Source organism: Psychrobacter sp. Sarcosine-02u-2 (genome assembly GCF_002836335.1).
In the GTDB taxonomy this organism is placed as follows: domain Bacteria; phylum Pseudomonadota; class Gammaproteobacteria; order Pseudomonadales; family Moraxellaceae; genus Psychrobacter; species Psychrobacter faecalis.
Genome location: NZ_PJBX01000165.1, coordinates 1 through 57,671 on the forward strand (window position 1 = coordinate 1; position 57,671 = coordinate 57,671).

The following is a 57,671-nucleotide window of genomic DNA, read 5'->3' on the forward strand; positions in this document are numbered from 1 at the left end:
TGAAAATACAGTCGCTCTCGCTTGCGCTTATATCTGGCTCAAATTATGAATGTTCAACACGCCCTAGTCTGTTTTGCTCCTTGACCTGTTCAAGTTACAATAGAGTTTACACTCAAGGACATCATTTAGAGGTAAGCAACATCGCTAGATACAGATATTTAAGGCTAATAGTTGTAGAGTAACCCCTTATAAGAATAGTTTAGTGTTTTACAGTAAAAATTTGATTTTAGTCTGCCATTTTTTATCCTGCTATATTTTATTCATACTTGTTTTATTTAGAGAATCTATTAATGAGTGAAGTTTTATCACTGTCCCAATTAGAGCAATACCTGTCAAAAGCTGCTTGGATCTTAAAAGGTCCCGTCGATGCCTCAGATTTCAAGGTGTATCTCTTCCCCCTTCTATTTTTCAAACGTATCTCTGACGTTTATGACGAAGAATACCAACAGGCTTTAGCAGAGTCTGACGGTGATATTGAATATGCATCAATGCCAGAAATGCACCGATTTGAAATCCCAGAAGGCTGCCACTGGAACGATGTACGCGAAACCACTACTAATGTAGGTCAAGCCATCGAACAGGCGCTGCGCGGTATTGAGCAAGCCAACCAAGACTTTTTGTACGGTATCTTTGGTGATGCTCAGTGGAGTAATAAAAATAAGCTGCCAGATAAGCTACTGATTGATCTAATTGAGCATTTTTCACAGTATCGTTTAGGTCATGAAAATGCCAATCCAGATATGCTAGGTAATGCCTATGAATATCTAATCAAGCACTTTGCTGACCTAACCAATAAAAAAGCAGGTGAGTTTTACACGCCGCGATCAGTAGTGCATTTGCTAGGACTTATTCTTGATCCGCACGAAGGTGAATCTGTCTATGATCCTGCCTGTGGGACCGGAGGTATGCTATTAGAGTGTGTCGATAACCTGAAACATAACGGCGAAGACTTTCGTACGCTTAAACTCTATGGCCAAGAAAGAAATCTGACATCCAGTGCTATTGCACGTATGAATATGTTTTTACACGGTATAGAAGATTTTGAAATTCTACGTGGTGACACCTTACGCGAGCCCGCCTTTTTTCAGGCCGATGGTTTAAAAACCTTTGATTGTGTCATAGCCAACCCGCCATTCTCCTTAAAAGATTGGGGCGCGGATAATTGGGCTGATGATCCCTATGGGCGCAATATTGCTGGCGTGCCACCTAAAGGTAATGGCGACATGGCTTGGGTACAACACATGGTTAAATCCATGAATAGTACAGGCCGTATGACCGTGGTATTGCCTCATGGTGCCCTATTTCGTAAAGGTGCTGAAGGTAAAATCCGTAAAGCACTATTAGATCAAGATATTTTAGAAGCCGTCATCGGCTTAGGTCCTAATGTATTCTATGGAACCCAGTTAGCCGCTTGTGTCATGGTCTTCAAACAAAACAAAGATGCCGATAAAAAAGGCAAGGTGCTCTTTATCGACGCTTCTGAACAAATACGTGTGGGACGCGCTCAAAATCACCTAGAGCCAGAGCATGTTCAGCAAATATACCAATGGTATAGCGATTTCCAAGATGTTGAGAACTACGCTAAGGTCGCCAGTTTTGCAGACTTAAAGGAAAACGATTTTAATCTCAATATTCCACTCTACGTAGAAAAAATCATTGAAGACAACTTGCCTAGTGTGGAAGAAGCTATGACTGACCTAAAAGAAGCTTGGCAAGCCAGCCTAGAAGCAGAAGATAAGTTTAAAACTATACTAAAAGGATTCTTATAATGGCATATTCAAGCCTATCTATCAGGCAGCTGATTAAAGATATTAACTCTAACAAATACTACTTGCCTGCCATACAAAGAAAGTTTGTTTGGGGCGAAGAAAAAATATGCAGATTGTTTAATTCTATTATGCAGGACTACCCGATTGGAACTTTCTTATTTTGGGAATTAACAGCTCAGAAAGCCAATGAATATACGTTTTATGAATTTCTTAAGAATTATCATGAGCGTGACTCTAAAAACCAACTAGTTAACTACGACTTTCCTTTTGAAATTCGTGGCGTATTGGATGGACAGCAGCGTATTAGTTCAATGTATATTGCTCTTCAAGGTGTGTATTGCACTAAGAGGAAATATGCAAAGAGCACGAACAATAGCGCATACCCCGAACGTAAAATGTATATAAACTTATTGAATGATGATTATGAGTTTAAATTCTTAACCGACAAAGATGCTCAAAATAGTAAAAGCGGTTACTTTTATCTTGTTAGAAATATTTTAAGTGAGCTCGAAGATTCGGATGCTGACTCTGACAATATTGTTGATGAGCTAATAGAGATTGATCCTAGTAGATCAGATCTGTTAATCGAAAATAGAAGACAAGCAAAAAAGATAATTAATCGGTTACTCAATAAGTTTAATGATGATCAGTTAGTGAGTTACTTCAAGATCATTAATAAAGACCTAGATGATATCTTAGATATTTTTGTACGCGTTAATAGCGGCGGGACGATACTATCAAAATCTGATCTTCTATTCTCTACCTTAGTGGCACACTGGGAAGATGGTCGTGACCAAATTGAGAAACTTATATCTGATATGAATGGCGAAGACGGTCTGTTCAATTTCAATACAGATTTTTTGATGCGGACATGCTTATTTCTTGTAGATGCCCCAATGAACTTTAAGGTGCAGACCTTTAACTCTACGAACATCAATAAGATAAAAGATAATTGGGACTATATTCGCAAGGCCCTAATAGATGCAGCAGCAATGCTAAGAGAGTTTGGCTTTAATAAGAAGCGATTATCCTCCAACTATGCTGCAACTCCATTGGCCTATTACTTATACAAAGGTGGAAAGGTAGATCCTACAGCTAAACAAGAACTAAGAAAATTGATTGTACATAGTCTCTTGAAGCAGGTTTATAGTGGTCAGGCAGATACCGCACTAAGCGGTTTACGTGATGGCTTAAGAATAAAGGCCGACAATGGTGATACATTCATACTTAAAGACGCTAAGTTTGATTTTTCTGTATATAAACATACGAAAATGTCAGGTGGCAAAAAGCTAACAATTGATACCACGGACATCGAAAACTTCTTAGAGTACAAAAAGGGTGCGTTTTCATTCTTATTACTCTCGACGCTTTATCCAGACTTAAGGTTAGATCAAATATCATTTCACCAGGATCACATGCATCCTCACAGCAAATTTAAGCCCTCACTATTGAAAGCAGTTGGAATAGACGGTGAAACTATCAAACAATGGCAAGATATGAGAGACCAAGTGCCTAACTTGCAGTTACTCGAAGGCCGGGAAAATACTGTCAAACAGGCTACTGATCTCTCTAAATGGGTTAACGATAAAACTGATGATGCAACTTATTACCGAAAGCGAAATTACATCTTAGATGAGCAGTCATTAGAGCTAGCAGATTTCGAAGAATTCTTTTCAAATCGAAAACAACTTTTAAGAAAAAAACTGTATGAGTTATTTGATGTTACTTATATTGAAGAGTCAATTGAGGAGGCAGTATAGTGGCCAACCAAGAACTTGACCAAAAGTCCTTAGAAAAATACCTCTGGGGTGCAGCCACTACGTTACGTGGCACCATTGATGCTGGCGACTACAAGCAGTATATTTTTCCTTTACTATTCTTTAAGCGTATCTCTGATGTGTACGATGAAGAGTTTGAAAAAGCATTGGCTGAATCAGACGGCGATATGGAGTACGCAGCCTTTGCAGAAAACCACCATTTCCAGATTCCAGAAGGTGCGCGCTGGCAAGACGTTCGTGAAGTTACAGTTAATATCGGCCAAGCACTGCAAGGCGCTATGCGTGCCATTGAACAAGCCAATCCTGATACTTTACAAGGTATTTTCGGTGATGCTAGCTGGACCAATAAAGAGCGCCTATCTGATGCCATGCTCACGAACCTTATTGAGCATTACTCGCAGCACACGCTTAATTTAGCCAATGTACCTGATGATAAGCTGGGTAACGCCTACGAATACCTGATTAAAGAGTTCGCTGATGATAGCGGCCATACGGCGGCTGAGTTCTATACCAACCGTACCGTAGTAAAGCTGATGACCATGATTATGGACCCACAGCCAGGTGAATCAGTGTATGACCCTACTTGTGGCTCTGGCGGCCTATTGCTGAATTGTGCGCTGCATTTAAAAGATGAAGGCAAAGAGTACCGCACGCTAAAACTTTACGGTCAAGAGATTAACCTGCTGACCTCAGCCATTGCTCGCATGAATATGTTTATGCACGGTATTGAAGAGTTTGAGATTGTGCGTGGCGATACCTTAGCCAATCCAGGCTTAATAGAAAATGGTGAACTGAAAAAGTTTAATGTGATACTGGCTAACCCGCCCTACTCGATTAAGTCTTGGGATAGAAAAGCTTTTGAAAATGACCCATACGGTAGAAATATCTGGGGCACACCACCGCAAGGCTGTGCGGATTATGCATTCCAACAGCACATTCAAAAGAGTCTAGATTTAGGTAATGGCCGTTCTATTTCATTGTGGCCGCACGGTATTTTGTTTCGTGATGCCGAAATGCAGATGCGCCGTAAAATGATTGAAGAAGACTTGGTGGAGTGTGTCATTGGTTTAGGGCCTAACCTGTTCTATAACTCGCCGATGGAAGCTTGCCTGCTGATTACTAAGACTAAAAAAGACGAAAGCAAGAAAGGCAAAATACTGATTATCAACGCCGTCAAAGAAGTGCGCCAGGATAAGAATATTGCCTTTTTAGAAGACAATCATATTGAACGCATTTATGACGCCTATACCACATATAAAGATGAAGCAGGATTCTGTAAAGTGATTAGCACCGAAGATGTGCTAAGTCATAATGCCAGCTTAAATATGGCTTTATATGTTAGTAACGTTGATAGTAGTGAAGAACAAATAAGTCTCGATGATGCTTTAACCAACTGGACTCAATCCTCTAAGCAGTTAAAAGCCAGTATGGAACAATTATTTAAGGAGCTAGGTTAATCATGGCAACAGAAAAAATTGACCTAAACAACTTGGATAAGTCAGACTGGAAAACTTACCGATTTGATGAAATCGCTCAGAACATTTCAGAGCGTGTCGATCCTAACAATACCGATTTAGAAGTGTATATTGGCCTGGAGCATATTGATTCAGAATCTTTGCATATTAAGCGACATGGTACACCTGATGATGTAAATGGTACGAAACTGAAGTTCTATAAAGACGATATAATTTTTGGTCGTCGCCGTGCCTATCAGCGCAAAGCAGGTATAGCGACTTGTGATGGGTTCTGCTCAGCACATGCTCTTGTTGTAAGGGCGAACCCCGATGTCATTGATCCTGCACTCTTTCCTTTCTTTATACACTCAGATTTGTTTATGAATCGCGCTGTAGACATTTCCGTCGGGTCATTATCGCCAACTATCAATTGGGGGACATTAAAGCATCAAGAATTTAAAATCCCACCTATTGAAAAGCAAAAAGATTTTGCCGAATTATTATGGTCAATTGATCACCATATAAATACTGAAAAAAAACTTGAAGAAGCTTTGGACTATACTCGCGAGTCATACATAAAGTCGTCTTTATTAAAGTATAGGTCAGGTATAGAGGCTGACCTACCAGCAGGATATGAAATTAAGCGTTTAGATGAATTAGCTGATATTAGTGGCGGATCAACCCCTTCAAGAAGTAATGATAGCTTTTGGGATGGTGATATACCTTGGTTAACTCCTACAGATGTAACAAAGCATGAAGGTATTCATTTATCTAAAACAAAAGAATACATAACTAAAGAAGGGCTTAAAGACATTTCAAATCGGGTCTATCCGCCCGGTTCCATTTTATTCTGTTCCAGAGCAACAATTGGTTTTGCAGTTATTAATGATATTGAAATGGCAACGAACCAAGGTTTCTCAAACTTTATCTGCAATGGTGAAGTCAGTAATTATTTCCTTTACTTTATGTTGCAACACGTCACTCCTGAGTTAACTCGTTTAGCTGGAGGTAGTACATTTTTAGAAATTTCAAAATCATCTATGCGTTCCTTCAAAGTCGTTGTGCCAGACAAGATGAACTTAGAGGTAATTGAATCAAAACTACTACATTTCGATAAAATCAACCGAGAAATTTCAAAAAAGATTTCAAACTCTAGCGTATTGAGAAGTAATTTAATTAATCAGGTCTTCTAAAATGTCCTTCACCGAATTAAACAGCGTAGAGCATTACATCATCAATCAAATGAGTGGCGTTAACTTAAACTCGTCTCAAGACAGCAACCAAGTTTATGAGCCCCACAATCAATATGGTACCCAGTGGCAGTTCCAATCCGCTGAACAGCTTGGCCGCAGTGTTAATGAAGTATTGGTTGAGCCGCAACTGAAAGCGGCGCTATTGCGCTTAAATCCTGAGATCCAAGCAAACCCTACTTTGGCTGATGAAGTTATCCACGCCTTACGCGCTATTTTAATATCGGTGAACCAAGTTGGCCTGGTCAAAGCTAACGAAGAGTTCTTTCAGTGGCTTACCGGCGAGAAGACCATGCCCTTTGGTGAGAATAACCATCATGTGTCTATTCGCCTAATCGACTTTGACAACCTTGATAATAACCAGTACGTCATTACTAATCAGTTTCGTATTCATTATAGAGAAACCAAAATACCTGATATCGTCATGATGATTAACGGTATTCCTGTCGTCGTTGGTGAAGCTAAAACCCCTATTCGTCCCTCTGTTAGCTGGCTAGACGGCGCGCATGAGATACACAATATTTATGAAAACGCTGTGCCACAGTTATTTGTGCCTAATATCCTCTCCTTTGCTACTGAGGGTAAAGAGTTCTTTTATGGCTCTGTACGTTGTCCATTAGATTTTTGGGCGCCTTGGCGTCTAAGCAATGATGACGATGCTATGGCTAGAAGCTTTGGCTTAGGTGGAGTCGGTAAAGAGTTAAAAGACCTGCTTAACCCTGCGCGCCTGCTCGATATCATGCGTAACTTCTCACTGTTTAGCAGTAATAAGAAAAAGCAGCGCATGAAAATAATACCGCGTTTTCAGCAGTATGAAGGCGCGAATAAAATCGTTGAACGTGTGGTTGAAGGTAAAATCAAGAAGGGTCTAATCTGGCATTTTCAGGGCTCAGGTAAATCTTTACTAATGGTATTTGCCGCTCAAAAACTACGCCGTGAAGCCAAATTAAAAAGCCCAACTGTTATTGTATTAGTAGATAGAACTGACTTAGATACCCAGATAAGCGGCATCTTTAATGCGGCCGACATCGCTAACGTAGAAAGCACTGAAAGTATCAAAGAATTACAGCAGATGCTTGAGCGTGATACCCGTAAGATAATCGTTTCTACTATTCATAAATTCCGTGACGCCAAGCCAAATATGAATACCCGAGATAATATTATCGTACTGGTAGATGAGGCCCACCGTACACAGGAAGGCGATCTAGGACGTCAGATGCGTGCGGCCTTACCTAACTCATTTCTCTTTGGCTTAACCGGTACGCCCGTTAATAAAGCGGATAAGAACACATTCTGGGCATTTGGTGCCGAGGAAGACGAAGGCGGCTATATGAGTCGCTATACCTTTCATGACTCCATTCGTGATGAAGCCACCCTACCCTTACATTTTGAGCCACGATTAGTTGATGTTCATATTGATAAAGAATCGCTTGATAAAGCCTTCGCTGACTTTAAAGAAAGCCAAGCCCTAAGTGATGAAGATGCCGATGCATTAAATAAAAAGTCCGCTAAAATGGCTGCCTTTTTAAAGTCCCCTGAGCGCATTACTAGAATAGCTGAAGATATTGCTATCCACTTTATGGAAAAAGTAGAGCCGCACGGCTTTAAGGCAATGATAGTAACGCCAGATCGTCATGCTTGCGTTCTATATAAAGAAGCACTGGACGAACACTTCCCTGAAGCAGCCAGTAAAGTGGTTATTTCTACTACCGCTAACGATGATTATGAGTTTAAGAAAAAATGGGGTATAGATAAGAGCCAACAAGAAAAAATTGTTGATGAGTTTAATGATGCAAGCTCAGAGCTGAAGTTTATTATCGTTACTGCAAAGCTTTTAACCGGTTTTGATGCGCCTATTTGTCAGACCATGTACTTAGATAAGTCCATGAAAGACCATACTTTGCTACAAGCGATTTGTCGAACCAACCGTCTATATCCAGGTAAGACCTTTGGCTGTATTGTCGATTACTTTGGTGTGTTTGATGATGCAGCAAAAGCACTAGAGTTCGATGAGCTAGGTGCCCAGCAAATTATTACTAACCTGTCAGAGCTACGCGAACAGCTACCACAAGCCATGTCCAATGCCCTATCCCACTTTAAAGGTGTAGATAGAACCTTAGAAGGTTTTGAGGGCTTAGAAGCGGCACAAAACGCTATAGCCAATAATGAAAAGAAAGATGCTTTCGCATTGGACTTTAAGTTTTTATTTAAGCTTTGGGAATCGTTGTCACCGGACTCAGTATTAGATGAATATAACCAAGACTATAAATGGCTGGCTCAGGTTTATGAATCGGTTAAACCCGCTTCTGACAGCACTGGTAAATTGCTTTGGTTGACGCTCGGTGCGCAGACTACCAAATTAATCCATGACAACGTGCATGTGGGTAGCGTGCATGTATTAGATGAGTTTGTCATGGATGCAAATATCATCGAGGAAATCTTCAATAATCCTAGTCCGAAAAAAGTAAAGCAGTTAGAGAAGGCATTAATTGAGCGTTTCAAAGGAGCCGGAGATCTGCCTACCTTTAAGTCTCTCAGTGAACGACTTGAAGCTTTACGTGATAAAGCTGAGAAAGGTTTAGTGGCTTCAATTGATTTTGTAAAAGAGCTTTGTAAGATTGCTAAAGAAACGGTACAAGCAGAAAAAGAGCTAGAAATCGATGTTCAAGAGAAATCACCGACAGCTGCTTTGTCTGAGTTGTTTCTAGAGCTGAAAACAGATCAAACACCAGCAGTGGTCGAACGCATTGTTACTGATATCGATGCCATTGTGAGAATTGTTCGCTTTCCTGGCTGGCAAACAACCAGCGCTGGCGAGCGTGAAGTGCAAAAATCCTTACGCAAGGCACTTTTGAAGTATAAGCTACACAAAGACCAAGAACTGTTCGATCGGGCTTATGCTTATATTAAAGAGTATTACTAATTTATTAAGTATACAGCTACAGCATTCATATGGAAATTACAACAATGGCATTTATAGACTCAATAGATGATGAATTCAAGATTAAAATTGAAGAAGAGTCACAGACTGATTTACTAGAAGTGTGGAAGTATTTAGATAATGACACAGTGTTTAAGCTGAAATTTTGGCATGCAAAAAACTCACTTAATGAAGAGTTGGCCAAAGAGATTTGGTTAAACGAAACTCGGCAATTAAATAAGCTAAAATCTGTTACTAATGCAGAAAAATATCTTGAAGTAATCCATGATAGCTTCATCGATAACAGTGGTAATTACTGCCTAATCTACCCCACTGATGAAGAGTCTAAAACACTGGATACCAAGCTAATAGCAATAGAAGCCAAGCCTGCAAGGATAGGTTTGTTTTCTAAGAGCAAAAGTCATTGGTTAAGCAAAGACAAGATAATGTCTACTACCAGTAGAATGCTTTTATGGAAGAATATACTAAGGCTGATAGAAGGCATTGAGATATTGCATGGCCAAGACATCATTCACAGAAACATCAATACTAATAGCGTGATTTATAAAGAAAGTGAAGAAATTGACGACACTGAAAGATTGGTGCTGAGTGGTTTTGAAAAATCATTAGATTTTAACAAGATTAATAAACCTATATTTATGGGTGAGCACAAGGATGTTATTTGCACGACTCACCAAGACTGGAGCGACTTAGGTGTTTTAATATTAGAATTATTGGGAATTGAGTCCGACAGTTTTCAAGAAAAACTACTGCGCAACGAAGCATTGGCGGTAAGACTTCTACTAGAGGGTCATTCAACTGGCCATACTAAATTAGTGGATAAGACTCAGCTAAAGTTATTAGTAGAACAAGCCATTACAGACTTGTCAGAAGTTGATAATTCATTCTCGCCGGTATTCTATATAACAACAGCAGGCTTTGATTCTGAGATATTTGGTGACATTAGAAACGTTATTAAAAATTACTTAATCGACAATGCAGTTCAAAATTATGATGCTCAGAACCTAACAAGTTCTGATGTCATCGACATTATCAAAGAAGATATTACGTTAGACCCCTTTCGTATATTTAATGATAGGTATCGCAATGGATTTATTTTAAAAGGGAAGAATTTTCTATATAGATTTAAAAAGTTCAAGCACGTTAACTTTGATGATTGGTATGTTTCTTACATAACGGCCATATATGATAGTGTCCCTGACTGGCTGAATTATGCAGAAACCATCGAAATTAAGGGGAGTTTGGTTTTTATACCTAATGCATTTAAGCTTATGCAAAAGAACGAGTTTTCGGATGAAAACTCATGGAAGCTAAAGTTAATACAGTTCAAAAAAGAGCAAAAGTATACAGACTCTGAGCTACAATGCCTTCAGGGTTTGTTGTTATCTTTTGCGATTGACGTAGCGCGCTCGGAAACGGAAAAGTACCTAATTAGCCTAGATCGCATTGAAGATGATCAACTAAAAGAGGGAAAAGGGTTAATCCTAGATGATGGGCTCTTTTATTATACGTTAGAGTACAAAAAAGAAAATAATGATATTAACAACAAGCTATCAGACTCACTAAGCCTAAGACAGCCTTTTGATAGATTTAAACAACACTTTAGCGATCCATCTAAACTTACTGACAAATGGGTTATTGAGACTACCACCAAGTCTCGTAGAAGCACAGACAAAAAAGACAAGTTAGATGCGGAATATGTGGGGCAATCACCCAATCTAGACTATATATTCTCCACAAAACAACCGTTAGAGCGGAGCATAAGTAATTTATCAGAAGAATTGGTTAGAATTTACCCTAAGGACCATGATGGAACAATCGCTCAAATTGAAAGGCGGGAGAGAATATTTTATTTTTTACTCAATCAAAGCTCTTTAATATCAAGTATCGCAGACCCGTCCAAAAAATTCTTTGTTACCTCTCGCAAATTTGATCTTGAGGCTTCTCTTATTTCATTAGATGAATCCAAAAAAGAAGTGTTTTCTTCTTTGGTGAAAACCCAACCAAATTACTTCATTGAAGGCCCTCCAGGTGTGGGTAAAACACACCTTATAACCACCTATGTTGATTATCTTTTCCACGAAGAAAACAGCTCAAAGGTGCTTTTGTCTGCTCAGAGTCATGCCACTGTCAATATGCTTTATGATGAAATCACTGAGAAACTCAAAAAGCACGAGTCTTTTGATAGCCTAATTATCATCCCAAACTTTAAGGCTGAAAAAAATGACGATGGTAGTAATGCAGAAACCCTTATTCAAAACGCGACAAACCCTTATATTGATAAATTCAAAAAAAGCGAGATGTTTAGTAAATATTCCAAAGAACCGCTTATTAAGCAGAAGCTCGATAAATTTATTAGTAAATCAGACGCTAAGTTTTTCAATCAAGTTTTACGTGCTGCCAATCTAGTATTTACAACCTCTAACTCTAAATTAATGGAAGAGTTGATAGAGAATAATATCAATTTTGATGTGTCTGTTATGGAAGAGTGCGGCAAGACATCGGGTATCGAGTTGGTGTCACCAATGATAGTATCCAGCAAAAGAGTTCTTATTGGAGACTACAAGCAACTTCCAGCATTTTCAGAACAGGATGTCCAAAAAATTATTAAAAACCCTGGTAGGTTTGATATGGGCTTGGTTATAGAGCAGCTGTCAAATATAGGGTTTAGAAAAGGCGTCATTTTTGATCTTGATTTTAACTATGCTGACATAAACAAAACCTCTAAAGCTGAGCATTTTAGCAACCTTTCTAAATATTTCTCTTTATTCAAAAGTCTGTGTCAAAGTGCAGAAAGTATTAGGAGTCGAGGAAAAGAAAGTTTTGGTAGCATGATCGATACACAGCATAGAATGCACCCTCAGATTTCTCGGATTGTTTCTAACGCTGTATATGATGGTAAATTAAAAGATTATCCTAAAACCGCAGATTTCTATAATAGCGCATCCCCATTTATCTTTAAGGATTCTAAATTAGAAGGGTTGAATAAAGATAATGCAGTAATATGGGTCGATTTACCTGATAAAAATAGTGATGTTAGGATGCGTAGTCTTGAAAATAAGAACGTCAATAAACACGAAATCCGTATTATTAAAGAATTATTATCCAAAATACATACTAATAGTGATGAAAATTATTCAATTAAGATACTGAGCCCTTATGTAAATCAAGTGAATATGATCAATAACCTGGTTGAAAAGAGTGAGATAAATAGCTGTTTTTCGAGCAAACATAATGATCAAGACATAGCAAAAACAGTAGACTCTTATCAGGGTGATCAGGCCGACGTTATTATCATTAGCCTAGTAAGGCATAATAGTTGTCAGCCTATTACTTCTGCTTTGGGTTTTTTATCAGATATGCGCAGAATGAACGTACTGCTGAGTAGAGCTAAACATAAAATGATTATTGTTGGCTGTTTCGGTTTATTCAGATATTGGCAGCTGCTTGAAAATAAAGCTTATGCTAACAATAGGGGTTATTTGGACGATATGGATAGGGACTTTTTGAATCTCTTTGTTGAAATGTTTGTTGATGATTTTGAATTAATGAATGATCATTCAATTGATACTGAAAATAAGGTATTTAATAACATTAACTTTGTTCAATCAAAATCATTTTTGGGCCTCTAATGAATAAAGAAAACACTATAAAATATACGATTGCTATCCCATTCCTTACTAATGAATATACATTTAGTATTAGTAGAAAAACCAATTGGTCAATTATCGATTACCTTTTCTTAAAAGAGTTAAGTCAAAGAGAGATGACTGTTAAGAGTCTTAGCGACTTCTCCAATCTAGAAACTCAAGTTGTCATTCAGATTTTACTACCCATGTGCAATGTCGGGTGGATTGATATTGTTACTTCTAGAGACAGTTTTATTTTTAGAATAACGGAAATGGGTGAGATAGCTTATTCTTTAAGCGTTAAAGAACATGAACTCATTTGTAAGGTCGATAAATATCAAAGAAAAAGAGAAGTTTTTGTAGATTATTTTGATAACTATTACAGCGTTTATAGTTTTGACTCCCTTTTGCTTACTCATGCAAGGTATATGAGTGAGATTAATAAAAACAAGAATATAGTTACCTTGCCTATAGATGATAGCAATTCTTATCCCAAGTACACAAAAATGTATAGCGTTATGGCCAGGGAGCATGAAAAAATAGACAACGTACGTGACGAGGCTGTATATACATTAACTACTAAGAAATATTTACTGGTAGATATGTTGTATATAGAAGGTCGTAAGGAAGGAAGGATAATCGATGACAACAAAGTAAAGAAGCTGAATGAAAAGCTTATTAGACAAATCACAAATACACTTCCAGCTATAGTCAAGGATGATAATTCTTTGCTTAAAGCACCTTTGAGCAAAGATGGAAATAACTATGAAATCAAGGTTATTGCCAAGAGAGGCGATGTAGATTTTGTTTACGGCGGTCACAACACCAAAGCCAAGCTCATTGAGCTAATCCAGTCCTCTACTGACTTTCTAGTCATTCACTCTACTTTCATAGGTAAATGGTGCATTGTCAATGATGATGGCTATACTCATCTTTTTCTAGAAATTAAAGAGGCTTTGAAACGAGGTGTTCAAGTTTATATTTTATGGGGCAAAAGTAATGCAGAAGAAACAGATGAAAACTTTGAAAAATCAGATAGTGAAGATAAGGCTGTTGAAAAAAAATTAAGAGATTTTAATGAAAGCTGCCACCAGGAAGGCATGCTAAATGTTGTAAATTATAATGACTTCAGACGTACCGACTCGCATGCAAAGTTCGTTATAACCAATCATGTAGACAAGGGGTTGTGTACTATGGTCAGTTCATGCAACTTCTTATATGCAAAATTTGAAAGATTTGAGGCGTCAGTTGTTGTTTGCAATGATCAATTTACTAAATATTTTTTAGAGATCGCTGCTAATATTTGCTGTGGAAAAAGCACTTTTGACAGCAAAGTGCGTAAGGAGTTTCGGGGGCTTTCAAGCAATATAGCTGATACGCCAAATGACGTTGATATTCCTAACAATGAAAAGCTGGAGCTGCGATTAGTGCTAAAGCACCAGCATCATAGTTATATTGACTTAGCCGCTCAAGCAAAAAACAAGATATATATTATAAGTGACTTTATAAACACCTCACCTATAAGGCCTATATTTGATGCTTTAAAAAAGTCGGAAGCTAAAAAATATTATTATTACTCTAAGAAATCAAGTTATATCGATCATTCAGAAATTGTTGAGATGCATGATGATCTGAAGTCTGCCGACTCTCTATCTCAATTGGGTGCGCATCATTCCAATAGTCATGCCAAGGTATTAGCTTGGGATAATAATGACTTGCTGATTACTAGCTTAAATTGGCTGTCTGCAAGTGCCCCTAATAACCTTGTAGAGATTTACCATGAAATAGGTGTTTATGTTCAAGGTTGGGATGTAGCTAAAGATTTTATTAAAGTATTTAGAAGTCTTTAAATCCAAATTAACGCTATGAATTAACGAAAAACGATTTTGAGACAGTACAACTTGATAGCCTAAACGATTTGCTAAGCGTGTTGATCAGCTCTAGGAGCGTTATTAGCTCGGTTTAGTTGTAGGTAACGCCCTAAACGAAAAACAGCCACTTATAGCGGCTGTTTTTTGATGCTGGCAGGTGTAATAGTTATTCCTCCATGCGCTGATTTCTGAGATAACCGATGTATTCATCACAGAGTTCATCGGCGGCTTTATTGGCAAAATTGGACGGATCATCGTAAGCATCCGACCATCCCATCTTTTCCTCACTTAAAAAATGCGAGATAGTGTCCACGATTAATAATCGTGGACACTAACATGACAACACAACCACCTAACAAACCCAAACGTAGAACTTACAGTGCTGAGTTTAAAGAACTTTTAGTACAAGAAGCTGAAGGTTCAGGGCGATCAATTGCCAGTATCGCTCGAGACCATGGCATCAACCAGAACCTTCTCCATAACTGGAAATGAACCGCCCCGAGATTGTCGGAGACTCAACTTTCTGAGAGAATACGACAATGAAAACACGAAACTATACCCCTGAAATGAAAGAGCGCGCCGTCCGTATGCTAATTGAAGCTAAAGACGACTACCCATCCACCTGGTCAGCCATCAAAGCCATAGCACCAAAGATAGGTTGCACGCCTGAGACCCTACGATCATGGCATAAAAAGCACATTGATAAAACCATTCCTGCAAAGATTCAAGCTCAAAGCCAAGCCGAGCGTATCAAAGAGCTTGAACGTGAGAACAGAGAGTTAAAGCAAGCCAATGAAATTATAAAGAAAGCTGCTGCTTTTTTCGCCCAGGCGGAGCTCGACCGCAAACCCAAGTAATGGTTGATTTTATAGATGACCACAAACCACAATATGGAGTCGAGCCAATCTGTAGAGTACTACCGATTGCTCCATCCACATACTATCGTGCCAAAGAGCTAGAATTCAGTCCTGAAAAGCGTTCACAGCGTAGTCAGCATGACGATTTCTATCTAAATGAAATCAAACGTATTTGGAAGGACAGCAAGCGGAGTTTTTCAAGGTAGTTGTCACCATAAGCCGAATTAAGCGGCTTGTAATCTTTGCTGTTGTTGCTCTTTTACAGGATTTAGCGTTGTTGGCCCTACAGGCTCGCAGTTCCTCACCTCCTGAGTTCCCCAGCGTATCGGGTTTTCATCTTTAGCGCGCTGCATCGTGAGCAGACGCTTCGCCAGTACTTCCTTATCCTCACCCGTATGGCGCTGATTGGGCGTCACAAAGTTCAGCTGACTGTGCTTATGCTCATTGTTGTACCAGCGCGTGAAGCTCAGCATCCATCGTCTTGCCGCATCTAAGCTCTTAAAGCCATCGATAGGCCAATTAGGGCGATACTTGCAGGTTTTAAATAAAGACTCTGCAAACGGGTTGTCATTACTGACACGCGGTCTGCTGTAAGAGGTGAGTACCCCAAGCTCATACGCTTTCATGCGCATGGTTTGAGCTTTCATCGGTGCCCCATTGTCTGAGTGTAGCACCACCCCAGTGTGCAATGCATTCTCACTGATTAAAGTACGCTCAAGCAGCTGAGCTGCCAGTACACCTGACTCGTGGTCATAAACCTCCCAGCCAACAATTTTACGGCTATAGACATCCTCTATCATGTACAAATAATAGAACTGACCCCGTACCGGACTTGGCAGATAGGTGATATCCCAGCAGAACACTTGGCAAGGGCCAGTGGCAGTAAAGGTCTTTGGGGCGCTTGAGGCTTTAGGGGCAAGTGCACGACCGCGGTGAGCCAATTGCTCATGCTGCCTCAGCACCCGATAAAAGGTAGACTCTGAGCCATGATATATCCCCTCATCAAGTAGGGTCGGTACAATTTGGGTGGGCGGCAGACTGGCAAAGCGGGGCTGATTGCACACGGCTAGGATGGCGGCTTGTTCAGAGGCGCTCAGTTTATTCTTAGGAGCTTGGCGCACGGCGTCACACCGTTTATCACCATTCACGTGACCTGCGCGGTACCAGCGCCGATAGGTGCGGATGCTAATGCCAACTTCAATACAGGCAAGGTTAAGTCTGGCTCCTGAGTGATTGGCCTCTTGTATCCAGTCTATGTATTGCTTGCGCTTAGGGAGCAAGGTCAGTCGTCCTCGTGCTCCTCCCAAAACGCTTCCAACTTTTTTCGCAGTACCAGTAAGGCGGCAGTTTCAGCTAAAGCCTTTTCTTTTCGAGCAAGCTCTCGGGTGAGTTGTTTGATCTGTTTGCGATCGCTCTGCTGCTGACGCTTGTCTTTCAGGCTTTGTTGTTTGCTGCTGCTAAAGCCTTGTAAGGCGTCAGTACGCCACGCTTTGATTTGCTCAACATATAGGCCTTTGCTGCGGCAGTATTCGCTAAGTTCACTCTCGCTTAGGGTGGCCGTCTCTATAATGGTGGCAAGCTTGGTTTCGCTTGACCAGTCATCAGGGGTTTTATGGTTCGATGGCATGGGGTGACCTTGTTCTCTAGCTTGGGCACGCCAATTATACAGGGTCTGTAATCCGATGCCTTCACTTCTTGAAACCTCGGCAACACTTAGGCTCAGCGGGGGTAGCATTTTGCTGAGTATAGCCTGTTTACGTTCTTCGCTATATCGTGGCATGATGTGTCCTCATTGTCCCCTTTGGAATTATTATTTAGGGGTGACAACTATCCTGCCATAGGGGGCAAGTGCCGTTATGGTACTCGTAAAGTCTGGCAACAGTTGAAAGCAGAGGGTATACATCCTGCACGCTGCACTGTAGAGCGTTTAATGCGTCAGCATGGAATGCAGGGTATTTGGCGAGGTAAAGGTAAGATAACGACTAAGTCTCGTGACGATCAAAAGCGTGCTGATGATTTGGTTAATCGTAACTTTAATGCCCATCGCCCTAACCAACTATGGGTTGCTGATTTTACCTATATAAAGACACTGAGTGGCTGGGTATATACCGCCTTTATCATTGATGTATTTGCTCGCGCTATCGTTGGCTGGAAAGTATCAGATCGTATGAACACTGATATGGTGATGGCAGCACTAAACCAAGCCATTGCAGACAGAAACCATCCTAAAGATGTCATTCATCATAGTGATCGCGGCGTTCAGTACTTATCAATTCGCTATACTGATAAGATGGCTGATTCTGGCGTCATTGCATCTGTTGGCACGACAGGTGATTCATACGATAATGCGTTGGCTGAAACGGTTAACGGACTTTATAAAACGGAGGTGATTGAATATTTAAAACAGCAGTGGCGGGATGCGTGTGATGTTGAATTAGCAACCCTTGAATGGGTCGATTGGTTTAACAAAACTCGCATTCATAGTACGATTGGCTATGTGTCGCCTTTTGAGTTTGAGAGACGATACTATGATAGTTTTATTGAGTCAGACAAAGCTGCCTGACTCAAGCAATCCACTCTCCGATATAGTCGGGGCGGTTCATACATTATATTAGCTTTTTCCTAGGGGTTATCTTCAACCAATAACATAACAAGATAGCCAAAATATTTAAGTACACTCGACGAAGCATAATAATTGCCTGTCATAGCTAAATTCTTATTAGACCGCTTACACTTTTTCTGTACTACCCGCACTTCATAGCCATGGAAACTCTCACGCGTACCGACACGTATTGAGCTATCGAGTCCTAGTTCTTTTTTAATATCTCTTGCTGCTTGCTCACTATGCGCTCTAATCTGCCAATGACTGGCATCGATAAGCTGACAACCTACTGTCACAAAATGCTGTAGCATCTCAAGCTGGGTCTCTTTAATGCCAAAATGAATCGATGAGGTGTTTAAGTTTTGTTTAACAGAAAATATATCCACAAATAACTTTAGTTCATCAGGTTTATCAGTTGACATCTGATACGCACGATCAAACGCTTTGACTAAAACCTCTTGATTTTTATGTCCCGTCGGCGCACTTAAAAGCAACCTATCATCAGAAAAAATTTGACTGGCTCTATCGTAAATCTGTCTACCTTCATGGATAGGAATACCATGCCAAAGTGCGACCTTTACCAACCGCTCTGCTCTTTTATCAATGCTTATTTTTTGAAGCTCTTTCAAGAATGCAATCACATCATAAATTTTAGGATGGATAAATATAGACGGTCGAGTATTCGCTGCGTCATTTTGTGTGTTTTGCTCATAATCTGTATTAGCTGGTGTTCTGTTATAAGAGAGAAGAGACTCTTTACTCGCAACCTTATTGATTAAATAGCCACGCATCTTAACAAGATTAGTTTGTTTGGTGCTAGGACTATAAGCTCTGCCATCTTGTCTATTTATCGTCTGATAACCAATACCTGTTACCATCTCAAACACTGTTATCGGTATAGCAAGCTTAGCTTCACTATTTTGCCAACCAGCCAGCAGATGCGCGGTATGAATGTAATGTTCAAACGTAGTATCTGGCGTTAGATGCCCTGCAAGACTTGCCAGACCAAACCAAATGCTCTGCTCTTTATTATTACCAAGTATTGCCTTAATGATATTGTCGCCATGCTTTTTATCATAGTCTGTGACCACCTGAGCCAGTGGTGAGTCGCTCAACACTAGTGCAAGATGACTAATCGTAGTATGCCGAAAGCTATGAAAGGTAAAATCATGCGTGATAAGCAGCCTGTCCCATATAATTTTCATCATATTACTAAAAAGCACTGCTGGCAGTGGCTGGTCACCCGAGCCTTGTGAGAATAAATAACGCCGCTTTAACCTTTTTTGCTGATAATAGAATGTTATGAACTGTTTTAACTCGTCATCCTTGAAAAGACTATCTATCGGTATTACTCTTTTGGCACTACTGCTTTTAAGCCTACGATAACGGTTGGGTTTAAGTATTATTTTAGGTACTTCAACCATTCGACCATTAATAAGCCCTATATCTGCAATGTCACTAACCTTAATACCAATAATTTCATTAATTCGCATACCAGTGCGATAAACAAGTGCTAAAACAATCAAACAAAGTTGCTTTTGCTCAACTTCTAACTTCGATGATTGGATGTATCTTTTCATTGCGCGATATACATGTGGTGACACCATTTCGGCTTTAACCACTTGTCGGTTGTTACCCCAAGGGAAGTATACGTAAGGTGCATCAAAGTGAGTACGTTGATGATCGTGAAAGGCTTTTAGACGTCCATAAGTAAATTTCTGACTGTCTTTTAAACGATCAAGATAAGATATCGGTTGGCCAGTAGCATTTTTATCATCATCTATATCACTAGACGTATCATCTTCAAACTCCGATGACTTACATAACATAGACGTCTTACGACCATCTTTAATTTTACTTTGAATAATCTGCTCATAGATATCCTCAAAGTCGTCGCCTTCCCACTGACCAATATTCTCATCCATAGTCAGCATCAACCAATCGCGACCAATGCAGCCGATATATTTACTGATGGTATTTAATCTAATGCTATGATCATCCAGTAGCGATAACGCCCAGCTAAGTAAGCGTTGCGCGTTAGGCTGGCTAGCATCTGTCTTTAATGTTGTGATAGTAGAAGTAGCAGCGCTTCTGGTAAGTTTGAGCGTATCTTGCACTTCTTTAATTAGATTTTTGCTAAAGCTTGGATAAGCTATAGCATTTCGCTTGTTCTGTGATTTGTCTACCGCCTGATAACTGGCATCAAACAACTCAGACCATGTAAGCGGCTCAGGGTTTGGATTGATAACTTCTTGGTTATAGCGACTCAGCTTATCAGTCGGTAGCCCAGTGGTTTTAAGATCGCCTTGTTTAACAATAGAAAGCGCCCCATCAATTAAGCTACCTTCCATCTGCCGCCAGTGATAGTTGGCATGTTTAATAAGCATTGAGTGCTGCGGACGCTCAATATCTTTATTGGTGAGTTTAAGCGTCTTTGAGATATCATTAATGATGGTGTTAAATGGTTTTATTTTTGTCTTACTCAAGTCCTTGTCTTTTAGCGCATATAAAAAACACAAACTCATATCGTCGGGTACGTAGTCGATAAAGCGCTGCAAGTCGTCACTACTATCCAGTGCGCAGCCATAGTTATAATCAGGCACGCTAAGCGGTATTACGGCTAATTGCTCTGCTTTATCTTTACCATCAGTTGCTGGCAGACTAATCTGATAAGCACGGCGCTCACTAAACAGCCAATCATATAGCGCTCTTAATATGTCAATATCATTAACACCGCCATACATGATGCTGCAGCTCACAAGGTGATTGCATGGGATTTTGATTAACATAGTCTGCAATCAGCACTTTAGCTGCGCTTTTAATGCTTTTTTTAGCGCCATCTCTGTTGAGCTGCCGCAGTTTGTGAGCACTAATGTTATCCATATAAGCGAACCTCAATTTGTTTTAGGCAAAGATCATTGGCAATCGCATCTAGATGAGGGCTGAGCTGGTGCAATTGATTAATAGAGCTTGATGACATGGGGTGCGTAAATTCTTGATCGGGATGCTCATGACCGTAAAGCGTACAAATTAGATAATCAGACACACGTTCTGTGAGCATGGATCGCAGCTGATGACGCAGCCAATTATCCTGATGACTAAAAAAATCTTGTAGCTCATATCGAACGCGGCTTGGCGTGATACCGATAAAGCCTTTTGGATTTTTTTGGTAAATTTGAATAAGCGATTGCTCTGATTGCAGAATAGCATCAAGGGGATAAGGTGTTTCAGGGCAAATTGGATTATAGATAGCGGCAAATTGCTTAATATAATCAATGTAGTTTTGTATAGCAGCGGCTAAAAACTGACTTAACGGAATGAGCCTGCCGTCAGACTGACCGTGACGCTCTTCTTTATCAGATACCCATAGTAGACGACGTTTAAAATCAAGCTGATTGAGTAATCCTGGCGCATGTTTAACCGGACGAATACCGGTTTGAATCATAATAGTGTGCCACAGCCAAACGCTATAGCTATTAAACTGCGCAGTATAGCGCTCGATACTATGATTGAGCCGTTCATTATAGCTCTCAGCGCTCATAGCCAACTGTTCAAAGAACTGCTGGCACGTAGAGGTTTCAAGCACCATATCGCTGCCAACATGGCTTTTATGACCATTCATGGACACGCTGCACTCATCTATCAATGACGCCTTTTTCTCGTCATCACAGTATGCGCTTAGCAGTGCTACTGCTTTTATATAGGTTTGCTCTAGATCAGCAGTTTTGATGCTGGTGTAATACAGCGGCGAGCTGTGCTTTACATCAACGCCTGTGAGGATGTCAGCATGTAGTGGCTTACTAAGGCCATTTTTAATCACTACAAACAATCCAGACTCGATATATTGAGCACTCAAAGCTGGCAGGTTGAGCTGATTCTTAACCTCGTTGATAGCTAGTTTGACATCATCAAGTGAAACAGCGACTTTGTCCTCTAACATGATCTGTAGCACTTCAGGTAGTGCTCGCTTGAATACGCTACCATAGCTTTGCCTGTGAGCAAGTAAATGGCTTCTGGTATTGGTGGTCACATCAATCGTGATAGCAATACTACTGACTTTACGAGTACGGTCATAAACAAAATACTGACGCTGACTGCGACCGCGCTGCCAATCATCAATTATATTGTCAATACTAAGACCGCTTAACAGTGACAGTAGTAAGACGGCATAACCCGTTCTACTTTTCATGTGTTCCTTCATAAAGCGTTGCCATAGCATCGAAAATAGCATTTGATAGCCAGTTACACTCAGCTGGCGATGATTAGTTGGGAAATGAAACTGATTGCGGCTGGCATGCTGATAGCTGCTTTTGAGCTTCCATTGCTGTAGCTCAGAGGATTTGGCGATTTGTTTGATGGGTTTAAAATTATTGTCCAGCAGTGGCGGTGTGTTATCATCGGCAATATTCTCAGCAGTTGCCACGTTAGTTGACTTGCGTGATTGTTTCGTACTAAACAATTTTTTCTGTAACGGCTCACCATCAATAACCGTCGTAGTATTAACAACACTTTGAGCTTTTTTTGAACGTTTGGCGCTCTTATCATAAGTTTTACCGATAAAAGCTTTATTGTTTATGACTACCTCATAAGCCAGCCTGATTTGACCAACTTTACTGGCAAGATACTGATTAGCAGCTTTACCCGTTGCCTCTTCTTGTTTGACGCTTATCTCATACTTTCTGATAGAAGATAAGCATGAGGATAGGTTATCGCACTGATCATGAATTCTAATTAACTCGTTGAGGATATCGCGCTGTGGATCAGCAGGCCTTAATGCCATACGAATACGAACGCCTAGTTTATCAATTTTAGCAAAATGCTTATCTTGCCTAGCTGTAATCATAAACATGATTTTGAGGTAGCCGCTCATAAACCGCCAAGCATCACTACCGCTATCAACCGCACCATACGCTTGATAAAATATAAGCAGCATATATGTAACCGCCCACTCTCCCGTTCTACCTTGCCCGATAATCTGCTGGATCACTTCAGTACAATCGATGCCCCTAAAACTAGCATTAGCAAGTGGCGCCGAACACAGTAGATCAATCTCAGCGTCTGGCACCAGACCGATAATATCAATAACCAATGCTTGCATTTGCACATAATGTGGCGAGCCTATAGGAATGAGCTTATTCAATACTCGTTTATCAGTCACATCATCGAACAGTTTAGTATCAGCCATGTCTACCATTCATCCAGTTCATGTTTTTAGGTAGACCTAATAAAGTCTCATCACATGCTACCTTACACTGCTGATATTCATAGCTACTTTGACTGATACCTGCAAAATGACAGTAATTACTAACGGTTAATCGGGGCACGCCCATCAGCTCACAGATAAGCTGCTTTGATGCATTTTGATATATGGCTTGAAACAGAGCCGGATGATTCACGCCAGCAAACCTAGATAGACTGAGAACCTCGCACCACGCCAGCCGCTTAATATCATGACGACTTTCAAGCGCAATCAGACAAGGCTGACGCCAGCTATCTTCGAACCTCATTACCTCATCGATTCGTGCAAAGTTATTGAAGAACTGATAACTGTCTCTATCAAGCATACATAACCGCAATGCTGGTCGATAATAATCATCTAAGCCTGCCAGCTGTGGTCGACGCAGAGGCAATCTATGCTGCTGCCAAACCATAAAAGCAGTTCTGGCATCAGGGTGAATGGTGAGATTTTCTGAGCTCAAAACTAACAGCTTTTGAGTTGAGCGAAGAGTCTTATTTTTCACGATAAACTGCTCTAAAAATTATCATTTCATTAATAGTACGTTATAACATAACATTATACAAGTGGATGATTTAATTATATTTATTAAAAAACATATTGGATGTAAATGAGTGCAAAGTCATTAAAAAGAGCTCTCAAAAATAACAGCGATGCCATTACTTCGTGAGAGCTATGATTGTTTTTTATCAGGTAATAATATCGTTATTTTTAGAGTTTAGAATGAATGTATAGATTCAACTACATTATTTATAAAACCTAATTTTTACTGTCTTCATCAGGTATGTATTTTAATATCTCGCATGGTGTCACCTCTAGTACTTCACACAATTTGCTTAGTGTATCGAACTCTATACGAGTCGTCTCATCGTTATAAATCCTATGAAGTGTTGATTTACTAATGTCTGTCATCCTTACTAGATCGGCAACCCGTAGTCGTCTTTCTGCTAGAAGCACAGGGAGATTACAAGAAATCACAATAAAATCCTTATTGGTAAGTAAAAAATACTTGCCAGTGACTACTTTTCTGCTAGAATAATACTCGTTGGCAATAACTAAGTTTCCGTCAAAAACTATTTTATGCTGACTAACGCTTTATTATGTCATATACCTATCTTGCTGCTCAATAGCTGGCTAATGATGGTAGGTGTGACTGTTTCAATAGATATCATTACTATAAAAAGGGAATGTTAATCGTAGGTATCAGGTCATTAAAAAGGAGCACGTTGTGGGCATCAGCATTGAATGGAGCATGACACAAAATGCTTGGGACAAACGGGTCTGTGAAGATTATTGGGCTTATGATCACAAAATCAGCTATATAGATTATATCCGTCTGCTTTGTCAAAAATATAGCATTAATACGCATGTATTATTTGAAACCGTAAGCCAATGCTACGCTTGCTTAGATGATGTGTGCTGCGAATATTGCGGAAGCGCCTGTCCTATTGAAGTACCTGCCGATATTGCTTACATGCGAGCAAAAGAGAGTTGGTTTTGCGCAGTGTGTGAGCATGCTATGTGGCGCGGGGATTCTGTTAGCAAATAGAACCAGCTTCAATTGATAGTAGCAGCCAAAGCCATACGTTTACTACGTGTGGCTTTGTTTTTCTTCAGCATAAATTCCATTCAAACGAAAAAATTCAGGCTCATCAGTACTATTTGAACTATAGTATATAAAGGTATCGTCACCAGACAACAACTCTTCAACAGCTTCTGTTACATAAGCCATGGATTCCAGTGGTAAGCTTTGCGGACTCTGCATGCCAACAAATATTCCTTTAGTATCATGAGCTTTTGCAAGTAGATTAATCAGCTTGTGTGTGGCTATCTTTATCATATCGAATTCATGCTCGCCTGTAGAGCTCGCTTGAAAAAACTGGAATGAACTGCCAACCTCAAACAAGCTTATAACATCTATTACATCTATACCGATAATAGTACTTGCGGACCTTACATCTAGCAGTTCAACGACATCATTTACTTCATTAGGCTGGCATCTAATAATGCCTTCTACAATATCTAAGCGTTCATACTCATTGTTATCTGTCTGTAAGCCTACTAAAATATCAGCCTCTGCTTTCTCTCTTAGCTCTAGTAGTGCCTGCTCATTCCAACCGTCATTGATCATAAAACAGGCGATAATAGATGGCGAATAATGGTCTTTATCTGGTCGGTATAAGGCGACACACGGAACACTATCTATTTTTGAGTTGTCGAGCTGATATTTCATGATTAGACCTTTTGTTACTCTAAATGTTATGACACTAAAAGTATCACTCGTTTTTATTTTTATACTGACTTACCGTATGATTAATGAATTTGAGGCTGTCCTAGATAACTAGTTCAAACCCTGTTTAACCCACTGTTTTAATTGTAGTCATTGCGACTTTGGGTCACTGTGATTAAAACGCCACTCACATTCCTTTAAATAAAGTTCTCTATACCATTAATGTGATTTTTGTCATTAACAAAGGTTTTAGAGTGGTTGATACGATAATGAGTAAACTCACTGACATCTAATGCGTTATAGCTTTTAAATGAGTCAGTATAAACAATGCTATCAGGCTTCACTTTTTCTCTTATGATGGGGATCAAAGTATCTGCTTTAGCATTGGGTATAATACAAGCGTAGACCTTGCCATTACGAGTGCCACCAAAGTATGATTCGTCTACTTCGATTTCGCCCTCAAATAGACCAGGGTCTTGACTATTCTCGTAAATAAGCACTCGTAGCCTATGAAAGTAATAACTGGCTGTCGTTTTATTAACACCGACTAGGCTTGCTGCTGTTCTGGCGGTAGAACCGGCAACAAATAGCTCGATGAGTCTGCTTTGTTTATACCAACTTAGTTTACTCTTTCTCATAGTGCTATCCTAAATAATTTTGCTTATCTAGGACAGCCCCTATAACGTGCTTCTCAGGTGACGACATCAGCGTTTTTTAGGGTACGTCATTATCAGTTTCAATAGGACAGAGAGTCGATTGTTTAATACACCCTGATACTAAAGATTGATAATAAGCACTGTCTTGTATAGCTTAGCGAATTTTTTAGTTTTCAAAGAAATACCCAGGTAGCTTGGGCAATATTGGGGTTTGTTTGAGCGCTTTTATCGTCATGATAAAACCAGCCAGCACCATTCAGGATCAGGTTTGGGTTTATCTATCGTTCAGGCTATTGCTAATGCTCATAAAGGGACGGTCAATATCACTAACAAAGATGAGTATTGTTTTGAAGTTACTGTAGGATTATTGATTGCTAAGTAGCATACACCTCAATATCCTAGTGTTCAAAATATTAATAATATGTAGACCTACTATAGGTCTATTTTATTTTGATAAGTCGAAAGGCTCTGAATGCTATTATTCATATAGTGTATAAGTGTGGGATTTAAATAAAGTAGGTTACTTTTAAATATAGTTGGTAACTTATAAATAAAACTGGTAACTTAGCTCCTTATACTTTATGTGCAATGTCGGAGGTACGGAGCTTGACCAGCCTATCCCTTGACTCTCGTTCACTGAAATGGGTTAAACAAGGTCGTGGAAAGGGGTCAGGAAAAGACTACCAACCCTGGTTGACCGTCAGAGACCTACCTTCTGCAGGACGATCTCACCGCATCTGGGGATTCCAGACTCAACGAACTCACCATCTGTTGTCAGACCTAGAGCTGGCGGCGTTTTTTCTGTTTGACTGGAATTCATCTGTCACTGATATCCGGGAGCAATATCCTCTCCGATTAGAGGATACCATTGAGCTTGCAGCGCAAGCGCGTATCCGTCATCCCGAAATACGAGGACAAATTCAAGTCATGTCCACGGATTTTCTGGTGGACACCAATAAGCCTGAGCTTCCCAGAATGGCTATTCAGGTAAAAACCTCTTCAGATCTTTCAAATCCTAGAACCATCGAAAAACTGGAACTTGAACGGCGTTATTGGGCGTTAAAGGAAGTGCCATGGTATTTGCTGACTGAAAAACAAATTCCCAAGACTGTCACCAAAAATATTGCCTGGCTGTATCCAGCGCAATTGGTTCTGGATGGGATCGAAGATACTCTGAATATGGCTTCCCTTTACCTGGGCTTCTTTATAAATCATCCGACTTTGCTGATTTCTCAGGTTGCAATGATGCTTGATCAAGCCTATTCACTCTCTCCAGGCGAATCCCTGCAAAAAATTCGTTCGCTGTTAGCCTTGAGGGTGTTCTTATTTGATATCAGAAGGCCTTGGTCAACCCTGACTGTAGGGGAGTTACAAGCATCTTCAGACATTGATTCATTGAGGAATTATTATGTTGCGAATCAATGATGTCGTGATATTCGGGGAGGCTCGGTATCGTATTCTTGATGTCTCAGATATTCGATATACATGGATTAATATCGATTCCGACAAAGCATTTCCTGAACGGGTTTCTCTGGCAGAGGTGGAAGACTTCATCCTTTCTGAGACGTTAAAAAAAATTGATGATCCCTATTCGCATCTTGCTGCTCAGCTCCCGGAACATGGCTCCGTAGCACAGCAAATCCGGGACAAGCGTATGGCCGTTATTGAGCCTTTAATACACCAACCGGATATCTATTATCGCAGCGGTCGAGGCGCACTGGTTCAGCAGGTTGTTACTGAATCTGGAACGGCTAAAAAAACAATATATGCCTATCTTCGCCAATATTGGCAGCGGGGTTGCACACCGAACGCGCTTTTGCCGGACTACGATAAATCAGGCGGGCGAGGAAAGAAACGTACAGCTTCAGGAAAAAAATTAGGCCGTCCGAGAAGTATAGCGCCGGGTACCGGCGCAATTGTAGATACTGGTGTTGAACGCATGTTTCGCATTGTGCTTGACCGCCACTATCTGACGGAGAAGAATCATTCTCTACCCTATGCTCATCGACGCTTCGAGGACATGTTTGAAACAGCTCATCCCGATGTACCGAAAGAAAACTTCCCGACAGTGGCTCAACTACGCTATTTCTACGAGCGGGAATATGTCCGGCCTGAACGTATCAGGCTGAGAGCCAATAAAATCGAATACCAAAAGGACATCAGGCCGTTGCAAGGAACAGCCACAAGCGGAGTTCACGGCCCCGGTGCACGCTACGAGATCGACGCGACTATTGCCGATATCTATCTGCTTTCCGCTGACAGACAAAAGATAATTGGCCGACCAACCTTGTACGTGGTTGTCGATGTCTATAGCAGATTGATTGCTGGTTTCTATGTGGGACTTGAAAATCCCTCCTATGCGACTGCGATGCTGGCATTGGTGAACGCCATGATCGATAAATCTCAGATATGCCAGTCTTTCGGTTATGACATCGAGCCTGAGGATTGGCCGTCGATTGGACTGCCGGACGCAATTTTGGCTGATCGCGGTGAGTTACTGGGCCATCAAATTGAATATCTGGAGCAGGCCTTTGGTGTTCGGATTGAAAATACACCACCTTATCGTGGGGATGCGAAGGGTATAGTTGAGCGGCATTTTCGTACCATTCAAGCGGACTTCAAACCGTTTGCACCAGGAGTGGTTGCCGGAACCACCATTAAAAAGCGGGGCGGGAAAGATTATCGGTTGGATGCAACACTTACATTGGACGATTTCACTAAAATAATTATCGGCTCTATCCTGCATCGCAACCAGAGTTCGGTGTTGGTCAAGTATGACCGCGATCCGGACATGCCAGATACACTCGCACCTGTACCGGTTAATATCTGGCAATGGGGTATTCAAAATCGTAGCGGACGGCTGCGTAACACATCGGAGTCGGCGTTGAAGCTGGCATTGTTGCCTCGTCAAAAAGTAACGCTTTCCGATTACGGCATTCAATGCTTCGGTGCCTTTTATACCTGTAGGGAGCTGCTGGCGTCTGGCTGGCTCCATAGAACCGGGCAGCAGCGACCAGGCCCCTTTATGGCGGCGTATGACCCCTCGGTAGCCGACATCATTTATGTCTTCCCAGATGCAACAAAATCAGATTATTGGGAGTGCTCGCTAACTGACCGCTCAAGGGAATTTAGGGGCCGGTCGATGTGGGAGTTATGGGACAGCAAGCAGCAACAACGAAAATCAACAGCGGCAGCTAAATTGAAGGAGAGGGAAAGCAAAAGATCGCTGGAAAATGTGATTCAGGAAACCATCCAAAACGCAGAAAAGCTACGTCCTTCCTACTTTGGTGAATCGAAAACAGAAACCTTGGCCGGCATCAATCAAAACCGGCGGGAAGCCCGCGAGCAGGAACGCCAGAAACGCCGAGCGGATAACAAGCCGACTGAGCCGAAACCCAAAGCAGATGTCAGGTATTTGACTGATCAGCCCGAAGACGGGGCTTTCCCTGATTTTCTGGATGAACTGTTTGGAGATGATGAATGACACTACCCAAAGGCATGGTGCAGGCGATTTATAATGATACCGGGATCAGTCAGTACCAGGGAAACCCTCTCATTGAGGCTTTGCCGCCGATCCTGGACCGGCGTCAGCTAAAGGACGGGTTGTCGGGTCAAATTATGTTTCGCCCAACTGACGTTTATCTTGATGGCCAGACCCGTATTCATGTCATATCTCAATTACTCGACAATTTTTTCCAGCCGCTATCCCGTCACATCGAGCTGGAGTCAAAATTATCGGTCATGCTTCGACAAGGGTATGTCGGCAGAAATCTGGCGACAGGCGAACTGAATGCCCACATCCAGAATGGTTATGAGCGTGTCATGCAGGGGGATTTGGCTGTTTTCCGGTTCGAGCACGTAGAATCCACCGCTAAGAGCCTGGCTTTCATTGGTTGTTCTGGTTCAGGCAAGACAAGCTCATTGAACCGTATTCTGACAACCTATCCCCAGTTGATATATCACCAAGCCTACAACTTCACTCAGATCGTTTTCCTTAAAATTGACTGCCCGCATGACGGTTCGTTGAAAAGCCTGTGTCATAACTTCTTTCGGGAAATTGACGCGGTACTCGCCACGAATTACGTCCGCCGCTACGTGGAAAAACGACATAGCGTAGAAACCTTGATTGCGGTAATGGCACACATTGCCAACACCCACGCCATTGGACTGTTAGTAATTGATGAAATCCAGCATCTGAGTGTTAAGAATTCAGGTGGTGCCGAGCGCATGCTCAATTTCTTTGTCACACTGGTTAATGAAATTTCGGTCCCGGTAGTCATGGTGGGGACACCAAAAGCCAGATCTGTTTTTGAACTGGATTTGCGATCCGCTCGTCGCGGTGCAGGTTTTGGTTCAATACTATGGGAGCCTTTAAGCAAACCATCAGGCGAGCAGGAGGTATCCCGTACCGAGTGGGGAGCCTTCACTGGCCGCTTGTGGAAGTATCAATGGCTGACTAAAGCATCCCCTGAAGTGACGGATGAGATTAGAGATACCTGGTACGAACTTTCACAAGGCATTATGGATGTCGTCATCAAGTTGTTTGTTTTGTCACAGATCCGGGCTGTTGTCACCGGCATTGAGCGCATTACCCCCGTCTTGATGCGAAAGGTATATCAGGATGAGCTAAAACCTATCCACCCCATGATTGATGCGTTACGGTCGGGTGATGTGTCAAAAATAGCGCGTTACTCAGATCTGACTATCCCCGACGTGGATAGAAAAATACTGGAACTGAGCCACCTGCTGCGATCCAACCAGGAAAGCATTGATACCGTAGTCAAGTATGGGGGTAATGAACAAGCCGTTCGTTTGCATAATATGTTGGTTGATATGGGGTATGCCTCTGAGCTGCTTGAACCTCTGATCAACAGAGCGTTTGAGGATCATCCAGGCCTTGTGATGAAGGATCTTATGCCGCTGATCCTCTCTTGGTATCAGAATGCAGAGATAGAGAAGCCCGCGTCAGCCACACCCAAACTTAAAGCGGTGAAAAAAGCTGACTGGCATACCCTGGATTCAGAAGACTTGCGCTTCCTATTCTCTCAGTCCGCAAACGAAGAAACCTTCCAGGAATCACTTGGCCTCAACGGCCTGTTTTTTGATGCCCAGGACTGGGTTAATTCCTTTGGGTGATGGCCGTGTTGAATTTTCCTATACCTTACACAGAGGAGTTGATGTATAGCACCGTGGCCAGAGCGGGTGTCCGGCAGGGGCTGACCAGCCCAAAGCAACTGTTGGATGAGGTCTTCGAATCTCGCAGTATTATCGCAACGATAGACTTACCCAACCATCTTGCAACGCTCTCCCGCTGGCTTCCTGAGGAGTTCACACCTGATAAGTTGATCTATAGCCATACCTTATTTCCGCTTTACGCACCTTTTGTACCAGAGGCTCGACGGCTTCAGTGCATGAATTGGTTGTACCAGGGTACTCAGGGTGCCGCTCATCTGGCATTAGGGGTTGCTGCCTCTCGTATTAAATCCCCGCGTTTTGTCAGGTACTGTCCCGGTTGTATAACCGCTCAACGTGAACAATATGGTGAGTATTTTTGGCGACGAGAATGGCAGGTTGCCGGGGTTGAATCGTGCCCCGAACATGGTGTGCTGATGGATACGCGAATTGCTCGCCCCTTGATTGAACGTCATCGCTTTATCGCTGCTGCACCTGAACACTGTCTTATGACTAAACAGCAAAAGGGAATGGGAGTATCTGACTGGATAACCACGCAGGTGCGACAGTTGTTAGTTCGGCCTGCGCAAGCGTCACCCAGTTTTGAGCAATGGACAGAGTATTATCGCAGCCTTGCTTATCGACTGGGTTTTTACCGGGGAAAAGCCCAAGTTGACCACTCGGTGATAAGAAATAAGGTATTAAAGATGTGGCCTGCCGCTTGGTTAATCCGAAACCGTCTGATGCCTCCCAGTTCCGATATTGATGACTCAGACTGGCTGAGAGCAATCTTCCGTAAGCATCGAAAAAGTTTCAATTATCTTCAGCATATTGTTGTTCATCAGGCATTGCTGGAAAGCCACTGGCAGATAGACAATGTGCTTGATGAAGTTGGTCGGAAACCAACACGTAAAACGCCACAACAAGTTAAGGTGGTGATGCAAACGTCGAACAGTCAAACGCCAGATCAGGAAGCTTGGCTCGCATTGTTGTTATCTCATCCACCCCTGCAAGCCAGAAAAACATCGCCAGCTTTGTATGCCAGACTTTATCGAAGTCATCGCGACTGGCTGTTGGACATTAACGATCGCCATGCAAAAAACAAGACAAATGCTAACGCACCACGCATCGATTGGGACATGCGGGATCGGGAAAATCTCCAAGCGCTTCGACAACTGGCTACGTTTTTGAATGCAAATAAACAAGGGCCTAGGCACTCAAGAACCTACTACCTTAAGTTGCTTGGCAATCTCTCAACCCTTGAGAAAAACCTCCATCAAATGCCACGTACATCGGCATTTTTGGTGGCTAATTCGGAAAGTGTCCCCCAGTACCAGATCAGACGCTTGCAAAATGCCTATGACGATTTACGGGTTCTCTTTGACTCGCCGCCAAGGTGGCGATTGTTGCGAAACGCCGGATTGAGTGAAGAACGAATGATGGAGCCTGCCAGGCAGTATTTGGAAAATTTAGTGGATACGGAACATGAAGTTCAAAGGTGTAGAAAATAACAGCGTTATTCGGGAGATTGGCTCTTTATTCCGCCGCCATGATGGTTCTGATTGGCACATTAATGTCAAACTGGCACCCGGCCAAAAGAAACAATATTTTGGTGTCTCTCAAATTCCGGTCCTAGCAAGACGCAGGGTCGTTAATGCAAGTGAACAACCGCGCCCTGCCGGATTCCAGTCCCGTGTTGTGATAGAAAATACTCGTCATTGGCGTACTGAACCTATCGAAGCCTGTCCAATTCCGGTGGTAAGTCGGCGGGACGATGGGCAGCAATGGTGCTTCAATTTTGAATTTGGTGGAACGCAGTATTATCTTCCTCAGCTCGAATTAGCGCGAGTGCTGTTCTTCCACCACGCCTATATCACGCGTTTAGCATTGATCTCCGGTGGGCTTTCGCAGGAGTTTGATATCCAGCGCATAGATAAATTGAGCAAAGCTCTGGTTAATATTCTGCCAACCTGTACTCTGCCGCTGTACGTCAGAGGTGACTATGCATTAAGACGGTTGTTAGCCTGGATATTGCTGGATGACGAAGCTCGGCTATCTTTTGAAAGTATTGCCCGCTACCAACTTCAGAGCGGTTATGACACAGACAAGTACCGTCTGTGGCGTTTTCAATTTGAACCACCACCGCTCGCAGGTGTTGAGCTGACTCTACGAGGCCATTACGATCAGGAACGAAAAGCGTTTTTTGTGTATGAGATTTATGGTGTTTCCAATCTATCTTGTGATTGTCCTGCCTACGTTGATTTTGTCGATCCCCGATTCGCTGAGAGGCGAACTGGCCAGGGGTATGCTGTTCGACCCGGCTCGCAATCCGGCCCGGAATTGGAAATTGATGATGAACAAGAGCCAGATTCTGATCAAACAGAAATCCGAATTGAAACGCCAGCCGTCGCATTTGAGTTTGCTAATCCCATTCAGACAACTCGCGTTGGTAAGGGAAAAGGTCAGACGGGGCGTCTGGGTCAGGAAGAGGACTCGTCAGACTCTACAGAAACTACCGGCTTGGAAGTAAGTACAGATGAGGCCAGTACTCAAGGTACATTACCTTCAGCAGATTATGATGGCCTGGAGGATAATAGCGACGACGCACATCTATATACAGATAAATTTGAAGCCTTTAACGCCATGGTACAGCAATTGGTTGGCACGTCTGGTTGCCGCCATATCCACAGGGAAATCCGAAAGCTTCCCACTATTGATGGTTACTCCAAACACTTGCTTGATGATGGCAACCCGCGTTGCCTCGCTTTCCATCGAATTAAAAAGGATGGTCAAGAGTTTGCATTGATAGAAGTGGATACTTCCGACAACAAGAATAAGTTATCAACGCTGCTGTTGAAACAGCAGGATGTGTTGTTTGATTGGGAACGAACAATCCGAGAACTGGAAATTAGGTTATTAAAAAGCTCCTTGGTTTGGCCAAGCAAATTTCTTAAAAAGATATTCGGCAGTGGATTTAAACGCGTTTCTCATCCAAAGTCCCCATCCGAAAGCAAATCGTTGTTGGACCAAGAGACGATCCTTCGTTGGGCTGAAAGGGTTTGTGGAGACATGGATTAATATCAACAGTGTGATTACTGAGCAGAACGCACTACCCTCACGCAAATGGAATAATGAGCAAGATGATTGCCAATCTGTATGAGGTGTGATAGAATGTTCATGTCAAAAGAGTGCAGACCGGATGGTAGCCCGGTCACTACCTACGCAAAGGTGGCAACTCTCCCTCTTTTGGGTATCCGCGACACCAGAACCAGCTTTTTTGCTGGGCTTTTGGTGTGTCTGCGGGAATCCCAACCTCTTGTTGGCACACCTTCTTCAACTACTTGTAACTGAGAGGTGTTCGCCCATGAACCTTACATCAAATACTATTCTTATCACTGGCGGTGCAACTGGTATTGGCTTTGCGTTGGCACAGCAACTTTCTGATCGGGGAAACCTCGTTATTATCTGCGGGCGAAACGAAGCAGCGCTACGCAAGGCACAGGTAGCAGTGCCAACTTTAATCACACGTGTCTGCGACGTTACCGATACTGAGAGTCGCCAATCAATGGTCGAATGGCTAAAAACCGACCATCCTAATCTCAATATTCTCATCAACAATGCGGGTGTTCAGTACCATCGTGATTTTAACCACGATCCTGCTGGAGAATCGCTTGATCAAGAGGTGGCTATTAATTTAACTGCCCCCATCCATCTGATTATTGAGTTATTGCCCCTCCTCAAGCAGCAGGAACAGGCTGCCATTATTAATATCAGTTCAGGCCTTGCCTTTTCACCGATGGCGGATGTTCCAGTTTATTGCGCCACAAAAGCAGCGATTCACTCCTTCACTCTCAGCCTTCGTCATCAGTTGAAATCGACAGGTGTTCGGGTCGTAGAAATTGCTCCGCCTATCGTCGACACTGGTCTTGGTGGCGGTACACGCAGTGAAGGAACATCCAACCGCATGATGGTCACACCGGAAGAGTTCGCTACCGAAACGATGGCTCAGCTTGAAGCAGGCCAGAATGAAGTTCTTGTGGGCGTTTCAGTCGATACGCGACGCTTAGGCGAGGCTCTGTTTGAACGAATGAATAATCGATCTTAAACAGTCCGAGGCCCGCTGTGGCTGTAGCCACAGCGGGCCTAATACCCAGGTTGGCTGGGTGCCAAACAGGATAAATTAGCAGGCGGTTGAGGAGTCATCTCATGACTATTTTAGCAGTAGGCGCTGCGGGTACGTTGGCTGGAGAAATCGTGCCAGCGCTTGTTCGCCGTGGTGCGATTGTTCGTGGACTTGTTCACAGACCAGAGCAAATGCAATTAGCAAAAACGCGTGGAGCATCGGAAGTCGCCATTGGTGATTTATCTGATCCCGCTAGCCTAGATGCGGCGATGGAAGGAGTCGAGGGGGTCTTTCACATCGGCCCTGTTTTCGCTCCAGAAGAGGTGCAATACGGTAAAAATATCATTCAGGCGGCACAGCGTGCCGGTGTGCGGAAATTGGTGTTTTCGTCGGTAATACACCCTGTATTAAACTTGCCTAACCATGCTGCCAAGGCATTGGTCGAAGAAGTGTTGGTCAATTCTGGACTGGAATACACGATCCTTCATCCAACCATGTTGTATCAAAACTATGCCGCGTCGTGGGATCGGATTGTTGAAACAGGTATCTTGGCTGAACCATGGTCCGCTGACACCCGCTTCAGCCGCGTAGATTATCGCGATGTTGCAGACGTGGCGGCTATTGCGCTGACTGAGGATCGTTTAGCATTTGGAACCTTCGAGCTATGCGCTCCCGATATTCTAACTCGTCATGGTGTGGCTGAACTCCTGAGTCAGGTTCTTGGTAAGAAAGTTGGCTATGCCACGCTTGATCGCAACAAATTGGGTAATGTGCCGAAGGACATGCTTACCATGTTTGAGCACTATGACCATAGCGGCCTACTGGGTAATCCTCTCACTCTTCGCTCTATTCTTGGGCGAGAGCCGCGGACACTTCGGGCTTATTTCGAAGAGTTGATGCATATGTTCAGGTGTGAGTGAGAGTAAAAGCTGTAGCTGAATACTCCGTTTTTTCGGATTAAGGAGGTCTACTCCTATTATTAAGGACACATCTACAAAAGGTATGACAGCCTATAAGGAGTGTTCGGAACTAAGTGAAGCAAATTCAGTTGTCGTGAAGTATTAAAACACCATGTTGAGTATTTGCTAGAAATTCATCATTTCCCCTAAATCGGATGAATTATTCCCATCGGAACTTTTAGGCTTTGTGAGTAATATGTAATCACTTGATTAATTTTATCTCTGGGTCTATTCAGGCTCCGTGTTGAGTACTGGTCAGTAAAGGTTAGGCAATGTCGCAATCAAAAATATCGATGAATCAACGTTTTCACATTGGAAGAGTCTTTGGCGTGTTTTCAGCACTAGCGTTAGCGTTGGTGATATTGGTTGGCCTCATCGGATGTTCAGGGTTGAATACCACTGAACAAGACATTCATTCTTTAGCATTTAACATTTATCAACAACAAACCATTAGCGATGTAAAGGCACATCGAGTGTTTCAGCAGATGGCACAAGAAGATGAGCTAATTTTCAACTCCCCGAATGAATGGACACCCAAACATATTCCGGAAGGAAGCAAACCAACTAAGGGAATATTACTGGTACATGGATTAGGTGATTCCCCTTGGTCGTTTAGTGATCTTGCAGTGGCATTATCAGAACAAGGCTATTTAGTAAGAACGGTTTTATTGCCTGGGCATGGAACGTCCCCTGATGACATGTTGGATGTGAGTGCTGAACAGTGGCAGGAAGTTGTACATCAACAAGCGAAACAACTAGAAAAGGATGTTTCAGGAAAGGTGTACTTGGGAGGCTTTTCGACAGGAGCAAATCTTATTCTTGACTATGCCTATCAACATCCTTCTATTGCGGGCCTTGCATTATTTTCTCCGGGTTTTAAAAGCAGCGTGCCGTTTCAGTGGATAACGCCAGCATTGTCAAAAGTGAAGCCATGGTTAATGACTCCTGACAGTGATGTTGATGTCCAAACACCAGTGCGTTACATGACAGTCCCTACCAATGGATTTGCACAATATTATCGAACCAGCGTGTTAGCTCGAAAACTCCTTGAAAAACCTTATGACAAACCTGTGCTGATAGTGGCGACTGAGCACGATTCGGTGATAGATACGCCTTATCTTTTACAAGTGTTCCAACACAATTTTACCAATCCTAATAGCCGATTTATTTGGTATGGGAAATTGCCTGTTGAAGCCTCAGATACTTCAAGAATACTAGTTCGAACGGATAGAATCGACGCGCAGCGTATCAGTCAGTTTTCACACATGGGGGTGCTGTTTTCACCAGATAACCCGCTGTACGGAAGCCAGGGACAATTACGCATTTGTTTGAACAATATGAACGCTGAAGAAAGAAAGGCGTGTGAAAATGGTTCCCCATTGTGGTTTTCTGCCTGGGGGTATCATGAAGAAGGAAAAGTACACGCCAGATTAACATATAACCCTTATTTTTCATGGCAAAATGCTGTCATGTTTGATGTGTTAGGCGGCTAAAGGTTCAGATAAATTCATCACTTTCGATATTTTTAGGGAATTAAATCGCTGCCATTTTAATCGGTACTCTCTAGAATATTAATCATACGATTAATTAAGTAATGAGAGCCAGATTTATGTCTGATGAACATTCAGCTCAAAATGTTCCTTTGGAACAAAAAAAAGTGGGTCGACCTACTGGCGGTGAAAGTGACGCTCGTAAAACACTGATTGACGCTTCTCGCCAGTTGTTCATTCGACTTCCTTACGAAAAAGTCTCTACTCGCCTGGTTGCAGAGCGGGCGGATGTCAATATCGCACTCATTCGTTATTACTTTAAAAATAAAGCTGGCTTACTCGAAGCCATGTTGCAAGACACCTTTGCACCCATGAGTGAATTTATACGCAAAGAATCTCGCGACTCCTTCAGTTTTCAGACCAAAATGCGTGTCTACTATCAGATGATGACCCCACATCCTGGTTTCCTCGTCTTATTGCTCGATTGATGGACCGCCCTGAAGGGGACGAAGCAAGAGATGTTCTCATAAAGCACATGTCGAGTTTTGTTCTACCGGTTATTCAATTAACTAACAGCCAACTTCCAAACTTGAAAGAAGGCGTGGATATTGATCTTGCCCAATTGAGTTGTATCAGCTTGATGATATGCCCTTTTTTACTCCCTGATACGGCTTTCAAATTAATGAATATGGAACGTAATGAAGCGAGCCTAATGGCTTTGCTTGAACATAATGTGAAGTTGCTTGAGCAGGGTATTTTAAAGCAGAGCGAGGAAGATTTATGAGCCGCTTTAGTAGACGATGGTTATTCATTCCAGCGGCTTTAGTGGGGGGCGTTATTTTTGTATTTGCTATCAACAGTAAATCAACGCCCGAATTAAAAGCCGTCCAATCTAAAGAGCGATTAGTGGATGTTATTTCTCTAAGCAAGCAAAGTTTAGCACCACTGGTGGTTGGGTATGGTCGCGTTACCCCAAAAACTGAGTGGCAGGGAATTGCAGAAGTGTCGGGACGTATTATCTACATTGCTCCTGAGTTAGAGCGGGGAAGAATTGTGCCCGCAAACACACTTTTGCTGAGAATTGATCCTTTGGATTATGAGTTAAGTCTCGCGCAGTCTGAAGCACAGTTAAGCTTGTCTCAAGCTCAATTGAATCAGCTTGCATTAAAAGAAGGAAACCTGAAAACCCAACTGAACATCGAAAAACAGCGCCTGGAAATTAGTTCAAAAGAGCTAGAGCGTAAGAAGAAGTTGTTTGAACGTGGTTTGATTTCGCAGTCAGCGTATGACACTGAAGTACAGGTTGTTCTGACGGGCCGAAGAACGGTCGAAGAGTTGGAAAATCAGTGGGTATCTTTGCCTGATGACCGAAAAGTTATTCAATCTCAAATTAAGGTGAATGAATCGGCGGTTGAAATGGCAAAACGTTCTTTGCAAAGAACCGAGGTTTACTTGCCATTTCGAGCACGTATTGCCGAAGTGAATGTCGTAAAAGATCAAGTTGTTAATAATCAACAAACGATGATAAAGGCGCATAGTCTCGATTCTGTTGAAGTGGACACACAAGTCGCGGTTGATAATTTCTTTTTGCTGGCAAATAAGGGAACCCAAGACAACACTGTTGAAGCTTTTCGTAGTGATTATGTCAATGTCAACGCAAGTGTACATTTGCGTAGCAATGACCACCACTATGAGTGGCCTGCCATCGTCTCGCGAGTCAGTGACAGCGTAAATTACAATCAGGCGACCGCCGGTATTATTCTTGATGTCCAGTTAAGTGACAACCTGCCTGCGAATTTGCCGTCATTGATCAGTGGGATGTTTGTTGAAGCCGAGCTTGAAGGCGTTGCTCAGGAGCACTATATCGTGCCGGAATCGGCATTACACGGCAAAACGGTCTATTTGATGCGTGACAATGCGCTGGCTATTGCTACGGTCAAAGTACTCTACCGACGTGATGGCGTCGTTGCCGTTGAGGGTGAATTTCAGGACAAAGATCTACTGGTTCTGAATGACTTGCAACCTGCGGTTGTTGGGATGGCACTTCGTATTGCAAAGCATGAGGTAGAATTATGATCCGCTTTTTTTCGCGGCACCCGACCGCAGCCAACTTGTTGATGTTGGCACTTATCATGGTGGGTCTGACTTCACTATCAAAGATCAAGCGCGAAACCTTTCCAGACTTTGTACCACCTTACCTCATTGCATCTATTGTTTACCCTGGAGCGACACCTCTGGAGGTAGAGCAGACGTTGTGTCAGCGTATGGAAGATGCGATAGATGGGTTGGATAATATTGTTGAAGCTCGTTGTGAAGCATTAGAGGGCATAGCATCCATGATCATAAAACTAACCAATGGGGATATTGTTCCTCGAATGTTAGTGGATGTTCAGACTCAGATTAATAGCATTAATGATTTCCCAGCAGAAACCGAGTCCCCTATCGTGCGTGAGTTAGACAAAAACGATCCAGTCGTTGATGTTGCAATCCAGGCAGACATGCCGTTGCCAGAGTTGAAAGCTTACGCTGAGTCGCTAAAAAGGATACTCAAGGTCGACCATGGTGTATCGCTGGTTGAAGTCAGTGATTTCTCAGACCATCAAATAAGGGTCGAACTCGATACGGCTGCGGTACGTCGTTTAGGGATGAGTGTCGCGGATGTTTCTTCAACCTTAGCGAGTCAGAATATCAAACTCCCTGGGGGTAATCTGGAGTTATCTGACCGAAATTACTTAGTTCGTTTTGACGGTCAACAAGTGGACCCTGAAGGTTTAGGGAATATCGTGGTTGGCGCAGATAGCGATGGATCTGTCGTGCAATTGAAAGATATTGCCAACATTACTAATCGCTTTGAACTTGATGAGCAGAAACTCCTTTTTGATGGTATGCCTGCGACCGTCTTAAAAATCAGTAAAAATAAAGCCGATGACTCTTTGCGGGTGAAAGATAAAGTGGCAGCTTTTGTCGATGCTGCGAATGAGACTGCTCCAACCGGTGTGACTTTGACGCTCACCAACGACCAGTCTTCGATGTTGTGGGACCGTTTGACCATGATATTGAATAACGGTTGGCAAGGGGTGTTATTAGTCTTTGCTGTGATGTGGTTGTTCTTTACCTTTCGATATTCATTTTGGGTGGCAGCGGGGTTGCCTGTGGCTTTCCTGGGCAGTCTTTATTTAATGGTGTCCTTAGGTTTATCCATTAATATCATGACACTGGCTGCGTTATTGATGGCGATTGGTATCATGATGGACGATGCCATCGTGATTTCAGAGTCTATTGCCGCTCATATTGATAGAGGTCAACAGGTCAAAGATGCGGTTTACAACGGCGTAAGCAAAGTGTTTCCAGGTGTATTGTCTTCTTACTTAACCACGGTATGCATTTTCGGCAGTTTGATGTTTCTTGAAGGCGAGATGGGAGCGGTACTAAAAGTGGTTCCGATGGTACTGTTACTGGTACTGACATTGAGCTTGGTTGAAGCATTTTTAATTCTTCCGAATCATTTAAGCCACAGCCTTGAAAAATCAACGTCAGAGTTATGTAAATGAAAGAACTTTGATCATAGGAACAACTCGATCAACTGGGAGAGTATTTTAGCGCCCCTGTTTAAGAGGCTAACATGGGAATTGGATGTTATTTGTTATAAACTCTGAATTCTTCATAGTCTAGAGTTACCAACTTTATTAATTGTAGAAAACGTATATTAAGTTGTACAAACAGACAATGTTACCAACTTATTTTTCATGCGATAATTTGATTTTACGTAGTATCAGTCCATATTAAAATTATTAGTTACCATCTTTATTTGAATTCTACACTAAGGCTAGATTATGAAGTCTAATTTTCTTAGGTGATGTTGTTGATATGGGGGTATGAACAAAATGCCACTTTTATCTTTTTTAGTATTGACTGCTTTGGGTTCTAGTGTTTGGACAACTGTACTGACGCTTGCAGGTTACCACTTCGGCAAAAACTACGAGGTTATAGAGACTGCGTTAGCACCCTACTCAAAGATTTTTTTATCGATTGCTATAGTAATTATAATTAGTTGGTTTATTAGGCGTCGACTAACCAGCTAAAGTAGAGGCAATATGCATCCTTAAGCTTATTATCTAACTATTTATTTTTAAGAATATATTATCTTCTTAAAGCATTACTCAACCCAAATATCTTAACGTCTTCTTAACAGGCCTCTTGTTATCGTAAGGAATCAAACTCCTTACCATCCTGTTGAGAAGCCTAGTTATGTCAACCTCTCAAGCACTTAGCACTGAAATCACCAAAGCTCCTACCAAAAAAAGCTATCTAAACAGCATTTTTAATCATGAAATTAATCTTAACTATCTGATTATTATCGTTGCGCTCTATTTAGTCACTACTGCAAATTTTGGTTTTTTCGCGCAAGTGCTTAGCATTTACCCTTTTGGTAATAACGTTGGCTTCATAGTTTCTATCACAGGCTTATTGTTCGGCTTAATGTGGCTACTCATCCAATTATTTTGCTATCGTCCTATTGCTAAACCAGTGCTCATCGCTATGGTAATGATAGCGGCCGTATGTGGCTATTTTACTGACGCTTATGGCACTATTTTCGATACTAATATGCTGATCAATAGTATACAAACCGATCAACGTGAAGCGATGGGGTTGATGTCGCTAAGTTTTTTTACAAGAGTCTTTATACTAGGCATTATACCCGCAGTTATTATTGCTAAAATCCGCATAAAAAGAGTACCTATACGTCGAGCGCTATGGCAAAAAGCGTTAACCTTAACCTCATCTATCGCCTTAATAGCTGTCTGCCTACTGTCTTTTGGCGATCAATACGCCACCTTTTTCCGTCAGCATAAGATAGTCCGCAGTTACGCAAACCCTATTACTCCTATCTACTCGGTTATCAAATTAGGTACCGATTATGTTGAGAAACTTCGTCGTCCTGATACATTGACCCTGCATGCGACAGATGCCAAACGTATAACTCCTACTGCTGGAACTAACGCAGCAAAGCCTAAACTCATGGTATTTGTCGTTGGTGAAACAGTACGTGCTGATCATATCGGTCTTAATGGCTATGAGCGCGACACTATGCCTCTGCTGACTAGCCAACCAGATGTCTATAGCTTTAAAAATGCCACCTCATGTGGCACCTCTACTGCTTACTCCGTTCCCTGTATGTTTAGCTACTCTAATCGAGAGAGTTATGACAATAATATGGCAGACTATAATGAGAACGTATTAGACACACTAAATAAGCAAGGCGTCAATGTTATTTGGCGCGACAATAATTCGAGCTCTAAAGGGGTCGCGGATCGAGTAACTTTTGAAGATTATAAGACGGCTGATGTCAATCCAAATTGTGATGAGGAGTGTCGTGATATCGGTATGCTTGACGGTTTTGATACTTTAATTAAGTCAGATGCACCTGCCAAAGATACGCTTATTTTATTGCATCAAATGGGCAATCATGGTCCCGCTTATTACAAACGTTATCCTAAGGAATTTGAAGAGTACAAACCTGTATGCATGACTAATGAGCTCTCTAAATGCGATGATCAATCCGTCATCAACGCTTATGACAATGCCATTCGTTATACTGATTACTTCTTAAATAACGTGATTAATACGCTCAAAAAGTATGAGCAGGACTATGATGTCATAATGGTATATATTAGCGATCATGGCGAAAGTTTAGGCGAGAATAATATTTACTTGCATGGCATGCCCTACGCTATCGCACCTGATGCGCAAAAGCAGGTGCCTGTCATCATTTGGTCACCTAATAGTAATAATATTGATAAAAGTAGTCTCGTTAGTATGATTGATCAGCCCGTATCACATGACTTTATCACCCCAACTTTACTTAACTTTTTTGGTATTACTACCGATGAGGTAGCAGCAGCGCCAACCTTCTTTAAATCTACCCATTAAGACCTTTATCATAAGCCCTGCTAGCATTTATGCACGAGACCACTATGTACAAGATACTCATCATCGAAGACAATCCCGATATCGTCGCCAATATTTATGCCTTTTTTGAACCAAAAGGTTTTGAGCTGGACAACGCTCATAATGGCATTAGCGGCTTAACACTCGCTGCAAATAATCGCTATGACGTTATTTTATTAGATGTCATGCTGCCGGGTATGGACGGCACCAAGCTATGTAAAAAACTGAGAGAAGAGCTACATAATAAAACCCCTGTATTGATGCTGACGGCTCGTGATACGATTTTGGATAAAGTCGCAGGCTTCGATAGTGGCGCTGATGATTATCTGGTCAAACCCTTCTCACTCATTGAATTAGAATCACGGATTAAAGCGCTTATCCGTCGACACCAAGATGAGCATTTTGAGCACAGCTTAGCTGTCGGACCATTATCCTTAAATGCTAATGAGCACACGATTAGACGAGAAGGTACATCACTAAAACTGACACCAACAGGGTTTAAAATTTTAGAAACATTAATGAATGCGTCGCCACGAGTCGTCAGTAAAAGTGAGCTTGAGGAAAAGGTATGGGGTGAGGATATTCCAAGTAGCGATGCGCTACGGACTCATATGCATAGTGTGCGCGTACAAGTCGACAAGCCATTTGCCAGACCTATGATAATGACGATGCCTGGAGTGGGTTATCAAATTGTTGATCCCGATAAAGTGTAGAATATCTTAGTACGATTTACAGACTCAATCTGATTAAGAGTCGTCCTAGTTATACCTCCTATCCTCTTTCTACTACCTTATACTATGAAGTAAATGCCATGTTCAGCCTCGACTCTATCGCTAATAAATTTCGACTGTCATATTTTTTATTTGCCATATTACTTTGCGCTGCTTTCGTCAGTATTTTTATGTACGCTGAGACAAGGATGGAGCAAGAGTTGGTCAAAGCTCGCTTACTGCAACAGCTAGAGCTTAGTCAAGAAAAGGATGGCGATCAGCCTGTCTACACTGCAGATCCGGGCATAAAAATTTATCGCTATAATCATGCACCTGATAATTTAAAAGCTTTGGCAACCGAGACAGTGCAAGAGATGCCCGTAACCGTGCCCACCAAAGATGGCAATGTTAGAACTAATCTACATTTCTTCATCTATCAGCAAAATAAACAACGCTATGTTTTAACCTATTTAGAAGACACTGAGATGGTAATGAGGAACTACCCTGTCCTTGCCATTTTTGAACACCTAGAAGACATCTTTGCCAATGCCTTAAGAGTTGCCGTTATTTTAAGCTTACTAATTGCCGCAATATTTTCTCAGCTATCCTCTAGGCAAATTACTAAACCTTTATTAGACTTAAAAAAAGCAGTAGAAACCGATCATCAAAACTTAACCGAATTGACCCATTTGCCCTCCGAGGTTGGCGTATTAGCACGCGCTATTGATGAGAAGAATCATAAGCTTGAGCAGTATCTCAAACGTGAGCAGCTATTTACTGGAGATGTTAGCCACGAGCTGCGCACGCCTTTGACGATTATTATGGGTGCATCAGAAGTACTGGCTTCTCAATTAGAAGGCGATAGCCGTTTGAGCGAGTTTACTAATCGTATTAGTACTACAGCTAAAGAGACCTCTGAGATTATCAGCGCGTTATTACTACTCTCGCGTGCTCCTGAAAAACTGGACGCTCCGCAAACCTCTATCAATAGCATTGCTAACAATGAAGTGGAACGCTTAAAGTATTTGCTACGGTATAAGACTGTGACTTATGCAGTAGTCGCTGAACAAGAGTATTTTGCCTACGTACGACCTGAATTACTAAAAATGGCACTAGGCAACTTAATAAAGAATGCCTTTCAATACACGGATGAGGGTGAGGTAGTTATTATTATTGACGATAAAAAAATCACCGTTACCGATACTGGCTTGGGTATTCCTGAAGCGATGATGCCTCTACTCTATGAAAGGTTTGAGCGTTTAGAGCAAAAGAAAAATGATGGGCAATTAACTGATAAGTTCTCGTCAAAAGATTATACGAGCTATAAGGTTGATGGCACAGGGTTAGGTCTAAGTATTGTTCAGCGCATCATAACGCATATGGGCTGGCAACTTACCCATCAAGCTAATGCTGCAGGCGGTAGTACGTTTAGTATTTATTATAAATAAATTCTACTAATAAACAATCTTTAAAAGCCTAAGACATTACAAGTTAGCAGTACAGTTTAAAACCATTTCTTACTTTTAAAATACACAACGATGGCCACAGTCAATGTTACCATCACACCCCACAAGGCAAAGTAACCCTCATTCCATTTTAACTCAGGCATATAGTCAAAATTCATACCGTAAACGCCTACCAAAAATGTTAATGGTATAAATACCACTGACACTAAGGTCAAGGTACGTATGATTTCATTCAAACGATGGCCCTGAATTGAGAATATCAGATTGGTTTTACTATCAAGCTCAAACAACTCAAAATCAATTTCATCAATCAAATTGTTGGCTTGCTCTTTAAGTTCGGTGAAATACTTACTATCCATAGGAATAATATTAATCGTTTCCAGCTTTACAATGGTATTGCGAAGGCTCAGCGTCGCTTTCTTAAAGTTCAACATGCGACGTTTTTGCTCCTCAACCTTTTTAGTAAAATAAGGCGTTGGATTAATATTGGTCACCTTTATCGAGTCACCGTCAGCATTCAGTAATTTCTCAAACGTCTCTTCATAGTTTGCTATCAATGACTCAATCAACAGAAAAAGCAAATAATCTACTTTTTTGCTTCGAACTTGTCCTTTGCCTTCGCTTAAGCGATCACGAATCCACTGAAAATGATTATTATGATTCTCTTGCAAACTCCATAACATATTTGACGATACAACGAAAATCAATTGTTTATTATCTAGATTTTTGTCATCAGTTTTTAATACTTTTAGAGCGATAAACAGGACATTATCGAGTTCGATAACCTTATTGGCATGCTCATCATCTTGCAATAATTTAATTAAAAAATCATCAAACTGGTTCTGGATGACAACTTGTTTCATCTCATTTAATTCACTCAATCCATAAGTATTGAGCCAAAAAACTTCGTCGCCGTGAGGCTTAAAGTTTAAAATTAAGATATCTTCACAAGGTACTATTGACACTTTTGAAGGTGAATAAGTAATAAGTGTAGTGTTTCGTAAGAACTTTTCTGACATCCCTTCCCCCTATAGAAACTCCTTTAATCAAAATTTAGTAAACTTGATATCTAGAACAAATATTAGCTATGTTAAACGTTTAATAGTCTTTTAATAGTGATTTAACTCAGAAAATTAAGCAATATTTATTATATCTACTCGCTAATCAAACTCTTATTTTCCGCTAAGTTTCCCCTATGTCGTCTCTCGTATTATAGATTCATACCCACAAGGTAGCTGGCAAAACCACTAATGGTGTGTCAGAAATTGATTAATACAAAGGATGACTCTCATGAAAAACTTATCAACGCTAACCAAATCAGCAATCATCGCCCTTACTATTGCAGGCGTAGGTGCAACCGCTATCGCCGCCCCTGCTGCTAATACCAAAGCCGTAACTGGATCAAGTGAAGCTGTCAGCGCTATGCAAAGTAAGATCAGCTTAACGCAAGCAATCGATATAGCTAAACAGAATGCTAAAGGTGATCTAATCAGCGCAGAATTCGATTATGACGACGATGATGATAATGGCAACGGTGCTGTAACGGGCGAGTATGAAGTTGAGTTTGTATCAAACGGTACGGCTTACGAGGTCAAGATCGACGCCAATACTGGCAAAGTCATCGAGACTGAAAAAGAGAAGTTAGATAAAGAAGACATGGCTGAATATAGAGCGCTGATGCAAGCCAAAGTTACGCTAACTAGTGCTATGCAAAAAGCCACTCAAAGCGTAAATGGTAAAGTCATCGGTGTTGAGTTCGAGCTTGAAAAAGGTCAAGCCTTATATGACATCGAAGTTGTCAAAGACAATCAGATATATGATGTGAGCATAGATGCCAATACTGGCAAGGTTCTAAGCAGCCAAGTTGATATGGAGGATGATGGCTAAAAAGTAAGCAAAGCTAAATACTAACTCTTCATTAATAGGATGCAGTAGCCAATACCTTGATAAACAAGGTGTCGGCTATTGCTTTTTTGTATATATTGAATTTTGATATTAATATTGCCCTTTCCAAATAATTTTATAAATATTTTTTATCTTAACGCTTCCTTAACAGCTCCAAGCACATACTGATACCCAAGTGCTAACCAGTGCCCTCCTACACTGGGATCATTACAACAATAAATATATCGGTGATTGCACTTTTTCTTATTTTCACTGTAACTTCAATAGTCAGTAGTAGCCAATACCTTAATCAAACTCGGTATTCGCTACTGCTTCTTATTATATGAAATTCATCTTAACGCGATCTTAACATGCACTGTAATATCATTAAGACCTGCCAGCTATTCTAATCTTAATAAATACTAAGCTATCGATATGAATAATTCCAAGACTACTGCTCTGAGCCACGAACATACAAATCTTGATTATAAAAATCAGCCTGTATCTGATGATACTTTTGTAGCGGATAGTTTTGCAAATGAGGTTAAAGGTAAAAAAGGGTTAGCCCGTATTGTAAAAGCTACGGGGTATTCTATAGATGGTTTTAAAGCGGCTTATAAGTTTGAAGCGGCCTTTAGGCAAGTTATCTGGCTCAATCTCTTATTGTTCACGGTCATTATATTTATGCCTTTTAACGTCAGCGCCAAAATGGTGCTTGTGATTGCTTCATTCTTATCCCTCATTGTGGAGCTTATTAATACGGGTATTGAAGCGAGCGTCGATCATACTTCAACGGATCATCATCCCCTCGCTAAAATAGCCAAGGACGTGGGTTCTGCCGCGCAATTTTTGGCATTATTACTATTGTTCGTTTTGTGGTGCATGGCGTTATCTAATCTTTTATTTTAAAAAGTGCTTAAATTTTTAGCAATTTAATACATTGAGTAAGGTATTTTCATGATTTTAGAAGATAACCCAACTAACTGGATATGGCTTAAGCTTTTTTGCTTAACAATTATTGCCGCTCTAACCTTTGAGCATAGCCAATTTGATGTTCGTATTAGTGAGTTTTTCTATAATAATGGTCAGTGGCTGATAGAAAAAGGCGAACAGCCTTACGCTTTTATTTTTTATGATGGTCCTAAAGCATTATTAATCTTGTTGGCTCTCTATTTAATATCCGTATTGGTTATCAAATACAGACAATCTTCAAATATCGCCTCTATCATCGATAACAATAAAACAAGTAAATTTATTGTGCCCTTCTCAATTCGTGAAATAAGTTACTTACTTATTGTTCTTATTGTGGTGCCTTCTACTATCGCGCTATTAAAAAGCGTTACTCATGTGAGCTGTCCTAATCATCTAACGCTTTTTGGCGGGGATCTACCTTATCTTAATCTATGGCAAAATATGCTTGCTAAAACCGATACAAAATGTTTTCCAGCAGCTCATGCCAGCGCAGGATTTTCTTTGTATGGCTTAGCATTTTTACCTACTCTTTATAAGTATCGCTATCGAATATTTGAAATCGTAACCGTATTAGGCTGGACAATGGGCCTATATAAAATGATGTTTGGTGATCATTTTTTTAGTCATACCTTAGTATCGATGTTGGTGTCTTTGACTATAGCTTGTGCGCTGGCCAGCGTGTTTTTTAAGAGAACAGAGCATAATTATGCTTCAAATAACCATCTTCACACCAATCGCTATCAGCACTAAACCGCCCAAAGCTTCTGCCCAACTGCCGAGCCATGTTCCTGACTGGCGTCCTATATAAGCCCCTAAAACACTTAAAATAGCGGTCGTCAATGCGATGATTAAACAGGCAGCATAAGCATTAACTACCAACAGGTTTAACGTAAAGCCCGCTGCCATCGCATCGAGACTAGTCGCTATAGCCAATGACAGCAAGGTTTTATGACTTACATTGATCCGAGTATCGTCACTAACCGAACACGACTCATAAAGCATCTTAATCCCAAGAGCCACTAGTATGATAAAAGCAATCCAAGCAGCCCATTCCGCAAACCAACCGAGCATAGTAGAGCCAAGCGCATAACCAATTAGCGGCATCACCCCCTGAGCAACACCGAAGTATAATCCAATGAGTAACGCCATTTTTATAAACTGCGACTTACCATCGCTTCTATGTGTCGAGCCAAGACCGATTGCAGCCGCAAACGCATCCGCAGCGAGTGCTAACGCCAATAATAGTATCTCAAACATAATAAAATATTACTCTGTATAAGGATTATCGAAAGAGCAACAGCATTATAGCCCAAAAATATGAGTAGCTAACTGAACGCTTATTCTACGCTAAGCTTCTTCTATGTCTTGTTTTGTATGATGGACTCATATCGACACTTCTGACAACTTTGATAATGAGTCGTCAGACATGAACCTTAAATACGGAGTAAACACGATGAAAAAACTATCAACCCTAAGCAAATCCCTACTTATTGCTCTTAGCGTTCTAGGTATTGGTACTCTCGCTGTTGCCTCAGGTCAAATACCTGCTATTTCAGGCGCAAAGACGAGTGACGCAGTCGCGATAGCACAGAGTAAAATCAGTCTAGAGCAAGCCGTCGCTATTGCGCAAAAAACAGTCAAAGGAGACTTAATTAGCGCTGAGTTTGACCAAAACGATTATATGGCAAGTGGCGAGTATGAAATCAAGCTTATCAATGATGGAGTGGAGCATGAAGTAAAAATTGACGCCAGTAGCGGCAAAGTTCTAAAATCTAAGCAGGAAAAAATAGATCAAGACGACTTAGCAGAATATAACGCTATGAGGCAAGCCCAAATAACCCTAACCCAAGCCATGCAAAAAGCAACGCAAAGTGTTGGTGGCAAAATTACTGAAGCAGAGTTTGATTTTGATAACGGTATACCCGCTTATGAGATTGAAATAGCTAAAGGGATGGACATAAATAAACTGATAATCGATAGCATGAATGGTCAGGTTGTCAGCAGTCAGTTAAATGATGATTAATATTTTAAAACTTGGTTGAATATAGCTTAACAACGGCTCTACTCTGTACACTAGTATCGATTAGAGCTTTTTAGTTTGAGGACGCTATAAAAAGTGTCACTATAGATAAATATTTTTTAATCCTACTAGTCACATAATAAGGATATCCCATGCGCGTATTGGTAGTCGAAGATGACTTGATGATTGGCGAGAGTCTGAGCGAAGCCTTGCAAGATGAGGCTTATACGGTTGATTGGGTCAAAGACGGTCGTCAAGCCATACTGACATTAAGGGTGCAACCTTATGACATCATCTTATTAGACTTAGGTCTTCCAGAAGTTGATGGCATGGGCGTGTTGACTGCTATTCGCGATGCCAAGATTGAAACACCAGTGTTGATACTCACCGCGCGTGATCAATTAAAAGATAGAATTGCAGGCTTAGACTCAGGGGCTGATGATTATGTCGTCAAGCCTTTTGAGTTAGGAGAAGTCTTTGCACGCATGAGAGTACTTATTCGCCGTGCCCAAGGCAAGGCTGATAATCAAGTGACGGTTGGCAATTTAAGTTTAGATACCGCGCACAAACGGGTCATGATGGATGGTAGCCCTATCGATTTAACCGCAAAGGAGTACATGCTTCTCACTACCTTTATGCTATCGCCTGAAAAAGTCATGTCCAAAAATGAGCTTGAGGATTCGTTATATGGCTGGGGCGGCGAAGTTGAAAGTAACGCCATTGAGTTTTTGATTCATAGTTTACGCAAAAAGGTCGGACAAGATAGAATCAAAAATGTTCGTGGCCTTGGATGGTATATCAGCAATGCCTAAATTTCGTAAGCCCTTTAACTCATTACAGTTCCAACTTATCTTTTGGTCTGTTGTGTCATTATTACTACTGGCAATAGTGGCTGGTGGTTATGGATTTTGGTACAGCTATAACGAGATAAATGACTTTCAGGATGATAACTTAAAAAATACTGCTGCCTTATTAGAGCAGTCGCTTAATATTAGTGGTTTAAATAATAATGCTGCTTATTCATACAGTGACGAGCATGCCCGCAGCAACATTCACTTTGATACCGATGACGATGATGGTGCGATCACCGTTGATATAGTCATACTCTCCGCCTCACTCAATAACGGGGTAGAAGATTATCAGAACGTTCAAAGCGATGATGAGCATGATTACTCAGAACCTATACCGTTGGCATTAGTAAATAGCGTTCCACAAGGGATAAGCGATCAAAACATTGACGGTCATTCTTGGCGAACCTATAGAAATGATGTCAAGATTGAGTCTTTAGATACTGATGAAGAAGTGGCTCTAATTTTGCGCCAACAGACAGATTTACAGGATGATTTAGCCAAAGCTAGTGCCTTACAGTCTTTTTTACCCCTTATTATCGGTATAGCATTATTACTGCTTTTACTGCCTTTTATCATGTGGCGCATGATGAAACCTGTGCGTCAATTGCATCATGAGATAAGCGCACGTAATGAGAATGACCTAAGTCCTTTATCGATTGGTAGACTGCCCTCTGAATTGCTGCCACTAGCCGAATCGTTAAATAGATTATTGGCTATAGTCAAAATTAGTATTGAACGTCAGCAACGCTTTATCGCTGATGCTGCCCATGAACTGCGCTCGCCGCTGACTGCCATCTCACTACAATTACAACGATTACAGCGTATTAGTAATGATAACGTTATGTCGGAAGGCCTCGATAAACTGGCTATTCGCTTGAGGCGTAATCAAAGTTTGGTTGAGCAATTATTAACGCTCGCTCGTGCTGGTAATATCAATACCGAGCTTGGTACCGAGACAACAGCAACCAATGTTAAATCTATTATCGAACAAGTCATAGGGTTACTCATTCCTATTGCTGATAATAAGAACATCGAACTAACTGTCGACTTACAGTCAAGTAGCAAAGTAAAGATAGATGAGACATCATTATTAATGCTCATAAAAAACCTGATTCAAAACGCTATTATTTATACGCTAGATAATGGTCAAGTCATGGTTAAACTCTATCAACTTGAGCAAAACTCAGGCAGTTTGGATAAATCGGCTTTAAATGCTCAATATAATTTTGGCTCACATGTGATTCAATCTGGGAAATTAAATGATATATCCAAGACGCTAGATAACAAATTAGTATTACAGATCATAGATTCAGGCGCAGGCATTGACCCTAGTGATTATGAGAAAGCTTTTGAACCCTTTATACGGCTTAATCAAGTGATTAGTGCAGCTGATCAATTTAGCGACAGTAAACTTAACAATAGTATAAGCGCTTCAAGATCAGATAGCGCAAGTAAGCAATCACAGGAAATAGAAGGTACAGGACTTGGGCTCTCTATTGTTAAATCAATCTGTGAGCAGGCAGGTATCGATGTCTTTATGAAGGACTCTAATTCTGAGATTTTAAACTTACATGATAATCGAGGACTTTGTATAACTTTGATCTTTTAAACTCATACATAGAAATTTTAATAGATCTAAATAGTTGCATCTTCACACTTTCTTAACATCTCTATTGATAATTTAGTGACATCTACAACGTAACATTAAATTTGTTTACTAATAGAGTGAATCTAACGTAAGCATCCGACCATCCCATCTTTTCCTCACTTAAAAAATGCGAGATAGTGTCCACGATTAATAATCGTGGACACTAACATGACAACACAACCACCTAACAAACCCAAACGTAGAACTTACAGCGCTGAGTTTAAAGAACTTTTAGTACAAGAAGCTGAAGGTTCAGGGCGATCAATTGCCAGTATCGCTCGAGACCATGGCATCAACCAGAACCTTCTCCATAACTGGAAACGTCAGCATCACCGCAAAAAGACTCAAACTGGCATATTACCTGCTGCCATAAACAGTCCTGCTGATCCAAACTCCTGCTTTATCCCAATCCGCCTTGAACCTCAAGCAACTCATCTGTCCTCACCCTCCGTAATACAAAACATCAAGCTGCAAATCAGAGCCCCAGGACCTGGGTCCATAAGCCTCACTATTGCCCAAATAGACACCCAAAGTTTGATTGACCTTGAACCGCCCCGACTTTATCGGAGGCTGATTTACTTTAGTCAGGCAGCAATGCCTGACAGGATTAAATTATCATAATACCGCTTTTCAAACTCAAAGGGCGACACATATCCAATCGTGCTATGCAGTCGTGTTTTGTTAAACCAATCGACCCATTCAAGGGTTGCCAGTTCAACATCGTTCACACTAGACCAGCTCTCTTTCAAATAATGAATCACCTCAGACTTGTACAGCCCATTGACCGTTTCAGCCAATGCATTGTCGTATGAATCGCCTGTTGTACCAACAGAGGCAATCACACCGCAGTCAGCCATCTTATCTGTGTAGCGAATGGATAAATACTGAACCCCTCGATCACTGTGATGAATCACATCTTTGGGATTATTCCTATCTGCTATCGCTTGATTGAGCGCGGCCATCACCATATCGGTGTTCATGCGATTGGATACTTTCCAGCCCACAATGGCACGAGCGAACACATCAATAATAAAAGCAGTATAAACCCAGCCACTCAGTGTCTTGATATAGGTAAAATCTGCAACCCACAGCTGATTAGGACGATGGGCATTAAAGTTACGATTGACCAAGTCATCAGCGCGTTTTTGGTCATCACGGCTGGTGGTGGTAATCTTGCCTTTGCCACGCCAAACGCCTTGCATACCATACTGCTTCATTAAACGCTCTATGGTACAACGAGCAACCTTTAACCCGTCAGCCTTCATCTGCTGCCATACTTTACGCGCACCGTAACGGCATTTACTGTCTTGCCAAATACGTTTAATCTCTCTGAAATAATAGTCATCATGCTGACTGCGTAATGAGCGCTTCTCAGGGCAGTCCTCTAAGTCTTTAGCACGGTAGTAGGTTGACGGGGCAATCGGTAGTACTCTACAAATCAGCTCGACCCCATAACTACCTCTATAGTCATCAATAAACTGAACCATTATCTGGGTGGACGGCCCTTCTCCGCCTGGGCTTCAAGACCAGCAGCCTTACGTATAATCTCATTGGCTTGCTTGAGCTCTTTGTTCTCTCGTTCAAGCTCTTTGATACGCTCTTTGTCACTTTGAGCTTGTACTGAGGCGGGAATGGTTTGGTCTATGTGCTTTTTATGCCATGATCGCAGTGTCTCAGGCGTACAGCCAATCTTTGACGCTATGGCTTGAATAGCTGACCAGGTGGAAGGATAGTCGCTTAATGCTTCAATCAGCATGCGAACGGCGCGGTCTTTAATCTCGGGGGTGTAGTGTCGTGTTTTCATCGTTGTATTCTCTCAGAATGTTGAGTCTCCGACAATACCGGGGCGGTTCATTATGTAGCGAAATATTGTTGGTAATACCTTGAAAATTTAAAAAGATAAACCAATATATATAAATTATAAGGAGATTACGTATGGTCCATGATGATTCATTTCGAATACTAACTTTAACTGGTGGAGGTTTTCGAGGTTTGTACACCGCTAAAGTTCTAGAAGAGCTGGAAAACGAGTATGGTTATCCTATAGGTAGATTTTTTAACTTAATCGCCGGTACTTCTATAGGTGGAATCCTAGCTCTTGCAGTTGCTGCTGAAATACCCATGTCAGATGTGGTTAAGCTTTTTGAACAACATGGTGATAAGATTTTTAAGAAAAGAAAGGCTAATCTATTTTCGATAAAACGTTCTACTTATAGCATTGATGTGTTGAAAGAGCAGCTAGAGATAATGTTTAAGGAAGACAAGCTAGGCAGTCTTAAACATAACGTTATTATACCAGCCATCAACTTTTCTGTAGGTAAGCCAGTAGTATTTAAAACTCCCCATCATCATACATTCAAGCGTGATAAGCATCATTTAATTGTTGATGTGGCATTGGCTACTTCAGCTGCTCCCATATACTTTCCTAAGTACGTATTCGACAATACTCAATATGTAGACGGTGGACTGTTTGCCAATAATCCAAGCATGTTAGCAATTCACGAAGCGCAGTATTTCCTAAATGCTAAGCAAGAGAATATTCTACTTCTTAATGTTGGCACCCTATCTTCACGTATTTCAGCAAACCCCAAAACAAACAAATTAGGTGGAATGTTAGACTGGGCACATGGTAAAAATTTGAGCAATGCACCGAAAAATATTATCGAACTCACCTTGTCCACACAACAGCAAATGATGACATTTATTACCCAGCATCTGCTAAAAGAAAGGTACTTAAGTATTGACGAAAATTTAACAAACGAAGCTGCCAACTATGTATCACTAGATAGAGCGGATGCTGCTGCTAAAGAAGTACTGTTATCAACAGCTATGCAAAATTCAAAAGAAGCTCTTGGTAAAGAACTTATAAAAACAATTTTCTTGAAACCAGTCGAACTTCACAACACAGCCATACAACCAAATACTGAGGATTCAAATGAGTGATAACCTTAAAACAAACAACTTACATAGTGTTTTCAAAAACGATACTGATGGTTTTTTCAAGAAGCTTTTACCTAAAGGCGAGCAGTTCCAAGTGTTCAAAGACTGCAAAGATCAGATTAAGGCTGTTATAGAAATACAAGTTGAAAAAGTATATGGTGTCAGACCAAAATTTAGACTCCAAGGTTCCTGGGCGTATGGTGTATGTAATGCCCCAGCACTCCCTGAGCAAGAAATGGATTTTGATTACGGTTGTTATCTACCAGAGTCATGTTTTTTAGAAGGTCAAAGCGCTGAAGTGGCTAATAAGCTCTTTGAAACTGTAGAAGAATGTCTGGATATACTATGTAATGATAATGGTTGGGAATTGGATAAAGAACATAAAAATTGCATTCGAATTAGAGGCTTTATGCCTCAAGGTCAACCCAAAGCACATTTTGATATTCCGTTGTATGCTCTACCAAACGAGATGTTTGATGATTTAACAGATGCTAGCGTTAAGCAAGACTCTTCAACAGTTAGTAAAGAAGAGGCTTCTTACGATAGTATCCAAGAAAGCAGAAGCTTTGATTTTTCAGAGGATGTAGATCCTAATAACTTATCATTATTCTTTAATGAAAGTACATTTAGTGGTACAACTTTATCTGCCAACTTATCTTACTCTCCCTCTTATGATTCTATGATCACTGAAGATTCTAGTAAGGCTAATGCAAAGAATATTAAGAAGCGTTCAAAAATAAAAAACGTAAGTCTAATACAACGAGATGAAGATGAATGGCTCGTTTCAGACTGTGAAAAGGTACGTGAATGGTTTTTAGCAGAATGTGAAAAATATCCCAATACTGGACAACAACTTCGTGCAGTCATTAGGTATTTAAAGTCATGGCGTGATTATAATCAATATCAAAAGGCTCCTAGCTCTGTTTCATTGATGATAATTGCTACTGAACACTATCAGCATTTGCAGCAAAGAGATGATAGAGCGCTTTTTGAAATACTTTTGAATTTAGAACATGCACTTAAAAACGATATAAAATGCAAGTATATTGAAGGACATTCTACAGAAGACTTTAATAGAGCAAATAATGAACAACGAGAAGAGAATGCTGAGCTGGCATCAGAGCTTTGTAGTGGCTTTGATAGAGTTCTTCATAAATCCCAAAATGAGAATACCTGCCTCAACATATTAGAAAGCTTGTTTGGTGAGAGAATAC

43 protein-coding genes, 3 pseudogenes and 2 other annotated features (1 of these 48 running past the window's edge) are annotated in these 57,671 nt (G+C 41.3%); of the genes and pseudogenes, 36 read left to right on the forward strand and 10 right to left on the reverse strand.

Translation table 11 applies throughout. The annotated features are described in order from the left end of the window. Window positions 1-290 precede the first annotated feature (290 nt). From CXF58_RS08565 to CXF58_RS14050, 9 genes and pseudogenes are all read left to right on the forward strand, one after another. Window positions 291-1,769 (forward strand): type I restriction-modification system subunit M, encoded by a 1,479-nt coding sequence (locus tag CXF58_RS08565; RefSeq protein ID WP_102077212.1) that lies wholly within the window; start codon window positions 291-293, stop codon window positions 1,767-1,769. After that, on the forward strand, window positions 1,769-3,529 hold the full coding sequence (locus tag CXF58_RS08570; protein ID WP_102077213.1) for a DUF262 domain-containing protein: 1,761 nt from the start codon (window positions 1,769-1,771) through the stop codon (window positions 3,527-3,529). The genes CXF58_RS08565 and CXF58_RS08570 overlap by 1 nt, the downstream gene beginning before the upstream one ends. Continuing rightward, window positions 3,529-5,004: a type I restriction-modification system subunit M gene (locus CXF58_RS08575; protein ID WP_102077214.1), complete on the forward strand. Its 1,476-nt coding sequence runs from the start codon at window positions 3,529-3,531 to the stop codon at window positions 5,002-5,004. Before CXF58_RS08570 ends, CXF58_RS08575 begins: the two co-directional genes overlap by 1 nt. 2 nt (window positions 5,005-5,006) lie before the next feature. Beyond that, complete coding sequence (locus CXF58_RS13850; protein ID WP_180952556.1) at window positions 5,007-6,194, forward strand: restriction endonuclease subunit S; 1,188 nt, start codon at window positions 5,007-5,009, stop codon at window positions 6,192-6,194. Window position 6,195: 1 nt separating this feature from the next. Continuing rightward, complete coding sequence (locus CXF58_RS08585; RefSeq protein WP_102077215.1) at window positions 6,196-9,174, forward strand: type I restriction endonuclease subunit R; 2,979 nt, start codon at window positions 6,196-6,198, stop codon at window positions 9,172-9,174. Window positions 9,175-9,203: 29 nt separating this feature from the next. Then, window positions 9,204-12,824, forward strand: a complete 3,621-nt coding sequence (locus CXF58_RS08590; RefSeq protein WP_102077216.1) for a DEAD/DEAH box helicase — start codon at window positions 9,204-9,206, stop codon at window positions 12,822-12,824. After that, window positions 12,824-14,671 (forward strand): phospholipase D-like domain-containing protein, encoded by a 1,848-nt coding sequence (locus tag CXF58_RS08595; RefSeq protein ID WP_102077217.1) that lies wholly within the window; start codon window positions 12,824-12,826, stop codon window positions 14,669-14,671. The genes CXF58_RS08590 and CXF58_RS08595 overlap by 1 nt, the downstream gene beginning before the upstream one ends. A gap of 357 nt (window positions 14,672-15,028) precedes the next feature. Further along, window positions 15,029-15,184: a transposase gene (locus tag CXF58_RS08600; RefSeq protein WP_102077218.1), complete on the forward strand. Its 156-nt coding sequence runs from the start codon at window positions 15,029-15,031 to the stop codon at window positions 15,182-15,184. A 47-nt stretch (window positions 15,185-15,231) separates the two neighbouring features. Beyond that, window positions 15,232-15,734, forward strand: a pseudogene (locus tag CXF58_RS14050) (transposase); the annotation flags it as partial. Further along, window positions 15,507-15,623, forward strand: a sequence feature (AL1L pseudoknot). It overlaps the preceding pseudogene by 117 nt. A gap of 39 nt (window positions 15,735-15,773) precedes the next feature. Here the strand turns inward: CXF58_RS14050 and CXF58_RS08610 are convergent. After that, window positions 15,774-17,329 (reverse strand): IS3 family transposase gene (locus CXF58_RS08610; protein ID WP_228706578.1). Its coding sequence is split into 2 segments (ribosomal slippage): window positions 15,774-16,876 and window positions 16,876-17,329, totalling 1,557 coding nucleotides; the frame shifts between segments, so codons are not numbered across the junction. Window positions 17,330-17,401: 72 nt separating this feature from the next. Between CXF58_RS08610 and CXF58_RS08615 the strand changes: the two are divergent. Then, window positions 17,402-18,112 (forward strand): annotated as a pseudogene (locus tag CXF58_RS08615) (IS3 family transposase); the annotation flags it as partial. Between the two features lie 59 nt (window positions 18,113-18,171). Here CXF58_RS08615 and CXF58_RS08620 read toward each other — a convergent pair. The 4 genes from CXF58_RS08620 to CXF58_RS08635 all read right to left on the reverse strand — a co-directional run bounded on the left by CXF58_RS08620 (window position 18,172) and on the right by CXF58_RS08635 (window position 24,365). Continuing rightward, entirely contained in the window at window positions 18,172-20,910 is a 2,739-nt protein-coding gene (locus CXF58_RS08620) for a site-specific integrase (RefSeq protein WP_167669420.1), read from the reverse strand. Window positions 20,911-21,026: 116 nt separating this feature from the next. After that, window positions 21,027-23,336 (reverse strand): hypothetical protein, encoded by a 2,310-nt coding sequence (locus CXF58_RS08625; protein ID WP_102077219.1) that lies wholly within the window; start codon window positions 23,334-23,336, stop codon window positions 21,027-21,029. Then, entirely contained in the window at window positions 23,329-23,850 is a 522-nt protein-coding gene (locus CXF58_RS08630) for a hypothetical protein (RefSeq protein WP_145989805.1), read from the reverse strand. Before CXF58_RS08630 ends, CXF58_RS08625 begins: the two co-directional genes overlap by 8 nt. 296 nt (window positions 23,851-24,146) lie before the next feature. Further along, entirely contained in the window at window positions 24,147-24,365 is a 219-nt protein-coding gene (locus CXF58_RS08635) for a helix-turn-helix domain-containing protein (protein WP_093071416.1), read from the reverse strand. Window positions 24,366-24,615: 250 nt separating this feature from the next. On the opposite strand from CXF58_RS08635, the gene CXF58_RS08640 reads away from it, so the two are divergent. Beyond that, complete coding sequence (locus CXF58_RS08640) at window positions 24,616-24,936, forward strand: hypothetical protein (protein ID WP_093071415.1); 321 nt, start codon at window positions 24,616-24,618, stop codon at window positions 24,934-24,936. A 42-nt stretch (window positions 24,937-24,978) separates the two neighbouring features. Here CXF58_RS08640 and CXF58_RS08645 read toward each other — a convergent pair whose 3' ends face one another. Beyond that, entirely contained in the window at window positions 24,979-25,620 is a 642-nt protein-coding gene (locus tag CXF58_RS08645) for a hypothetical protein (RefSeq protein WP_093071414.1), read from the reverse strand. Window positions 25,621-25,767: 147 nt separating this feature from the next. After that, window positions 25,768-26,255 (reverse strand): annotated as a pseudogene (locus CXF58_RS08650) (transposase). Window positions 26,256-26,484: 229 nt separating this feature from the next. Here CXF58_RS08650 and CXF58_RS08655 point away from each other — a divergent pair. The 16 genes from CXF58_RS08655 to CXF58_RS08735 all read left to right on the forward strand — a co-directional run bounded on the left by CXF58_RS08655 (window position 26,485) and on the right by CXF58_RS08735 (window position 46,124). Further along, window positions 26,485-26,655, forward strand: coding sequence for an ATP-binding protein (locus CXF58_RS08655; RefSeq protein ID WP_102077221.1), 171 nt, complete (start codon window positions 26,485-26,487; stop codon window positions 26,653-26,655). A gap of 224 nt (window positions 26,656-26,879) precedes the next feature. Next, window positions 26,880-27,698: a TnsA endonuclease N-terminal domain-containing protein gene (locus CXF58_RS08660; RefSeq protein WP_228706579.1), complete on the forward strand. Its 819-nt coding sequence runs from the start codon at window positions 26,880-26,882 to the stop codon at window positions 27,696-27,698. Continuing rightward, window positions 27,682-29,757 carry a Mu transposase C-terminal domain-containing protein gene (locus tag CXF58_RS08665; RefSeq protein WP_102077223.1) on the forward strand — a complete coding sequence of 692 codons (2,076 nt, stop codon included), beginning with the start codon at window positions 27,682-27,684 and terminating at the stop codon, window positions 29,755-29,757. Before CXF58_RS08660 ends, CXF58_RS08665 begins: the two co-directional genes overlap by 17 nt. Further along, the gene (locus tag CXF58_RS08670) at window positions 29,754-31,409 is read left to right on the forward strand and encodes an AAA family ATPase (RefSeq protein WP_102077224.1); all 1,656 of its coding nucleotides are present in this window, start codon (window positions 29,754-29,756) and stop codon (window positions 31,407-31,409) included. The genes CXF58_RS08665 and CXF58_RS08670 overlap by 4 nt, the downstream gene beginning before the upstream one ends. A 5-nt stretch (window positions 31,410-31,414) precedes the next feature. Beyond that, window positions 31,415-32,956 (forward strand): TnsD family Tn7-like transposition protein, encoded by a 1,542-nt coding sequence (locus CXF58_RS08675; protein ID WP_416375577.1) that lies wholly within the window; start codon window positions 31,415-31,417, stop codon window positions 32,954-32,956. Next, a complete protein-coding gene (locus CXF58_RS08680; protein WP_102077226.1) occupies window positions 32,931-34,523 on the forward strand; it encodes a Tn7-like element transposition protein TnsE in 1,593 nt (530 codons plus the stop codon). The genes CXF58_RS08675 and CXF58_RS08680 overlap by 26 nt, the downstream gene beginning before the upstream one ends. Before the next feature lie 286 nt (window positions 34,524-34,809). Continuing rightward, window positions 34,810-35,550 (forward strand): SDR family oxidoreductase, encoded by a 741-nt coding sequence (locus tag CXF58_RS08685; RefSeq protein WP_102077227.1) that lies wholly within the window; start codon window positions 34,810-34,812, stop codon window positions 35,548-35,550. A gap of 101 nt (window positions 35,551-35,651) precedes the next feature. Then, window positions 35,652-36,488 carry an NmrA/HSCARG family protein gene (locus tag CXF58_RS08690; RefSeq protein ID WP_102077228.1) on the forward strand — a complete coding sequence of 279 codons (837 nt, stop codon included), beginning with the start codon at window positions 35,652-35,654 and terminating at the stop codon, window positions 36,486-36,488. A gap of 311 nt (window positions 36,489-36,799) precedes the next feature. Then, entirely contained in the window at window positions 36,800-38,020 is a 1,221-nt protein-coding gene (locus CXF58_RS08695) for an alpha/beta hydrolase (RefSeq protein WP_228706580.1), read from the forward strand. A gap of 116 nt (window positions 38,021-38,136) precedes the next feature. Continuing rightward, complete coding sequence (locus CXF58_RS08700; protein ID WP_180952557.1) at window positions 38,137-38,505, forward strand: TetR/AcrR family transcriptional regulator; 369 nt, start codon at window positions 38,137-38,139, stop codon at window positions 38,503-38,505. Next, the gene (locus tag CXF58_RS08705; protein ID WP_102077230.1) at window positions 38,505-38,801 is read left to right on the forward strand and encodes a hypothetical protein; all 297 of its coding nucleotides are present in this window, start codon (window positions 38,505-38,507) and stop codon (window positions 38,799-38,801) included. Before CXF58_RS08700 ends, CXF58_RS08705 begins: the two co-directional genes overlap by 1 nt. Continuing rightward, a complete protein-coding gene (locus CXF58_RS08710; RefSeq protein ID WP_102077231.1) occupies window positions 38,798-40,093 on the forward strand; it encodes an efflux RND transporter periplasmic adaptor subunit in 1,296 nt (431 codons plus the stop codon). Before CXF58_RS08705 ends, CXF58_RS08710 begins: the two co-directional genes overlap by 4 nt. Beyond that, entirely contained in the window at window positions 40,090-41,568 is a 1,479-nt protein-coding gene (locus CXF58_RS08715) for an efflux RND transporter permease subunit (RefSeq protein ID WP_102077232.1), read from the forward strand. Before CXF58_RS08710 ends, CXF58_RS08715 begins: the two co-directional genes overlap by 4 nt. 697 nt (window positions 41,569-42,265) lie before the next feature. After that, window positions 42,266-43,948 (forward strand): phosphoethanolamine transferase, encoded by a 1,683-nt coding sequence (locus CXF58_RS08725; protein ID WP_102077233.1) that lies wholly within the window; start codon window positions 42,266-42,268, stop codon window positions 43,946-43,948. Window positions 43,949-43,992: 44 nt separating this feature from the next. Then, window positions 43,993-44,679, forward strand: a complete 687-nt coding sequence (locus CXF58_RS08730) for a response regulator transcription factor (RefSeq protein ID WP_025651489.1) — start codon at window positions 43,993-43,995, stop codon at window positions 44,677-44,679. Between the two features lie 98 nt (window positions 44,680-44,777). Beyond that, window positions 44,778-46,124, forward strand: coding sequence for a sensor histidine kinase (locus tag CXF58_RS08735; RefSeq protein WP_102077234.1), 1,347 nt, complete (start codon window positions 44,778-44,780; stop codon window positions 46,122-46,124). A gap of 56 nt (window positions 46,125-46,180) precedes the next feature. Here CXF58_RS08735 and CXF58_RS08740 read toward each other — a convergent pair whose 3' ends face one another. Next, window positions 46,181-47,161, reverse strand: a complete 981-nt coding sequence (locus tag CXF58_RS08740) for a CorA family divalent cation transporter (RefSeq protein ID WP_102077235.1) — start codon at window positions 47,159-47,161, stop codon at window positions 46,181-46,183. Between the two features lie 271 nt (window positions 47,162-47,432). On the opposite strand from CXF58_RS08740, the gene CXF58_RS08745 reads away from it, so the two are divergent. From CXF58_RS08745 to CXF58_RS08755, 3 genes are all read left to right on the forward strand, one after another. Further along, window positions 47,433-48,029, forward strand: coding sequence for a PepSY domain-containing protein (locus CXF58_RS08745; protein WP_025651486.1), 597 nt, complete (start codon window positions 47,433-47,435; stop codon window positions 48,027-48,029). A 432-nt stretch (window positions 48,030-48,461) separates the two neighbouring features. Beyond that, window positions 48,462-48,935 (forward strand): diacylglycerol kinase, encoded by a 474-nt coding sequence (locus tag CXF58_RS08750; protein ID WP_025651484.1) that lies wholly within the window; start codon window positions 48,462-48,464, stop codon window positions 48,933-48,935. 48 nt (window positions 48,936-48,983) lie between these two features. Next, window positions 48,984-49,748 (forward strand): PAP2 family lipid A phosphatase, encoded by a 765-nt coding sequence (locus tag CXF58_RS08755; RefSeq protein WP_025651483.1) that lies wholly within the window; start codon window positions 48,984-48,986, stop codon window positions 49,746-49,748. On the opposite strand, the gene CXF58_RS08760 is transcribed toward CXF58_RS08755, so the two are convergent. Further along, window positions 49,710-50,255 (reverse strand): manganese efflux pump MntP, encoded by a 546-nt coding sequence (locus CXF58_RS08760; protein WP_025651482.1) that lies wholly within the window; start codon window positions 50,253-50,255, stop codon window positions 49,710-49,712. The two genes, CXF58_RS08755 and CXF58_RS08760, sit on opposite strands and share 39 nt — an antisense overlap. A gap of 196 nt (window positions 50,256-50,451) precedes the next feature. Here CXF58_RS08760 and CXF58_RS08765 point away from each other — a divergent pair, with 196 nt between their 5' ends. From CXF58_RS08765 to CXF58_RS08780, 4 genes are all read left to right on the forward strand, one after another. Further along, window positions 50,452-51,021, forward strand: a complete 570-nt coding sequence (locus CXF58_RS08765; RefSeq protein WP_180952558.1) for a PepSY domain-containing protein — start codon at window positions 50,452-50,454, stop codon at window positions 51,019-51,021. Window positions 51,022-51,170: 149 nt separating this feature from the next. Next, on the forward strand, window positions 51,171-51,830 hold the full coding sequence (locus CXF58_RS08770) for a response regulator (protein ID WP_025651479.1): 660 nt from the start codon (window positions 51,171-51,173) through the stop codon (window positions 51,828-51,830). After that, complete coding sequence (locus CXF58_RS08775) at window positions 51,823-53,478, forward strand: sensor histidine kinase (RefSeq protein WP_025672617.1); 1,656 nt, start codon at window positions 51,823-51,825, stop codon at window positions 53,476-53,478. The genes CXF58_RS08770 and CXF58_RS08775 overlap by 8 nt, the downstream gene beginning before the upstream one ends. Window positions 53,479-53,685: 207 nt before the next feature. Continuing rightward, window positions 53,686-54,138, forward strand: a complete 453-nt coding sequence (locus CXF58_RS08780; RefSeq protein WP_102077237.1) for a transposase — start codon at window positions 53,686-53,688, stop codon at window positions 54,136-54,138. Here CXF58_RS08780 and CXF58_RS08785 read toward each other — a convergent pair. Next, window positions 54,102-55,321, reverse strand: a protein-coding gene (locus CXF58_RS08785) for an IS3 family transposase (RefSeq protein WP_102077238.1) whose coding sequence is annotated in 2 segments (ribosomal slippage) — window positions 54,102-55,039 and window positions 55,039-55,321 — 1,221 coding nt in all. Because the reading frame shifts where the segments join, the coding sequence is not laid out codon by codon here. The two genes, CXF58_RS08780 and CXF58_RS08785, sit on opposite strands and share 37 nt — an antisense overlap. Then, window positions 54,930-55,046: a sequence feature (AL1L pseudoknot), on the reverse strand. It overlaps the preceding gene by 117 nt. Before the next feature lie 131 nt (window positions 55,322-55,452). Here CXF58_RS08785 and CXF58_RS08790 point away from each other — a divergent pair. Together CXF58_RS08790 and CXF58_RS08795 are read left to right on the forward strand one after the other, a co-directional pair. Further along, on the forward strand, window positions 55,453-56,460 hold the full coding sequence (locus CXF58_RS08790; RefSeq protein ID WP_093071338.1) for a CBASS cGAMP-activated phospholipase: 1,008 nt from the start codon (window positions 55,453-55,455) through the stop codon (window positions 56,458-56,460). Beyond that, window positions 56,453-57,671, forward strand: partial view of a CBASS cGAMP synthase gene (locus CXF58_RS08795; RefSeq protein WP_093071337.1) — the 5' portion only. Its footprint extends 128 nt past the window's final position; 1,219 of the gene's 1,347 nt are visible here — the first part of the coding sequence; it begins with the start codon at window positions 56,453-56,455; its stop codon lies beyond the right edge, outside the window. Before CXF58_RS08790 ends, CXF58_RS08795 begins: the two co-directional genes overlap by 8 nt.

Coding starts and splice junctions, on each gene's coding strand:
- CXF58_RS08565 (WP_102077212.1), top strand. CDS start 291: ATGAGTGAAGTTTTATCACTGTCCCAATTAGAGCAATACCTGTCAAAA.
- CXF58_RS08570 (WP_102077213.1), top strand. CDS start 1,769: ATGGCATATTCAAGCCTATCTATCAGGCAGCTGATTAAAGATATTAAC.
- CXF58_RS13850 (WP_180952556.1), top strand. CDS start 5,007: ATGGCAACAGAAAAAATTGACCTAAACAACTTGGATAAGTCAGACTGG.
- CXF58_RS08585 (WP_102077215.1), top strand. CDS start 6,196: ATGTCCTTCACCGAATTAAACAGCGTAGAGCATTACATCATCAATCAA.
- CXF58_RS08590 (WP_102077216.1), top strand. CDS start 9,204: ATGGAAATTACAACAATGGCATTTATAGACTCAATAGATGATGAATTC.
- CXF58_RS08595 (WP_102077217.1), top strand. CDS start 12,824: ATGAATAAAGAAAACACTATAAAATATACGATTGCTATCCCATTCCTT.
- CXF58_RS08600 (WP_102077218.1), top strand. CDS start 15,029: ATGACAACACAACCACCTAACAAACCCAAACGTAGAACTTACAGTGCT.
- CXF58_RS08625 (WP_102077219.1), bottom strand. CDS start 23,336: ATGGCTGATACTAAACTGTTCGATGATGTGACTGATAAACGAGTATTG.
- CXF58_RS08645 (WP_093071414.1), bottom strand. CDS start 25,620: ATGAAATATCAGCTCGACAACTCAAAAATAGATAGTGTTCCGTGTGTC.
- CXF58_RS08665 (WP_102077223.1), top strand. CDS start 27,682: ATGTTGCGAATCAATGATGTCGTGATATTCGGGGAGGCTCGGTATCGT.
- CXF58_RS08670 (WP_102077224.1), top strand. CDS start 29,754: ATGACACTACCCAAAGGCATGGTGCAGGCGATTTATAATGATACCGGG.
- CXF58_RS08680 (WP_102077226.1), top strand. CDS start 32,931: ATGAAGTTCAAAGGTGTAGAAAATAACAGCGTTATTCGGGAGATTGGC.
- CXF58_RS08685 (WP_102077227.1), top strand. CDS start 34,810: ATGAACCTTACATCAAATACTATTCTTATCACTGGCGGTGCAACTGGT.
- CXF58_RS08690 (WP_102077228.1), top strand. CDS start 35,652: ATGACTATTTTAGCAGTAGGCGCTGCGGGTACGTTGGCTGGAGAAATC.
- CXF58_RS08695 (WP_228706580.1), top strand. CDS start 36,800: ATGTCGCAATCAAAAATATCGATGAATCAACGTTTTCACATTGGAAGA.
- CXF58_RS08700 (WP_180952557.1), top strand. CDS start 38,137: ATGTCTGATGAACATTCAGCTCAAAATGTTCCTTTGGAACAAAAAAAA.
- CXF58_RS08705 (WP_102077230.1), top strand. CDS start 38,505: ATGGACCGCCCTGAAGGGGACGAAGCAAGAGATGTTCTCATAAAGCAC.
- CXF58_RS08710 (WP_102077231.1), top strand. CDS start 38,798: ATGAGCCGCTTTAGTAGACGATGGTTATTCATTCCAGCGGCTTTAGTG.
- CXF58_RS08715 (WP_102077232.1), top strand. CDS start 40,090: ATGATCCGCTTTTTTTCGCGGCACCCGACCGCAGCCAACTTGTTGATG.
- CXF58_RS08725 (WP_102077233.1), top strand. CDS start 42,266: ATGTCAACCTCTCAAGCACTTAGCACTGAAATCACCAAAGCTCCTACC.
- CXF58_RS08730 (WP_025651489.1), top strand. CDS start 43,993: ATGTACAAGATACTCATCATCGAAGACAATCCCGATATCGTCGCCAAT.
- CXF58_RS08735 (WP_102077234.1), top strand. CDS start 44,778: ATGTTCAGCCTCGACTCTATCGCTAATAAATTTCGACTGTCATATTTT.
- CXF58_RS08740 (WP_102077235.1), bottom strand. CDS start 47,161: ATGTCAGAAAAGTTCTTACGAAACACTACACTTATTACTTATTCACCT.
- CXF58_RS08745 (WP_025651486.1), top strand. CDS start 47,433: ATGAAAAACTTATCAACGCTAACCAAATCAGCAATCATCGCCCTTACT.
- CXF58_RS08750 (WP_025651484.1), top strand. CDS start 48,462: ATGAATAATTCCAAGACTACTGCTCTGAGCCACGAACATACAAATCTT.
- CXF58_RS08755 (WP_025651483.1), top strand. CDS start 48,984: ATGATTTTAGAAGATAACCCAACTAACTGGATATGGCTTAAGCTTTTT.
- CXF58_RS08760 (WP_025651482.1), bottom strand. CDS start 50,255: ATGTTTGAGATACTATTATTGGCGTTAGCACTCGCTGCGGATGCGTTT.
- CXF58_RS08765 (WP_180952558.1), top strand. CDS start 50,452: ATGAAAAAACTATCAACCCTAAGCAAATCCCTACTTATTGCTCTTAGC.
- CXF58_RS08770 (WP_025651479.1), top strand. CDS start 51,171: ATGCGCGTATTGGTAGTCGAAGATGACTTGATGATTGGCGAGAGTCTG.
- CXF58_RS08775 (WP_025672617.1), top strand. CDS start 51,823: ATGCCTAAATTTCGTAAGCCCTTTAACTCATTACAGTTCCAACTTATC.
- CXF58_RS08780 (WP_102077237.1), top strand. CDS start 53,686: ATGACAACACAACCACCTAACAAACCCAAACGTAGAACTTACAGCGCT.
- CXF58_RS08790 (WP_093071338.1), top strand. CDS start 55,453: ATGGTCCATGATGATTCATTTCGAATACTAACTTTAACTGGTGGAGGT.